Below are 57,671 nucleotides of genomic sequence, written 5' to 3'. Positions count from 1 at the left end.
TAAATGGATTTTCCGTACAATCATTTGCACTTTCTCACATAATGTTTGGCTTTTGCCAAACAAATCGCGATTGCTCTAACGAGCGTTCCTGACATATGTAACGATTGTAAAATCATAGGCGTTCTTCTCATCCTTCGAGAAATGCTCCCGATCCTGCACGGTCCACTCATTCATCTGGAAGGTCGGAAAATGTGCATCCCCCGCCACTTCGGCTTCGACTTCAGTCAACCACAGCTTGTCCGCATAGGGCATAAACAGTGCATAGATCTCTGCGCCGCCCATGATTACAAGCTCTTGGCCATCAATACTGCCATACTGAGTCAACACTTCCTCAACGGAATGAGCAACCTCACAGCCATCCGGCTTGTAATCCAGGCTGCGAGTCAAGATGACATTACGGCGATTCTTGAGCGGACCGCTAAGCGATTCGAAGGTCTTACGCCCCATCACAACGGTCTTGCCCGCTGTAGAACGGCGAAAATGGGCCATTTCTGCCGGCAAGCGCCATGGCATGCCGTTGTCTATCCCGATCACGCGGTTGCGCGCCATAGCGGCAATCATTGCAATAGTCATAATCGGCACACTCCCCTATATCGCGACTTCAGCTTTAATCGTTGGATGATGCTGATAATCGGCAATTTCGAAATCATCATAGACATAATCAAATATCGATTCCGGCTTCCGCTTTATGATAAGCTTCGGCAGCGGCAGCGGTTCACGAGTCAATTGAAGCTTTACTTGCTCGATATGATTGCTATAGATATGAACATCCGCGCCTGAATAAATAAAGTCCCCCACTCCTAGATCGCACTGCTGGGCGATCATGTGCGTAAGCAGCGCGTATTGCGCAATATTAAACGGCAAACCTAAGAATGTATCGGAAGAACGCATCGTCAGCATACAAGAGAGTTTTCCGCCCGCCACATAGAATTGGAATACAAAATGGCAGGGAGGAAGCTTCATATTCTCGATTTCCGCTACATTCCATGCACTGACAATATGGCGCCTGGAATCCGGATTATGCTTGATCGATTCGATTACAGCAGCAATTTGATCGATATGACGACCGTCAGGTGTCTCCCACGCCCGCCACTGCGACCCGTAAACAGGACCCAGATCACCGTTCTCATCTGCCCACTCGTTCCATATCCGAACGCCATTCTCTTGAAGGTAACGAACGTTCGTGTCGCCTTTGAGGAACCAGAGCAGTTCGTGAATAATGGATTTCACATGCATCCGTTTCGTCGTGACCAGCGGGAACCCTTGATTCAAGTCGAATCGAAGCTGACGACCGAACACGGATCTCGTTCCTGTTCCTGTGCGATCCTCTTTAACAACCCCGTTATCCAAGACATCCTGAAGCAAATCCAAATAAGCCTTCAACGTCCGTTAACCCCTCTCCATCATTCGACAAAAACCGTTTCCTCTTAGTGTACCATTTAAAGGCTCTTCTGTCTGTCCTGTTTTCTCTGCATGCGAAGCTCGTATCGATCCGGTGCTGACAGATGAAGTGCCTGTTCTTCTTCATTCTGCGGGATGATGCCTGGAACAGGGGTCGGCTTGCCATGCTCATCGAGCGCTACAAAGGTGAAGAATGCGGTGACAGCTGTTTTGCGCTCCCCCGTGTAGACATGCTCGGTTTGTACTTTCACGTAGATTTCCATAGAGCTCTTACGAGTCCATGTGACAAAAGCTTCTACGTCGATCATATCGCCTACTTTGATCGGAGCAACGAAATCCAAACTATCTGTCGATGCGGTTACGACCGGCCCCCGCGCATGGCGCATACTTGTAATCGCCGCGATCTTATCCATGTATTCCATTACTTTGCCGCCGAACATCGTTCCGTGGTAATTCGTATCCGACGGGAAGATGAGCTGCATCATCGTTGATCTCGACTCGTCCGTTGTCTTCTTCATCACTTCGTTCGTCATTGCAGGCAGCCTCCTTGGCTAAATGCCTAAAGAAGAAAGAGGCCCAGCTGCAGAACAACTGCGGCGTGACCTCTTGTATTCCTGTAAGCCTTGGTTATATAGATTTACTTGTTATTTGGCAATGGCGTGAATCGGATGTCCAAGCGCCACTTCAACCGCATCCAGAACGATTTCGCCAAGCGTTGGATGTGCATGGATCGTCAGGGCGATATCTTCAAGCGTCGCGCCCATTTCGATTGCAAGTCCCAGCTCTGCGATCATGTTGGAAGCTTCGATACCGGCGATTTGGGCACCAAGTAAGAGGCCGTTATCCGCATCTGCGATTACTTTGACAAAACCTTCGTTTACGCCAAGGGACAATGCACGTCCGTTGATGTTGAACGGGAATTTGCCGACCTTCACATTGTGGCCTTTATCCTTCGCTTCCTTCTCGCTGTAGCCTACGCTGGACAATTCAGGATCGGAGAATACCACAAGCGGAATGCACTTGTAATCGATCTTGCTTGGCTGACCAGCAATGACTTCCGCAGCAACGCGGCCTTCATACATCGCTTTATGCGCAAGCGCAGGTCCTGCGATGATATCGCCAATTGCGAAGATGTGCGGAATGCTTGTACGGCATTGCTCGTCGACTTCGATCATACCACGATCGGTCATCTTCACATCGATCATATCAAGGCCAAGCTCACCATCTGTATTTGGACGGCGTCCAACCGTTACAAGCAGGTAATCCGCTGTAACTTGTTTGTCTTCGCCACCTACTGTGTACGTAACCGTTACATCGTTGTCCGTTTGTACGGCGCTCTTCGCTTGAGCACCCGTTACGATATCTGTTTTCGTGCCTTTAAGCTTCTTCGCCACGAGCGAAGACATGTCGCTGTCAAAGCCGGGAAGAATCGAATCGGAACCTTCGATTACCGTAACCTTCGTACCGAAACGAGCATACATTTGACCAAGCTCGATACCGATGTAGCCGCCGCCGATAACAACGAGGCTCTTCGGAATTTCTGGCAAGGACAACGCTTCTGTCGAAGAAACGATACGGCCGCCGTAAGGGAATGCCTTCAGCTCGATAGGACGGGAGCCTGTTGCAATGATGCAGTTCTTGAAACGGTAGCGCGGAGCTTCTTGTTCATTGAATACGCGTGCTTCCGTATCGCTGATGAACATTACTTCGCCGCTGAAGAATTGAATTTTGTTAGCTTTCAACAGTTGGCCTACGCCGCCGGTCAATTTCTTAACAACGCCGTTCTTGAACTCTTGAACCTTGCTCCACTCCACTTTCACATCGGATGCAGTAATACCGAAGGAAGAAGCGTGAGAGATGGATTCATATTGGTGGGACGCCGAGATCAGCGCCTTGGACGGGATACAGCCGACGTTCAAGCATACGCCGCCTACATATTGTTTATCTACAACAAGGACACTTTGGCCAAGCTGTGCAGCGCGAATTGCCGCTACATAGCCGCCTGGGCCTGCTCCAATGACGAGCAAATCAATATCGAGTGATGCATCTCCTACTACCATGGTTTTAAACCTCCATTACAAGTAATTGCGGATCAGCCAGCAGCTGTTTAATGTAGTTCATGAAGTTTTGCGCTGTTGCCCCATCAATGAGACGGTGGTCAAAACTTAGGGAAAGTGCCATAACCGACGCTGCAACGATTTCGCCATTCTTCACAACCGGTTTCTCGGAGATACGGCCTGTACCCAGAATAGCAACTTCAGGGAAGTTGATAACCGGTGTAAAGAACATACCGCCTGCGGAACCAATGTTCGTAATGCTGATTGTGCTGCCTCTCAGTTCGGTAGCTGTAAGCTTACCGTCACGACCGCGAGTAGCCAGATCTTTGATCGCATCTGCAACCATCCAAACGTTCTTACGGTCTGCATCCTGGATAACCGGAACGATCAAACCGTTATCTGTATCGGTAGCGATACCGATATTGTAGTATTTCTTGTACACGATCTCTTGTTTCTCTTCATCAAGCGTCGCGTTCATGATTGGGAACTGACGGCAAGCCGCAACAAGAGCTTTCACGATGAATGGCAGGTAAGTCAGCTTAACGCCTTTCTTCTCTGCGATCGGCTTCGCTTTCGTACGAAGCTCAACAAGTGCAGTAACATCCACTTCATCCATCAGTGTAACGTGAGGTGCTGTGTAGACCGATTTCACCATCGCGTTCGCGATTACTTTGCGAATGCCTTTGAATGGTACGCGCTCTTCAGCACGGTCGCCGATAACAACCGCCGCTGGTGCTGCTGCTTTCGAATCAGCCGATGCCGATGCCGGTGCTGCTGCGTCTTCTTGAGCTGCCGGAGCAGCTTGTGCCACGGTGCCGCCGCCTGCAGCAATTGCAGTTACGTCCTCGCGCGTGATGCGGCCATTCTTGCCGGAGCCTGCTACGCCGGACAGATCAACGGCTTGTTCGCGAGCGAATTTACGCACGCTTGGCGTTGCCAGGACAAGACCGCCGGCTGCTTTAACAGGAGCCGCTGGTGCTGCTGGCGCTGGCGGTGCTACTGGCGCCGGAGCCGCTGCAACTGGTGCCGGTGCTGCTGCAGGAGTTGCTGCCGCTGGTGCCGGTGCACTATGGCTGTCGCCGGCTGGTGCTGCTTGCTCAGGCACTTCGCCTTCTGCATCAATGATCGCGACGATATCGCCAACATGGCAAACCTGTCCGTCCTTCACGAGCACTTCAAGCACTTTACCATTTACAGGACAAGGAACTTCTACGATTGCCTTGTCATTCTGTACTTCCATGATGATATCTTCATCCGTTACTGTAGCGCCTGGCGTAATATGCATTTTGACGATTTCGCCTTCATGCAAGCCTTCGCCCAGCTCCGGGAAACGATATTCGAATTTTGCCACGTCCCGTGACCTCCTTCTCAGTCTTCACAACCTGCTCTATGGTGGGGTTATCTATTAAAAGTTCAGCACTTGGTTAACTGCTTTAATGATTCGAGCAGGGCTTGGCAGCCATGCGTCTTCCACTTGTGCGAACGGGTAAACCGTATCCGGGCCGGCTACGCGAAGTACCGGTGCTTCAAGATGAAGGATTGCGTTCTCGTTGATTTGAGCAATGATTTCCGCAGCTGCACCGGAAGTTTTCTGTGCTTCTTGTACAACGATTGCACGGTTTGTTTTCTTGATCGAAGCGACGATCGTTTCGATATCAAGCGGAAGCAGTGTACGAAGATCGATAACCTCTGCTTTAACGCCGCTCTTCTCAAGCTCTTCAGCAGCTTTGACAGCCGTGTGAACCATAAGACCGTAAGCGATGATCGTAACATCGGAACCTTCACGAACAACATTGGCTTTACCGATCTCAACCGTGTACGCCTCTTCAGGCACATCTTGGCGGAAAGCATGGTAAAGGTTCAAATGCTCCATGAAGAATACAGGGTCATTGTCGCGAATTGCCGCAACCAGAAGACCTTTTGCATCATAAGGGTTGGAAGGCACGATTACTTTGATACCAGGCGTTTGAATCGCCAAGCCTTCAAGGGAATCCGTGTGAAGCTCAGCTGCCTTAACGCCGCCGCCAAATGGCGTACGGAATACGATTGGCGAGTTGTAGCGTCCGCCGGAACGGTAACGCATACGTGCTGCTTGGATAAACATTTGATCCATGGCTTCATAGATGAAACCAACGAATTGAATTTCTGCTACAGGGCGGAAGCCTTGAAGCCCCATCCCTACTGCCATACCTGCAATTGCAGATTCAGCAAGCGGTGTATCGAATACGCGATCTTCGCCGAATTCGCCTTGAAGTCCTTCTGTCGCACGGAAAACGCCGCCAACCTTACCAACGTCTTCACCGAAAATGTATACGTTCGGGTCATTCTTAAGCTCCACGCGCATTGCGTCGCGGATCGCTTCTTTCATATTCATTTGAGCCATTGTCGCGAGTTCCTCCTTAGCTAACTTCGATAGTCATCCCATTTATTGGAAATCGGCTTTTTGCGCTTCCAGGTGAGCAGGTGTGTGCTCGAACATGGAATCAATCAGTCCGTTCACAGTCATTTTCTCTGTTGCTTCTGCTTTCTTGATATGCTCGTTTACAGTCGCTTTCGCTTCCTCTTTTACGCGGGCTGTATCTTCATCCGACCAAAGGCCCTTCTTCTCCAGGAATTTCGCGAAACGAGTGATCGGATCTTTCAGGCTCCATTCGCCCTCTTCATCCTTCGTACGGTATTTCGTCGTATCATCCGCCATGGAATGCGGACGGAAACGGTATGTCAGCATCTCGATCAGCGTAGCGCCTTCGCCGTTACGGCCGCGTTCTGCAGCATCGGATACGGCTTTGATAACAGCAAGTACGTCCATACCGTCAACTTGCACGCCGCGAATACCGGCAGCAATTGCTTTGTGTGCAACCGACAATGCTGCCGTTTGCTTCGCGTATGGTGTAGTGATCGCATAACCGTTGTTTTGAACTACATAAATGACAGGGAGCTTGAATGCGCCGGCAAAGTTCATGCCTTCGTAGAAGTCGCCCTCGGAAGAACCGCCATCACCTGTATAAGTGATTGCTACGCGCTTCTCGCCTTTTTTCTTAAATGCCATAGCAACGCCTGTAGCATGTAGAATTTGAGCGCCGATAATGATTTGCGGCATAAGAACATGAACGTCCGCAGGGATTTGACCACCGTGCTGATGACCACGGGAGTATAGGAATGCTTGATACAGCGGCAATCCGTGCCATACGATTTGTGGCATGTCACGATAGCCCGGGCATACAAAATCGTCTTTGTTTAGTGCGTATTCGCTTCCGATCATGGAAGCTTCTTGACCCGAAACAGGTGCATAGAAGCCAAGACGGCCTTGTCTGCCCAAGTTTACGGCACGCTCATCCCATGTGCGTGTGAACACCATACGATACATGATTTCTTTCAATTGCTCATCCGACAAATTCGGCATAAGCGCTTCGTTAACAATTTCCCCTTCAGGAGACAAAACGGAAAGTGGAGTTACAGGCTCCGTCTGAACTTCGTAAGGCAGCTTGCTCATATTGTTCACCTCAGTTGAATATTTGAAAAAACGAGTATCCCTGTTATAGAATGATTATAAACCTGTTTAACCATAATGGTCAAAGCATAAAGCACAATAAACCGTTGTATTTTGCAACATTTGATCTATTAGCCTGTCAAATTGTATATGTAACAGAACTATTGAACTAGTAGTACAGTATAGTACAACAGGGCATATTTCTAGCAAAAGCTTCATTTGTTTCCTCCCTTTTGTTTACCCACAACACGTCCAAACCATGCAAGGACAAAGGAGTTTTTATTCATGACCGATCCTCGTTATTTGAAAAGAACGATTGTAAAGGATGTCATTACCAGTCAGTTGCTGCCGGAAGGCTCGCGTGATCTAAGGGTATATTTACCACCCGGCTACAATGAATTGCTCAGCTACCCGGTCGTTTATTGCCAAGACGGTGAGCAATTTTTCAATTTTGGCCGTATTGCGACGATTGCCAACCAGCTCATTCTGGACGAAGGCATCGAGCCTTTCATCATTGTCGGAGTCGATGTGGACATTAAGCTGCGCACGGCCGAATATGCGCCTAATGGCGATCGGCACCACAACTACGTCAGTTTCATCGGCGAAGAACTGATTCCATACATCGAGTCCAAGTATGCAGCTAGACGAGACGCAGGCGCTCGGATTCTTGCCGGCGATTCCTTAGGCGGATCCGTCAGCCTTCACATTGCGCTCACCTACCCCGAATTGTTCCATCAAGTTATTTCCTTGTCAGGAGCGTTTTATCCCGCTTCACGAGAGATTGCTCGGAAGGCTTCCGATCTTAGCAAGCTCGAACTATTCATGATCGTAGGTTTACAAGAAACGGCGTTTAAATCCGACAGCGGCGTATTCGATTTTGTCGCGATTAACCGTGAGATGAAAGCCATTCTTGAAGCACAAGGCGCCACAACCCATTACAGCGAGCATGATGGCGATCATGTGTGGGGCTTCTGGCAGCAGCACATTCCGGATGCGCTGCGAACGTTTCTCCACGCTGAAGCCTGACACCAGCGTCTTATGTAAAAAAGACCGCATCCCATCTTCTCAATGGAATGCGGTCTTTCTTTATTTTATAGTTGATGTTCGTGGCGAATGCGCTCCAGAAGATTCTCGCAGCCTTTCGATACCAGTCCGTAGACTTCATCGAAGTTGCCTGTGTAATACGGGTCAGGCACATCATTGCTCGATTCACCCGGCAGCAAATCCATGAATTTGAATACTTTGGCATGCAGATCGGAACGGCTCCCGAAGAGCGCCTGAACATCTCGCTCATTGGCACTGTCCATGCAAATGATATAGTCGAAGGTCTGATAGTCGTCGATAAGCACTTGTCTAGCTCGCATTCCCTCGTACGAAATTCCGTAACGCTCCAGCAGCTCGCGCGTACCTTCATGCGGCGGCTTGCCGAGATGCCAATCTCCCGTTCCGGCGGAATCGACTTTGATCCGGTCCTCCAACTCGCGCGCCTTCAGTTGATGCCTCAGCACCGCTTCGGCCATCGGCGACCGGCAAATATTTCCCAGACAAACAAATAATACGCTAATCATGATCCTTCTCCTTTTTCTTGCTCAATCTTGGCAGCTTCAGCGCGCTCTTTATCCGAATGGACCGACTGCGCGAGCGCGTATTTCAAGGATCGCCTCGGCAGCCGCCAATGGTAGTGAACGGATAGCATTCTGAAAATAATGACGATGACGAATAATATCAATAATTCCACCGGGGATTCGAACAATCCCAAGCCAATCGCAGCGCCTGCGGCAAGCGCCCAGACCGCATAAATCTCATCGCGCAGCACCAGCGGCTTTCGACCTGCCAGCACGTCGCGAATCATGCCACCGCCAATTCCGGTCAGCATGGCTGCAACCATAACCGCGCTTAGAGGGTACTTGCCCGTTGCATACAGTGCCCCTTGAATCGCAAAGGCGGATAACCCGATCGCATCGAAGAAAGCTTCGCTTTTCTTCCATCTGTTAATCCACTTGACCGGCATGACGAACGCGATCGTCATTGCGATTACTGCCGTCTTCAGCAGCATGCCCTGCGTCCATATCGTCGTAATCGGCACATTGATCAATAGGTTGCGGATTACGCCGCCGCCAAATGCAGTAACCAATCCGAGCACATACACGCCCAAAATATCATACTCTTCTTCCATGGCTACAATTGCACCGCTGACCGCAAATGCAATCGTTCCGATAATGCTGAATACGGTGAAAATGTCCATGTCCATCTGTAAATTCATTGCTTGATGCCTCCGCGTGTCTCCGCTCGATATGATCCTTACTCATTTTAGCCGCGGCTGGCCCAATCTTCAAGCGTTACATTTTCCACGTCGTCCGTATTTCGGCTGGTCAATCATTCTCATGCGAAGTATACTGGCGTAAAACGCTGCTGGTTCCCGAATGAACCAGCATAATGGCAAAGGCAGGTCTACCTATGATTCCTAAACGAATAGTTATTTTTACAGGCGGACGCCTTGGCCGGTGGGCGCTCGATCTCCTCACCTCTGACGATGTATTGATCGGAGCGGATGCCGGCGCATTATTCCTAGTCGAGCATGGCTTGCGGCCGGATATTGCACTTGGCGATTTCGATTCCGTTACAGAGGCTCAACTGGAATATATCCGCGCGAACAGCGGCGAAACACATGATTACGATCCGATCGATAAGGATTACACCGATACGGAGCTCGCTTGGCGCCTTGCGTTGTCTAAGCGGCCGCAGCAAATCGTCATGCTAGGCGCTCTCGGAACAAGGTTCGACCACTCGCTGGCGAATGTTCACCTGCTCCGAATGGCACAGCAGCAAGGTATTGCAGCCTCGATTGTAGACGAACACAACTGTATACAGCTTACCGCAGATCAGACCAAACTGTTAAACAGCAGCTACACTTACGTATCTTTATTGCCGCTATCCGAACGTGTGACAGGCATTACGTTGACTGGTTTTCAGTACCCTCTCCATGAGGCTGAACTCGAAATCGGACAATCTCTCGGCATCAGCAACAAACTGCTAGGCGAGGAAGGTCAAATTTCCATCAAGCAAGGATTGCTGCTCGTTATACAAAGCCGGGACTAAAGGTGACTATTATAGAATAAGCAGTCTCCTTATCATGATCTTTCGCCACAATCAAGCTTTTGGCTCATCAGGCGGTATGATGATGGATAGTCCCGGGACATATTTGCGCCCCATCAGCTTGCGCGTTTTACGGTTCTCCTTCGATTCGAACACGATATCCATATCGTAGCCCTCTTCCAGTTCCGGGTACAACTGCGTACTCGGAATATAGAGAGACAGCCGCTTGCGGTTGAAGGTCATCTTACTCTTCTGAACCTGCACAACCACATCGCCACGCTCATTCGCAGGTTGGAATACGATTCCCGTCCGTTTGAGCGGATAGATCCAGACACAATCCCCGACAACGAAAGGTTTCTTCGCGCCTGCTTCATTCGCAGCTTCCTCATTTCTCTTCACTTGAGCCTTCGCATCTTCTTTGCCAGTTGCACGCTTCAGCTCGTCATCCCATCTTAACGCAGACTTGGCATCAAACTCCGCAGCATTCAACGTCTGTTGATTGTGCGTGGAATTTGTAGATTTGGCAGCAACGACGCGCTCCTCTGCACGTATAATCACATGCTCAGGCAATCCAAATCGCCTCGCGATTGCAAAAGCATAACTGTCCCCGGCTTCTCCGATTTCAAGCTTGTAGACCGGCTGCAGCGTATCGGCATCGAAAGCCATGCGTGCATTCGTGCATCCCTTCATGACGGAGGCAAATCGTTTAATCTCGTTAAAATGTGTCGTGGCGGCGACAAGTGAGCCACGCTTCAGAAGCTCCTCCAGAACCGCTATGGACAACGCAATTCCTTCACCTGGATCTGTGCCGGCTGCCAGCTCATCAAGCAGAATCAGCGAGCGACCATTCGCTCTTCGAAGCATGTCGCTGAGACATTCCATGTGCGCGGAGAATGTACTTAACGATTGCTCGATGCTTTGGCCATCACCGACATCCGCCATTATGGACTGGAATAACCCCAGCTCTGTTCCGACTTCAGCAGGGATAAGCAGCCCGGACTGTACCATTAGGGCGAATAAACCGATGGTCTTAAGTGCGACGGTTTTGCCGCCGGTATTAGGCCCGGTAATGATAAGCTGACGCCATTCGCCGCCGATTTCAATCGTAAGCGGTACAGCTTTGCCGCCTAACAGCGGATGTTTGGCGCCAATCAGTTTCACATAAGGTTTATCGACAATGACCGCTTTAATGCCGTTATAGGTGCGAGATAGCTTCGCTCTGGCAAATATAAAATCAAACGATGCCATCGCCTCCATATTCCATCTTAGCGAGTCACTCTGCTCCTCCGCCAGATCAGAGAGCTGCGAGAGGATCAGCGTTCGCTCGCGTTCCTCCTCACTCTTCCACATTTGCCATTCCGCCTGCAGATCGGCCACGTCCACCGGTTCAACGAACAACGTCTGACCGCTTGCCGACTCATCCCAGACCGTACCCGGCACCTGCCTGCGCAGATCCCTCTTCACAGGGATCACATAATGACCATTTCGTTTGCTCACTAATTGATCCTGCAGAGCATTCTTGTATTTCCCCAGCAGCTGATTTAGCTTGCGTTCGATTCGCTCTTCCGCGGCTGCGAGATGCCTGCGAATGTCAGCCAACGCTGGAGACGCTTGATCGGTCAGCGACCCGTGCCGGATGCAGCGCAGCAATTCCTTCACAAGCTCAGGACAATCGTACATCGAATCGGCATAGCTGCTGATAGTCGGCGCAGTGAATCGTTTACTGTCCATATATCGTTTCATTTGTCCGATTGAGGTGAGCCAAACGGCCAAATTGCCAAGCTCCTGCTCACTGTAAATTTTTCCTTTGCCCAGGAGCGCCATGAATACTTCCATGCCCTCCATTGCCGATATAGGAACGCTTGCACCGGTTGCCAGCAGCGCCGCCGCTTCCTCTGTTTCGCCAAGCCACGCTTTCACTCGTCCTGGCTCTGCGCTTGGTTCATGCCGCTCGGCAAGGGCTCTTCCGGCTTCAGAAACGGTATATGTCAGCAGCATGGCTTTGATTTTATCGAATTCTAATTTCGTCATTGATGCGTTATTCATTGGGTTACCCATCCTTTTCGATGTTTATATTTAAATACAACAAAAACAGGGACAGAACGCATACGCATCCCATCCCTGTTCATGGACTTCTCGGTAAACTCCCTCTTCGATTCGACGAGGAAACCCGCTTCCGGCTAGCAGAAGGAGGTTTTCCCGTAGAACAAAAAAAGGCGTGCTCGAGTGAGCACGCGAATTTACCGTCCAGTAGGAGGCGGAAATTGTCATGTTCTTAACTCATTGGTTCACGTCTTCGTGCGATATAACGATATAAACCTACTCCAACAGGAGAAAGTCCACTTGTATATCGTACAAAAGCCGTGAATCCGGCAGCGCTTCCGGCGCCGGATCATATCCAATTTAGAAGTTAAGAACCATAACCCGCATCAAAATTTCCCCTTACTGCTTAAAGTTAACTTTATAATAGCGCCAACACTCCAGCCAAGTCAAGCGGCAATCGCCTAGACAATGACGGTAAGCCCAGCATGTGCAAATGCGGCACCTACAGGCAGTCCATAGTCTCGCCGTAGATCAATATCATGCGACATATGCGTAAACATTGTTCTAGCCGGCTTTAGCTCTTCGAGCAGCACCAGCGCTTCTGTAACATCATAGACGGAACGCGTCTCGAATGGGAATGGCTCCTGATAGAAGCTCGTCCCCAGAATAAGGAGATCTAACTCTGCGAGCGGCACTAGCTCATCGCCCTCGAGCGCGATGGAATCTGAGCAATAAGCGAATGACTTACCACGCTCGGCATGCGTGAATCGGAACGCGTAAGCATAGCCATTCTTGCCATGGTTCACTTTCCATGTCCGCACTTCCCAGCCGCCGAATTGAAGCGGTCCCATGATGGGATGAAATTCAATATGAGACCTCAGCCACGGAAAGCGGGTCAGTATCTCGTCAATAACATCAGGCATCGCATAAGCTTGGCCTTTGCATCCGAGCCATCTGCATAGATCCGCCCATTCCGGGAGCCCTGCGATATGATCGAAATGAGCATGCGTAATCAGAACCGTATCGATCCGTTTGAGACCTGCCGCTTCCATCTGACTGCGCCAATCCGGGCCGCAATCAATCAGCATCGTTCCAAATTCTTCATCGGCGAGATGAACGAGTGAACGCAATCTGCGGTTCACAGCGCCGGATCTCGCTTCTTCACAAACCTCACATGAACAATAGACGCGAGGAACGCCCATTGCATCACCCGTTCCCCAGAAGGTGATTGTCGTCGCCAAAACTGCTTCCCCCATTCCTGCCTGCGTTGTTGAAACACTGCCTCTCTACAGTGGTTTCAGTGCAAGCTTGGATTGCCCCTTCAAGCCTTCGACCATGGCATACCATTCATCCGGTTTATTAGGCAGAGCCGAATAGTATTCCGTCAAGAACGCCACCACGAGTGATGCATCCAGTTCAGTCCGGTTCTCGTCTTGAGGCAAGAAACATAGATCAAGCCCGCCGACAGCCGCACCATCCTCTTCCCAAGATGGATGTACGTAAGGGAAGTCAATCCGCATATAGCCGATATGCGACAGCACTTCACGACGAACGAACGGGTTCATCGGATAGACGCCGCCGAATTCATATTCGGCTACCGTTGGGTTGTAAATTTCCGCAAACATGCCGATAGGTTCAGTTCCGCTTTGCTGTGCCAACTTCTCTAAATCACGCGAGCGGTTGCGCATCAGAAACCGACCTACGCCAAGCCCCGGACGACCGACAATCGTAAAATCCGTCATCGCGACTTGCATGCCGGGATAGTACCGATATTCCGTAGTGCCGACAACCTCGCCATCGTGTACCGCTACATAGACATGAATGCTGGGATCTTCAAGAGGGCCTGCCCATTTCTCATAAGCAAGCACTTCTTCTTTCGGAAAAATCGTTTTCATCAAATCATGCATGCTCTTGAATAATGGATTGTCGATCGATTGAATGCGTATGTAGTCCATGACTTATAACTTCCTCTCTATTCGTGTATAAATGGATTCTTCCACTCCATGAGTGCGGCATATCCGCAGGATTCTTCATCCTCCAGATAGTGCTGGGCAACGCCGACAGGCAGACGACCGCAGCGCAATAGAAACGAGATCACGGGATCATTGTACAAGCCCGAAGTAATTCCGGTTAAGTACTCTTCGGCAGATACGGATTCCGAATACCGATGGTAGCCAGGCATCCGACCGCCGCCAAGCAGTCTCTTCAACCGGAGATGAATGACGACCTCGTACATGCTTTGCATGAGCCATTTACCGATACCGGCTTTACGCATTTCCGGAATGACGCACAAATCAACCACATAGAGCGTGCTGCCATCCGGGTCGTGATTGCGAATGTAGCCGCTGTCCGTGACAGCCTCCCAGGTATGTACGCCCTCCAGCAGCTTCTCGCTTACAAGAAGTGCCGTCATAGAGCCGATCAATCTGCCATCCATTTCCGCACACAGCGCACCTTCCGGAAACCTGGTGATGTGCTCCCGGAGCTGCGTCTCGTTCCACCATAGCTCCGAAGGAAACGGAGGCGGAAAGGATTCGCGCTGTATCGCGATCATCCCCTCGATATCGGAAAACTTGTAATTACGAATTACAATTTCGATCGGTTTGCCCAAGTGATAAACAATCAACTGCTTATGCATCTCTCACCCTCCCCTACTCCGGCGGATAGATCACGCACGATTAAGACCAATCACAATATAAATCCGTGCGGCGATCTCGCCAAGTCGTAACCGAACCGGCAGCGCGCACATCATGAAGCAGCTGAACGTTGAGGTCCGCAACGACGAGCATATCGTCATTAATGATACCTTCTGTCATGATACCGGCAGGAGGGAATGGAATGTCGTTTGGCGAGATGACTGCAGCTTGACCATAATTAGCTCTCATAAAATCAACCTTGCGCAGTGACCCTACCGTACCTGTCGTCACGATATATACCTGGTTCTCCACTGCCCTTGCATGGCAGCAGTAGCGTACCCGGTAGAATCCATGACGATCATCGGTGCAGGAAGGACAGAAAATAATGTCCGCCCCTTTCGCCCTGGCCATGCGGACCACTTCCGGGAACTCGATATCGTAACAAGTAAGCATCGCGATTGTGCCATGCTCTGTATCAAATACACGCAAGTCTTCGCCATGGGACATATTCCATTCCTCGCGTTCGGTCGGCGTCATATGAAGCTTCGCCTGCCGCTCCACGCGGCCGCTCGGGTAGAACAGATGCGCGGCATTGTTCAGCTTGCCGCCTCCGGCATCGATGACATGCGTGCCGCCAACGATGTGCACTTGATATTCAGCTGCAAGCGACTTAAACAAATCGACGTATTGTTCCGTAAAGTCAGGCAGTCGTTCAATCGACAACGGTCGTCCCTCATCGTCTCCGATCGAGAGCAATTGTGTCGTGAAAAACTCCGGAAACAGAATAAATTGAACCCCATATTCAGACGCATTCCGAACATAGTGCCGAACTTGATCGGCAAACTGTTCGAAGCGCTCGATGTCCGCCAGCTTGTACTGGACGGCACAGACACGCAAACTCCTCATCGTTCTCCCCGCCTTTGTTAGCTTATGAATATTTATTTGCGCAATGGCAGCGCAATCGAGATGGTCGTACCTTGTTCAGGCTTGCTGAATACATCGATTTGACCTTCATGCAAATCCACGATCCGCTTGGCGATGGACAATCCAAGTCCGGCACCGCCGGTTGATCGGCTTCTGGCGCTGTCTACGCGGTAGAAGCGCTCGAACAAATGAGGAATTTCGTCCTCGGGAATGCCCATTCCTTTGTCCGAGACCGATATCCGGATGACGCCTTTGTTAGCGCCAAGGGTCACATCGATTGGATCTTTGCTGTATTTGATTGCGTTGTCAATGAGAATGACAAGCAGCTGCCTGATTTTGTCCTTATCTCCGATCATCCGAACGTCTTGTTTGCCTGTATGTACGCGAATCATGCGCTGGAAGGTGATATGAAGCATATCCGCGGTTTCATCCGTCAGCTGCACGAGATTGAAGTTCTCCAGATTGAGCCAATCTTCTTGCTCGGCTTGCGCAAGCTGAAGCATCGATTTGGTCAAATTCTGCAATCGCTGCGATTCCTTGCTAATGGCTTCAATGGCCTCATCACGGATGTTGACGTCATCTCTTCCCCATCTTTTCAACATGCCTGCATAGCTGGTAATAACCGTTACCGGTGTTCGAAGCTCATGCGACGCATCGGCGACGAATTGCTTCTGCCGCTCGAATGTGCGATCCAGCCTGTCGATCATCTGATTAAAGGCGCGCGCAAGCTGAAGCAACTCAGCAGATTGGTCGCGCTGGGCAAGCTCAATCTGTCGCAGCTTCCCGCTGCGGTCAATCTCCCTCATCGTCTGCACCATGTGTTGAATCGGTGACGTTAATCGCGAAGTAAACCAATAGGTGCCGAAGATCGCGAACAAGATCGCCCCGATGCTGGTGATGGTCAGCGCAATGACCAGAACCTGTAAGTAGCTGTCGAGCAGCGTCAGCTTACGGTAGAGCTCTAACGTACCTATCACTTGACCGTCATGAAAGAGCGGTACCTTCATATACAGCACGCGTCGACCTTCAAGGAAGAACATCCCCGTATCATGTTGACCCGAGAATTCCGACTTCAACGCAAGCAGCTCGGAGTCCGAGCCTTGTGAGTTCACCGTTCTGCCGCTTCGATCTACAATACGAATAAGCTCGCTGATGTTATAGAAATCCCGCAGCAGCTCGCCGTTGGACAGCTGCGAGGGGTCAACGATTCGGGGATCCTCAAGCAGGATATTCACTTTATTCGTCAGCAGTTGATCCTCGCTGCGAATCGTGATTTTTATCACAAATAAATAAACGAAAATGTTAAAGAGGATCAATATGAAAATAAGCCAAAAAATCGTGAAAAACGTAAATCGTCTGCGCAGCGTCATGCATCCGGCTCCTTGAGCATATAGCCTACGCCGCGAACCGTGTGGATGAGTTTATGCCGGTACCCTTTATCGATTTTCTGGCGCAAATAACGGATGTATACATCCACCAAATTCGTTTCGCCGATGAAATCGTAGCCCCATACCTCGGACAAAATATCTTCTCGTGACTTCTCTTCATTGCGATGCTCGGCCAAATAAACAAGCAGCTCGAATTCACGCGGAGTGAGCTCAATCGCGAGATCCTTACGGAATACTTTGCGCGTGCGCAGCTCAATCGAGAGATCGGCTGCTTTAAGCACATCCGGACTCTCCGTCTCCTTCGGCTGCTGCTGGAAGATACGGAGCAAATTGCGAACGCGCGCCAGCAGTTCTTCCATCGCGAACGGTTTGGTAATATAGTCATTGGCGCCATGCTCGAAACCGCTTACCTTGTCCGGGATCGTATCACGTGCCGTTAATAGAATAATCGGGATTTGATTGCCGGACTGCCGGAGTCTGCGCAGCACTTCAATTCCGTTTAGCTCAGGGAGCATCACGTCGAGCAGGAGCATATCCCATTCGCCGTTGTTGACTTGTTCAAGTCCGCTCCTGCCGTCTGCGGCTCGACCGACCGAATAACCTTCATGCTCCAGCTCAAGCTGAAGAACCCGTGCAATGCCGTCTTCATCTTCGATAACAAGAATGCGTTCATTCATTCTCGCTGTACACCCACTTTGTTATAGACTTAATCAGGACTAGCCCGTTCCCACTATCATAAAGAAGCAAATGCGCCATTGCAAGCAGCAAAGCCGCCAAACCTAACGCTTGGCGGCCTTGCTCTCTACGCTTCTAGTTCATGGCATGCTGCAGCGCCCATTGTTCAACATCCCATACCTTCGTGACCCAATCCTCGTAGAAATCAGGTTCGTGGGAAACCAGGATAATGGTTCCTTTGTAGGACGCGAGCGCACGTTTTAGTTCTGCTTTCGCATGGATATCCAGATGGTTGGTCGGCTCATCGAACGCGACCCAGTTGCTCTCGCGCATAAGCAGCTTACATAGACGAACCTTCGCCTGTTCGCCGCCGCTCAGCTGGTTCAGCGCGCGCGTGATATGCTCGTTCTTCAAGCCGCAGCGCGCCAGAGCCGCTCGTACTTCATGCTGATTCATGCTGGAGAACTCGTTCCACACATCATCCAGCGGCGTTAAATTCGGTGCTTTCACCTCTTGCTCGAAATAAGCAGGGAATAGGTAGTCACCGCGGTAGATCGTGCCGTCAAGCGCATCGATTTTGCCTAGAATCGTCTTCAGCAGGGTCGATTTACCTACGCCGTTACTACCGACAATCGCAATCTTATCTCCCCGCTCCACAAGCATATTCATTGGCGGAATCAGCGGTTTTCCGTATCCGATTGTAAGCCCTGTAGCCTCGAAGACAGTCTTGCCGCTTGCTCGCGCTTCTTTGAATACGAAGGTCGGCTTAGCAGCTTCCTCCGGTTTCTCAATTCGGTCAATCTTATCAAGCTGCTTCTCACGGCTCTTCGCCCGGCCGCTGGTCGAAGCACGCGCTTTATTCTTCTGAATAAATTCTTCCTGCTTCTTGATATATTCCTTCTGTTTCTCATACGCATCGATATGCTGCGCTTTGTTCATGTCCGCCATTGTTAAGAACTTCTCGTAATTCGCCGCATAACGCGTGAGCTTCGTGAACTCCAAATGATAAATGACATTTACGACTTCGTTCATAAAGCCCGTATCATGCGAAATAAGAATAAAGGCATAGGGATAGTTCTTCAAGTAGTGAGACAACCATGTAATATGCTCTTCATCCAAGTAGTTCGTCGGCTCATCGAGCAGCAGTACCATCGGTTTCTCGAGCAGCAGCTTAGCCAGCAGTACCTTCGTACGCTGTCCACCGCTTAGCGATGCGACATCACGATCAAGACCAATGGCACTGAGTCCGAGACCGTTCGCCATCTCGTCGACCTTCACATCCAACAGATAGAAGTCTCCAATTTCAAGCTCCTCTTGAATTTCGCCCATACGAACGAGCAGTACTTCAAGCTGATCGGAATCGGCATCTGCCATTTGGCCGGCGATCTCATTGAGCTCCCGCTCCAGCTCCAGCAAAGGATGAAACGCATCTTTCAGCACATCACGGATCGTCTTGCCAGGTAAAAGCTTCGTATGCTGATCCAAATAGCCATATCTGACGCGAGGGGTCCATTCTACTTTACCCTCGTCTTTTAATAATTTGCCTGTCAAAATATTCATCATCGTCGACTTACCCGTACCGTTCGCGCCAACTAGTCCGACACGTTCGCCGGCGAGCAGCCGAAACGATACATTTTTGAATAAAGTGCGGTCACCGAAGCTATGGGATAATTCCTCTATCGTCAATAAACTCATGATCAAGCTCGCTTTCCAATCATAATTAAGCGCCTTAATTCCGACGCTCGCAACTCATTGTATCACAGGATGTGATGGAATGTGCCGAGAGAGCGGAACTATTTCTTGCAAAATAGGCTGAAAGGCGCGTTCCAGAAGGCTTAGCCAATTTTTGTGGGAAGTTGCCCACTTGCCTGACCATAGAAGTTCGGCCAACTGATCTGCCGGAAGCATCGGCACGGAACAAGCAGGTTTCTCAGGAATAGCAGCCAACCATTCACTCCGATTGCGAAATGTCATGTCTTTGTTTGCGACCCAATAGGTCCTAAGCCCAGCCTTCGAGCGTTCGAAACAAATACGTTCGGCCTCTTGCAACCGCTGCGGTGTCCATTTGAATGGAGACGGATCAACAACGAATAGCAATGCATCGCTTTGCGTCAATTCCAGCGTTAATTCAGAGGCGTTGGTCCATTTGCTGGAAATATCGGTCAGAATGACAGAAGAGTTCGTTGATTCTGATAGCAGCCGGTATTTAAGTGTAGGTTCCGCATCTGCAGCGTAGCGGCTGTCAGGCTCCAATGCATGCCATTTCGTATGCTGAGATGGTGAATGGAAGGATCGATATTTGCTAAGCCACGCTTGCTGGGATTTCGACTGAAGCCGCTTTTGTACTTCCGGCGTGTACAATAAAGCATGCCATTCAGGTTCAACCACCGGATGTTCGATCGCTGTACATAAGATGCCTCGCTGCTCGAGTAAATGTGCCAGCGTAATGGTTGTGAAGGTCGCACCTGCGCCTGGTGACAGCGAAGCTACCATGATTGTTCGTCGTCGATTTGACGGAATAGGAACCGTTGGACCACTGATGTGATGCGATGCGGCGGGCTCATTACCCAAACAAGCTTCAAGGGCATGCTTGGCTTCCATCATGGAGCTATATCTGCATACCGGATTTGGATCGAGCATGCGGTATATCACTTCAGTCAACTTGATGGGCAAATCATGCGGTAATGTATGGAGCCGCCGTGGAGCAGGTCCCTCCTTTGTTATGTAGCGATTGCCTCCGCTAAGCATGTAGTATAGCAAGGCTCCTAAGCCAAATACATCCGTCCTCGCGTCACTCTGGTACTCTCCTTCCTGCTCTGGGGCTGCGAATCCCGGCGTTCCCAGCATAACCGTATCCTGTGCTTTACCCCGCTTATATTCTCTGGCAATGCCAAAGTCGATCAACCGCACAAAACCGCCGCGATCGATCATCACATTCGTCGGCTTCAAGTCTCGATGAATAATCGGTGGATGCTGGCTGTGCAGATAATGCAGTGCCTCGCACAGCTGACTTCCGATTTCAAGAATATCAGTGAAACGAATATCGCCGCCGCGAGATGCCAGATAAGCTTGAAGTGTGTTTCCATCGATGTAATCCATGACCACAACTTCACAATCCAACTCCTCGACCCGTGGAAAATAATCCACGATTAAAGGCAAATGGGGATGGTTCAAACGCATCAGAAGTTCCGCCTCTTCTGCCCCTTTTACACCTCCGAGCTTATGGATTGAAGCGACCTTAAGTGCACGGAGCTTCCCATGCAATCGAAGATCCTCTGCCGCGTACACCTCACCCATACCGCCTCTGCCAATTAATCCGACAATGCGATAGCGACCTCCAATCATAATGCCATCCTTAAGCAAATCCTGATTTTCATTAGCTGTGCTCATCCGCTACCCTCCCAAAATGCAAAAAAGCATCCCGAATGCACAGACATCGTCTGCTCATTCGGGATGCTTTCCCGACTACATCTTATCTTCTACCGTTTCACTAAGTATAACGTAATTTCATCCCGATTGTGGAACAATTGCTTCGCTTTCTTCAGCTCAAATGCCGTCTCCAGCTTCGCGATTACGTCTCGAATCGTCTGCAGCGGCTTCTTATGCATCAGCTTAATCGTGATGATCGCAGTTGCTCCATCTGTCAGCGCATCGGTTTTCTCTAATACAAGCTTAGCCATCTGCATCGGGCTCCAGCTCATATCACAGACGAGCAAGTCGAACGTATTCGGCGGAAAGTTAACGTCCGACGCATTCTTCTTCATCTTCGTTAGACGCGGGTATGCGGACAACGTTGGATGCAGCTCTGCAGGGTCGATCGCCGTCACGCGCAGACCGCGCTCCAGCAGCAGATGTGTCCATCCGCCGGGCGCAGCGCCGATATCAAGCGCTTCACGAAACGTTTCAAAGTAGACCTTGAAAGCCCGTTCCGCCTCCAGCAGCTTGAACTTCGCACGCGAAATCTGACCTTCCTCACGCTGAAACCGGACTGCGCCGCCCGGCCAATCCGACAACTGCTCGGCTGGAGTCCCCCACCCTACATACAGCTCTTCGGATGCTGCGAAGATGGAGAAAATTTGATCCGGCGACTGCATGGTCGTTTCTCCGCCTAACTCCATAATCACTGCATCTAACACGGCCTTTGTATCGGCAGCAGAGTAAATGAATGGCGTTCCATCCATCCGTCTCAGATGAATAGCCGTTGTCCCTTCCTCACAGCGTATTCTTGCGCTGCGCATCAGCTCCGAGAGTGCCTGCAAATCATCGGCATTGCCATGTATCGGCAATGCGCGGTCAATCGGCTGTATATGTCTTAAGAAGATCGGTTCATTCGTCTGGATGAGATCAAGCATCTCTTCTTTGCTTAACGGAACCTCCATCTTGAATACTTCGCCTGCGATAAGCTGCGTAAATTTAATGCCGTTTATTTGCCTACGAAGCTCTTCCATTGCAAGCGACGCAAAACCATGATTAGCTGTTCCAATCCAATGACTCACTACTGTTTGCCTCCTGATAATGCTCGAATCCATGGCCGGTCATCGGCCCATTCTACTTCAACCGGCCAGTCGTACGCACGGCTTAGCCATTCCGGACTAAGCACTTCCTTCTTCGGACCCGCAGCTACGATGCGTCCGTCCTGCACTAATGCCACATGAGTAAATAGCGGTATGATTTCTTCCATATGATGTGTCACGTACACCACGGTAATGTCACGCTCAGCCAGTCTGTTCAAATCAATCAGCAGCTTCTCACGCTCGTACAAATCTAAACCTGCACAGGGCTCGTCCATAATAAGCAGCTTCGGATTGGACATCAGCGCACGCGCGAGAAGCACCTTCTTCCGCTCGCCTTGAGAGAGCGTTGCCAATGTTTGATCGGCCGTATACAGCAAGCCCACTTCATCTAAGTGACGAAGCGCTTTCTGACGCACTTCTTCATCGATGGTCTGGTAGAAACGCAGAAACGCGTACTCCCCGGTCGCGATAACTTCCCAAACCGGATCTCGAAGCGTCAGTTTCTCCATAACCGCCTGGCTGATATAACCCACTTGCTTGCGAATCTCCCGCACATCGCACTCTCCGAAACGATTGCCGAGCACGTCAACCGTGCCGGAAGAAGGGAACTGGTAGCCGGTCATCATCTCCAGCAATGTTGTTTTTCCACAGCCGTTGCGGCCCAGAATAACCCAGTGTTCCCCTTTGTTGATTTGAAGATTAACGCCATCAAGGATTTGTCTTTCTTCACGGCGGAATGTGATATCTTGCATTGTAATCATGTTCACGGTTTTCCCTCCCAGAAGTTCACATGAAGTAGATATTCGCTACCTGCTCGCCGCAGGCATCGGACCATTATGGATTTGAATGTTTAGCGGTGCATGCTGGGTTAACAAGTGGACCATTTGCATTCTGCCTGCAAGACTGGACGTATGAAAATAGCAGGTGCGCGGAAAGCGTCCACTGGATACGATATATTCTGCAACGGCAAGCCCACTCGGCTGCCCCCAGCCAAGCTCAAAGTCGAGCGAGAGGATATCCACTTCCTCATGCTGCAGCAGAAGGATGCATTCGGCAGCCGTCTTCGCCAGAACGAACCCTTCCGGACATGGCCGATAATCGTCTAAATATACGTTAATCATGTTCCGCTCTCCCCTCCTAACCGCTGGACCAGCTCCATCTGTTCTCGGTGCGTACCATCTTCCCCGGATGGCGTTTCCAGCACGAATGGCACCTGCCTCAGCATCGGATGACGCAGCAGCCAGGCCAAGCCGGCCTCGCCAATATAACCCTCACCGATTCTCGCATGACGGTCTTTCTTATCCCCGCTTGGAAAGACGGAATCATTCAGATGAATGGCAATCAACTCAGAAATCACACCGAGCTCTTGCGCTTTGTCCATCCATGCAGCGTCAGGGCTTCCATCCCAAACGCCGCTGGCGAAGAGGTGACATGTATCTAGGCAGAATCCGATCTTGTGCGGGTCTACGCACAAGCTGCGAATTTGAGCCAGCTCTTCCATCGTAGTCCCCATGAAAGTATGATCACCGGCTTGATTCTCTATGAGAAGCTTCGCTTTACCGGCCCATTGAGAGGTAACCGTACTTAACGTAACAACTGCATTGCGGTAGCCCTCAAGTGGATCCGGCCCTTTATAGACGCCAAAATGCACCACGACCCCCAAGGAACCGCAAGCTTCGGCAATAGCGAGATCATTCAGTAGAGATTCCACCGTTCTCGCGCGATGCTCTGCATCTTCTGATGCAATATTCGTCAGGTAAGGGGAATGTGCAATGGAAACAATCCCGTGCGCCTCACAGAAGACTGCACACTGCTTCGCTTCTCTGTAATCGATGTCTTTAACGGAAAGACTTCGCGGATTTTTCGGAAAATATTGATAAGCGACAGCTCCAAGCGCTGCCGCTCGCCTTGACGCTTCCCTGTAACCGCCTTTGGTGGAAACATGAAATCCGGTCCGCATCCGCGACTACCTATCCTTCTGGCAAACCGGGCAATAGAACATCTTGCGGGAGTTGATTTCTTCTTGCACGATCGTTCCGCCGCAGTTTAAACAAGGTTCTCCGCCGCGGTCGTATACCAGGCAATGGTTGTTATAACCGCCGGTAACGGTGTCCTCATTCGTGAAGGGCATCTCCATATAACCGCCATGCGCTAATGCCGATTGCAGCACCTTGTGCATCGCGTTATAAATACGCTCCCACGTTTCCGGCTCCAGCGCAGATAGCTTCGCATCCGGGCGAACTCTCGCTTCGAAAGCAATCTCGTCTGCATAGCAATTGCCGATGCCTGCGATAACCCTCTGCTCGACAAGAGCTGTCTTCAGCGATCCTCTGCGTCCCTTGAAGCGCTCCTTGAATTTCTCCAGCGTCAGCCATTTGTCGAACGGCTCCGGTCCAAGATCGGCCAGACGAGCGATGGTTTCCTTCACCGTCAGCAGATGGATATAACCGAGGCGCAATCCGATAAAGCACAGCTCCCCTTGCGGGAAACCGATCATAACCTGCACAGTGCGATCCGTTCGCTGCTCTGGATCCATGCCCCGTGCTTCATAACGAATCATACCGCCCAGCATGAGATGCAGCAGCAGCCGCTTTCCGTTATCCAGGTGTAGAATCAACATTTTGCCGCGATGCTCCACGAACCAAACGGTTCTTCCGATCAGCTCCTGCTCGAAGGTTTCAACAGGAACGTTAATCGATTTCTGACGCGTAACCTGCACATTCATAATGGGCTGACCGGAGATTCGCTCCGCCAGCATCTTGCGATAATGTTCCATTTCCGGCCATTCCGGCATCGTGCTTCTTCCTTCCTAACGGCTCTGCTGCCCACTTGCCAGCTGATCGCCTATAAACTGCTGCAATGTATGTAAATTATCAATAATGACCGTTGGTTCACAGCCGGCTGCCGCAAGCAGTTCTTTATAATTGTCGCCAGTTGCGAGCCCGGTTAAAACAAGGATCGACGGACAATCTACGGCTTGCGCCGCTGCGATATCCGTTGCAGGATTATCACCGATCATCCATGTCTCGGAGGCTTGTAGTCCCAGACGGTTCAGCGCAAAGTCCATTAAGATCGCCGATGGTTTTCCTATAACGATAGGTTCGACACCGGAAGCTGCCCGAAGCATCGCACCAATCGACCCCGCTCCCGGCACTAAGCCATGTTCAGCGGGCACCAGCAAATCCGGATTCGTCAAAATATAGGTTGCCCCGCTGCGGATATACGTGACCGCTTTGGCCACTTTATCGTAGGTAAGCTGCTTATCAATGCCTTGCACGACGATATCCGGCTCATCTTCTACCAATTGTAGGCCGGCATCCTGCAGAGCTGTTCGTAGTCCATGCTCGCCAATGACATGTACTCTTGCACCCGGTTGACGCTCCGCTATATAGGCCGCAGCACCTTGCGCCGAAGTACATACTTCAGATGGATTCGTCTGGATTCCCATTGCGCTGAGCCGACCGGCGAAAGCTTCCGGAGTAGCGGAAGAATTGTTCGTTACGAATAAGAATTGAATGTCTAGCCGGCGCAGCTGCGCAATGAGCGCATCTGCTCCCGGAATCATAATGCCGCCATGATACATCGTTCCGTCCAAATCAATGAGCAGACCGCGCAGCGAATTGACGCTCATGAATGTCCACTCCCTCTACGTTGCTTCTGATATTCGGTTTATCTTCAGGCGTAAACGGTCAATCCGTTTACGCAGCACATCGAGCTCCGTTCGCCGATTCCCCTTCAGCCGCACACCTGTAAGACGCCGCTGTGCGATTGCAAATGCAGTTTCAGCTAACTCAAGCGCTTCAGCCAATTGCTTCGTCTTGTGCTCATAATACATCGCAAGCTCAATATGAGCTTCATAATCCGGCCAAGCAGCATGCGCTGCTTCATCTATAGCCTTCTGCCACAATACCACAGCACGCTGCCAATTTCCACATTTCTTGTCTCGTTCCGCCAGTAAACACAAGCCTTTGATCGTTGGACGAGGATGCTCGGCTGCAGCTGCATACAGCGGTTCAGCCAGGACTGATTTCCCCATTTTCTCCAGCCACAGCCCCGTACGCAGCAGTTCCTCCGCTTCCTCCGGCATCTGAACCGTACCTGTCCCAATTCTTCCGCCAAGCAAGTGGCCGAACCGGATTGCGAGCGCAGCCAGAGAGAGCATATCGATTTCATTGTGTTGAAATACGCCCAGCAGCGGCTCAGGTTTTCTGTCGGCTAAATATTGAAAATAGATAGCCGGTGCGAGTGAACCCGGTACATCGTCATGTCTGGTAATGCCAAGGCGTTCTTCCTCCACATGGCTTAACCGACAAGATACCAGCGTGTTCCGCCAGACAGCCCGGGAAGGATGCAGTAAATCGATATGGATCGGCTCCCATTTGAAATCGCGGAAGCCGTTTAGTATAAACCGATTGAATAAGACAGGCCAATCGAAAGTCCGACCATTGTAGGTTACTAAGTGAGTAAAGCTAGGCAGCAGGTTACACAGATATCCGATCATCGCCCGTTCCTCCGCCGGATGACGGATAAGCATTTGCTCGACAATGAACACATCATCCTGCAAATAAGCAAGCCCTACCATGAAAGGGACATTGCCCGCGCCGACTCCGAGTCCGGTGGTTTCTAAATCAAGAAACAACAGATTCGTATAGCCGAGATCGACGGAATCGGGTTTGCGAAAAGCATCGAGATTGATCTGAGCTTCGGAGAGCTCGATCAGCTCATGTATACCGTGCTTATGCGTCAGCGGATAACGGCTTTCCCGTACAAGAAATGCGCCTTCCGTCGATTGCACGATGCGCACACCGAGCTCTTCCCACTCCGAAGATAACGTGTCATCATCAGAGGCTTTCGATAAAACAGAACCTACAGCTGCAGCATGAGCTTGCTCATCGCCGTGTATGACCGCTCCTTCTTCACCTTCAGCATGAATAGACGTCTCTACCGAAGTAACCATGCCGGCTAGTCGTTCCTCTTGAGCAACTTGCGCGTTCTTCAATCGCAGCAGTCGATCCCTTAACCCGCTCATAATCCCTCCAAGATGAACAGCGATTTGTTCTTCGCATTCATGCCTACGATTTCCGAGCCGATACAGGAAGGACAGCCTGCTTCGCAAGGGCATTTCTGAATGAGATTTTTCGCTGCTGCTTTGATATCATCGAATCGTTTATATACGTCTTCCGCTAACCCTATCCCGCCGGGGTAATGGTCATAGATGAATATGGTCGGCAGCTGCGAATGTTCAGCCCTGATCTGTGAAACGACATGGATATCGCTTCGATCGCACATGACATGAACCGGCACGATATGGCGAATGACATTGGATATGCCCATGAGCAGCTGTTCCAGCGTTTTGGTTTCGATCGAAGGGTCAACCTCGTTGATTTCTACCCAGGTCGCGCTCGTATGCAATTCTTCTTCCGGAAGCTTGATTGGGCCGTAACCGATATTCTCGAAACTCGATAAACGGATTTTTTTGTACATCGTAGCCATGACATTCACGGCAGCGTCGCCGTAATGAATGGATGACATCTGTCTTCTCTTCGATAAATCGATCGATAATACCTTTAATTTAACCGCCAGATTAGCGTCCGTATAATACTCTACGTCGACTTCCCGTACATAGGCCTTCTTATGCTCCCAATCCAGCTTCTCAACTTGGAACTGAACGCCTTCATGCAAATAAATCGCTTCATCATGCAAGAGGGTCATCGCGCTGAATCGGTCCATCTCGCCAATGATTTTAACATTTCCTCGTTCGGATTGGTCGATAATGACTACATTTTCTTGCGCTGCGGAGCGCAAGCTCACTTCATGGGCAGGGAAAGACTGATTCGCCCAGTAGAATGCCCCTCCGGCTTGGGTAAGGACTCTTTCTTCAACTAAATATTCCAGGATATCTGAAATTTCCAGCGGGCCGAATTCTTCTCCCAATTTGAGTGGAAGTTCATAGGCCGCGCATCGCAAATGGTCAACCAGAATCAATAGATTCTCCGGGTTAATGCGTGCCGATTCCGGGGATCGCTCAAAGAAGTAATCCGGATTCTGCACGATATATTGGTCAATTGGCGTATTGCTGGCTACCATCACGACCAAAGCCTCGCCGTGACGTCTGCCCGCCCGACCTGCCTGCTGCCAAGTGCTTGCGACGCTTCCGGGATAGCCTGACATAATGCATACCTGCAGCTGCCCGATATCCACGCCAAGCTCAAGCGCATTCGTGCTCACGACGCCAACGATTTCACCATTTCTTAACCCTCGTTCAATTTCACGGCGCTGATTGGGCAAGTAGCCTCCGCGATAGCCTCGAATGGATTTGCCGCCTAGTTCGTTCTTCACTAGTTCCTGTAAATGACTCAGAATGAGTTCTACTCGGACTCGGCTGCGCGCAAACACGATTGTCTGGACTTTATTGGCCAGAAATTGTTTAGCTAATTGGTTAACCTCTACGGTTGCACTTTTGCGAAGATTTAAAGGCTTATTGATGATAGGAGGATTATAGAACACAAAATGTTTTCTTCCCCTCGGGGCGCCGTTATCGTCAACCAATCGCATGGGTTGACCTGTAAGCTGTTCAGCCAGCTCCTTCGGGTTCGCAATCGTCGCCGACGTACAGATGAAGAGCGGGTCACTGCCATAAAACTTACAGATTCGCCGCAACCGGCGAATGACATTGGATACATGACTGCCGAAGACGCCTCGATAAGTATGCAATTCATCGATAACGATATATTTGAGATTGCTAAATAAGCTGATCCATTTCGTATGATGCGGAAGAATAGCGGAATGAAGCATATCCGGATTCGTAATGACAATATGACCGACGTTCTTAACAATTTGCCGAATTTCAGGAGAAGTGTCTCCGTCATAGGTAAAACTTTTGATGTCGATTCCCATTTCGGCGATGATCTCGTTCAATTCACTCTTCTGATCCTGCGCCAGCGCTTTGGTAGGGAACAAATATAACGCGCGGCTTGCATCGTCCTCGGCGATGGATTGCAAAACGGGGAGATTATAGCAAAGTGTCTTCCCCGATGCTGTCGGGGTTACTGCGACCATATTCTCGCCTTTGCGAATGGTTTCGTAGGCGGTGTACTGATGACTGTACAGGTCTTCGATTCCTCTTCTGGCTAATGCTCCTTTGATGCGTCCATCCACACTTTCGGGCATGGGTTTGGTTCTAGCTTCTATCGGTTCAACTTCGTGCCAGTTGATAACATTCTCGTTTGTTCGTAATTCCTGTATGAGATCAGATAAATTCTTCTTGCGCAGCATCATGATAACCCCCGTGATAGAACGACTGTTCCCCTCATTATAACCGCTCGGGTTAAAATATAAAAAGCCCTATTTTTAACAAACAATAGAAGCCGCCCTCTCGCAGCCTGCGATCGGACGGCTTCTGGGCGAACACCTAGTCGCCAAGGGCGGGCACTATGTGGAACGCTTCACTTGGAATTCTGCATAATCGTACGCCGCGTCAGTATGCGGGAAGATCGTCCGGGCATCCGCGACCAGCTCCGCTACGGCTTCATCGTCGAATCGCGAGCTGAAATGCGTGACCACCAGCCGCTTGACCCCTGCTGCAGCCGCAATTTCTGCAGCTTGCCGAATCGTGGAATGGCCGTAAGCAGCCGCTTTCTCCTCCATTCCGCCTGCGAAGGTCGCTTCATGCACGAGCAGATCGGCACCTTTGGCCAGTCGAATCGCATTATCGCATGGCGTTGTATCTCCAAGAATGGTGACAATCCGTCCGGGCAGCTGAGGACCTACGACATCTGCCGAGGAAACGGTACGACCATCCTCTAAGGTAATGGATTCACCGCGTTTGAGCTTGCCGTACAGCGGTCCCGGACGAACGCCTAACTCAGCAAGCCGCGCCAACTGAAGCTGCCCTTGCTGCGGACGCTCGGTGATGCGGTAACCGAAGCATGGCAGTCGATGCTCCAGCTCGGCTGCCTCAACTACGAAACGATCATCCGCCGCTACAACTCCTGCAGTGACCTCTATTACTTCGAGCTCATAACCAAGATGGACCCCGCTATGTTGGAAGATCACGTTCAAATATTCTCGCAACCCGGCTGGACCATAGATTTGAAGCTTACCTGCCCCTTCAAAATAGGTCCGACTGCTTAGTAAGCCAGGCAATCCATAGAGATGATCGCCATGCAAATGGGTGATAAAGATTCGTTCCAATTTATTCAGCTTCAATCCGCCGTGCAGCAGCCGATGCTGCGTGCCTTCGCCGGTATCGAACAGCCAGAACCCGCAATACGGTTCAGGAAGACAGAATGCAATGGAAGTCACATTGCGAGTTTTCGTTGGCCTTCCTGCGCTTGTACCGAGAAACGTGAGCTGCATGTGCATGCCCCCTCCAATCGCTATCTGCTATCTATAACAATACCCTCCAAAGCTGCAGCTTAACACTGCAAGTTTGGAGGGTACCTATGCTATCCGTTACGCTTTCTCTACGTTGAAATACTGCGCTTCCGGATGGGCGAATACCATCGCGGATACGGATGCTTCCGGCTCCATCATGAAACCTTCCGTCAATTGAACGCCGATATCCTCCGGATTCATCAGCTCGAATAGCGGCTGTTGGTCTTCCAGATTCGGACAAGCCGGATAACCGAACGAAACCCGAATACCTTGATAACGAGCGCCATGGCGCTGTTTCATCGTCATCTCAGGGTGATCCGGGAAACCCCAAGTATCGCGCATCAAATGATGGACGCGTTCGGCCATTGCTTCCGCAACTTCAAGTGCAACGGACTGCAAGGCATGGGAGCGCAAATAGTCTCCGTTGTCTTTCAGTTCAGTTGCTTTCTCTCTTACGCCTTCACCTGCTGTTACAACGAGGAAGCCGACGTAATCCATCACGCCGCTCTCCACCGATTTCAAGAAATCCGCCAAGCAGAGATACGGCTCAACTTGCTGGCGCGGGAACGTGAAACGTTTGATCTCGACACCGGGTTGACTCGGATCATAGATAATAATATCGTTGCCCCACGATTGTGCCGGGAAGAAGCGATACATGCCGTTAGCCTTCAGTAATCCTTTGGCAGCATCGGCAAGCAGTCCATCAACCGTTTCCTTCAAATTCACGGCTTTCTCATTGCCTTCGGCAAGCAATGTGTCCACGTTGCCCTTCAGACCGAGATGGTGACCAAGCAGCATCTGCATGTTCACATAAGGCACGACATGCGGAATCGGTACGTTGCGAAGAACATGTCGCTCCGTATCCGGCGGAATATAAACCGGCGCATCCTTGGACACATTCGACTTCACGGCGCGTGTCAGCTCAGGCAGAGGCTTCTTCTCTACTTCTTCCAAGTAGCCGGAAGCTTTCAGCGCAGCCATTTCTTCCTCATAGACGAGTCGGTGTTCTTTGTCCATGAGCTTATTAGCAATGTCCAGACCATCCATAGCATCCTTCGCATACAGCACTAAGCCGTCATACTCCGGTCCAATCCGATGCTTCGTAAATTTACGAGTGAGCGCCGCACCTCCGACCAGAATCGGAGCGTCAATGCCTGCACTGCGCAAATCCTGCGCGGTCAAGATCATTTGCTGCGCCGATTTCACGAGCAGACCCGAGAGACCAATTGCATCAACCGGCTCTTTGCGATAGGCTTCGATAATTTGTTCAGGCGGCACTTTAATGCCTAGGTTAATAATTTTGTAGCCATTGTTGGATAAGATGATTTCCACCAAGTTTTTACCGATATCATGGACGTCACCTTTAACGGTTGCCAGAATGATTTTACCTTTAACGGCTGATTCATTCTTTTCCATGAACGGCTCCAGATACGTAACGGAAGCTTTCATGACTTCGGCGCTCTGCAGCACCTCGGCTACGATCAGCTCATTTCCGTTGAACAAGCGACCGACTTCCTCCATCCCTCTCATTAACGCGCCATTGATGATTTCAAGCGGTGCATACTTCTTCAACGCTTCATCAAGATCCGGATAAAGTCCTTCCTTCGTACCTTCGACAACATAAGAAGCAAGACGCTCCTCCAGTGACAACGTGGAAATCTTCTCTTTCTTCACGACTTTCTTCTCACGGAAAGCTGCAACGAACGCTGCCAACGTCTCATCGTTCGTATTATAAATCAATTCTTCAGCAAGACGGCGCTCTTCTTCCGGAATGGATGCATACCGCTCCAGTTTCTCCGTATTCACGATTGCGTAATCAAGTCCGGCCTTCGTCGTGTGATACAGATAAACCGAGTTGAGCACTTCACGGCCCGCATCCGGCAAACCGAACGAGATGTTACTTAAGCCGAGAATCGTCTTCGCCTTCGGATACTTCGCTTTAATCATCTTAATGCCTTCAATGGTCTCCACTGCAGAACCGATGTACTGCGGATCGCCGGATCCAACAGGGAACATGTTCGGGTCAAAAATAATATCTTCCGGATTCATGCCATACTTCTCGGTAAGCAGCTCATAGGAACGAGTTGCCACTTCCATCTTCGCTTCGCGCGATACGGCTTGTCCACGCTCATCGATCAGAATACAAACAACCGCTGCCCCATAGCGATGTATGAGCGGGAGAATTTTCTCGAACTTGGATTCGCCATCCTCCAGGTTAATGGAGTTGATGATCGCTTTCCCTTGGGAATACTTCAAGCCGAGCTCAATGATATGATCATAGGTGGAATCGAGCATGAGCGGTACTTTAATCTTCTTTACAACTTCAGGCAGGAAATTATGAACGGCATGCGCTTCATCAATATCCGTATCCTGCAAGTTGATATCAATAACATGCGCGCCGCCCTTTACTTGAGCGCGGGCAATTTCGGACGCTTCATCATACTTCTCTTCTTTAATAAGGCGTTTAAATTTACGTGAGCCGGAAATATTCGTACGCTCACCGATCATTATTGGACGGTTATCTTCTTCAATATAAACCGTCTCGATACCGGAAACCGCCGGCGGATGCTCCCCTGGCTTCGTACGCGGTGCGTAATTTGCCAAGGTTTCAGCCATTGCGCGGATATGATCCGGCGTTGTTCCGCAGCAGCCGCCAGCGATATTAATCCAGCCATGCTCGGCAAAATCAGCGATTTTCCTCGCCAGCGATTCCGGCGATTCGTGATAATTCCCATTCTCATCCGGCAAGCCGGCATTCGGATAACAGCTGACTGCTGCATGCGAGATTGCCGAGAGCGAACGGATATGGTCACGCATAAACTCCGGTCCCGTCGCGCAGTTAAGCCCAATCGAGATGGGATTCATATGCTCAAGCGAGATATAGAAAGACTCGATATTTTGTCCGGCTAATGTCGTGCCCATCGGCTCGATTGTACCGGAAATCATGAGCGGAAGCGTAATACCTGTTTCTTCGAAAGCTTTATGAATGCCGATTGTGCCGGCTTTTACGTTCAAGGTATCTTGAGAGGTTTCCAGAAGCATGGCGTCGACGCCGCCTTCGATTAATGCGATGGCTTGCTCGTAATAGCTCTCGACCAGCTGATCAAACGTAACTCCGCCTGTTACCGACAGCGTCTTCGTAGTAGGTCCTAGTGCACCGGCTACATAACGCGGCTTGTCCGGCGTGGAGTATTTATCTGCAGCAGCACGCGCAAGCGATGCCGCAGCAAGATTGATCTCCCTTGCTTTCTCCGGAATATCATATTCAGCGAGAACGACGCTCGTCGCGCCGAACGTATTGGTTTCTAGAATGTCTGCACCAGCAGCTAAATAATCTTCATGGATGCCTTGAATAACATCGGGACGTGTCAATACGAGCATTTCATTACAGCCGTCCAGTTCCTCGCCGCCAAAATCCTCCGGCCCCAGATCCGCCTGTTGAATCATCGTACCCATAGCCCCGTCGAGGATGAGAATTCGTTGTGCGAGCATATCCTTCATTGTCGGTTTCGTCAAAAGATGCACTTCCCTTCCGATAATCCAACTCACTGCCTTTACGCTAGCCAAGGCGTGGTCGATTCAGCAAAAATCATTTCCCTATACTCTACCAGAATTCACCCCGCGTGCAAAGAACCTTTTCAGGTCATTCGTTTTGTTCTATAATTATTCTGATCGGAATTACGATTTTTGTGAAAAGAGGGATTATACAATGGCAGAAATTCGAATTCGCAGCACGGATGAGCGCATCTCCGGCGAAGAGAACGTCCGCGCCTTTCTAGAGAAGCAAGAAGTACTTTATGAGCACTGGGATGCAAGCAAGCTTCCAACTGAACTTCATAACAAATTTGTATTGAATGATGAAGAGAAGCAAACGATCCTTAGCACATACGACGATGAAATCAAGGACCTTGCGGCACGTCGCGGCTACAAAATTTGGGATGTTATCTCTCTGTCAGACGCAACTCCGAATATCGAAGAATTGCTGAAGAAGTTTGAGCAAATCCACATCCATACCGAAGATGAAATTCGCGGAATCGTGTCCGGTCGCGGCATCTTCATCATTAAAGGTGACGAGGAAACCGGATATTTCGACGTTGAGCTGGAAGCCGGCGATGTCATCTCTGTTCCGGAGAACAAAGCACACTTCTTCACGCTGATGGACAACCGCGAAATCATCGCTGTTCGCCTCTTCATCGAGAAGGACGGCTGGGTCGCTCAGAATATTGAAGATCCTTCTTTCGCCTAATAATCGGATTCTAGGTGAAAGCAATAGAAGAAGACCCGTCCTCGGACGGGTCTTCTTCTTTGTTCCTCTATAAGTGCTGCTTGCATCCTGATTACAGTAGTAGAGGCAGCAATTCTTCCAAATGCTTGATTTCATGCGAAGGAATAATTTCATCGGAACGCGTCATGCCATGACGATTAATCCAAACGGATGTCATGCCAATTGTATTGGCGCCCAGAATATCCGTCGTCAGCTTATCCCCCACCATAATGCCGTGCTCCGGCTGAACGCCTAAACGCTCTAATGCATGATGGAAGATGGCAGCAGCAGGTTTCCCTTGGCCAAATTCACCCGAAATAATAATATGATCAAAATAAGGCACGATCGCCGGAACGCCGGCCAGCTTCTCGCGCTGCAGATCAGGCGATCCGTTCGTCAGCAGCAGGAGCTTGTACTTGCCTTTGAGCTGATCCAAGATTGCAAACGTCTCTTCATATACATAGGGGCGGCTGCGACGTTCAGCCGGGAACTGTTCCGCGAGCTGAGCTCCGAGCTCTGCGTTATCCACGCCGAGCGCCTTCAGGCCACGTGTCCAAGCCTCGCGGCGGTAGGCCGGAGCGAGCTGCTGGAGCTGGCGGAACTCTTCTTGTTCCCCTTCCAGAAAGTTCGCCCATAGCCCCTCAAACGGATTGATTCCGATCATTTTGGTGAATGGGAACGTTTCATAGGATTCATAGAGTGCCCGAGCTTCACGGCGTACCGCGTTTTCCAGCGCTTTGGCATCCACCCCGGTTTGTGCTGCAGCGGTTAGACAGGTCGCATCGAATGCTTCCTGTACGCTTCGGTCATCCCATAGTAGCGTATCGTCGAGATCAAATAAGACTGCTTGTTTAGCCATAATCGTGTCTGCACTCCACTTCCGAATTATTTTTCAGTAAACGAAATACCATGCTGCGCGGAGAACGTCCGCAGGCGTTCCGACATTTGATCCGTTGGGAATCGGTTGATGACGCGCGAGAACACCCAGTTGCCGCCTTTATGCTGCTCAACAACGATGTAGCCTTTCTGCGAGGAGATGGCTTTAATGTTGTTTACATTGATTGAGCGATCACCTGTGAACCGGCGAGAGCGAATATAGTCGCTGCCTACCGATAGATACGGACGGCGCAGCGTGAATAGCAATGCCAGGATGACATAGCAACCTACAGTCAGCCAGAACATATTGCCAGTCTGCTTGTATGTATCCGATGTAACAGTCACGATTACATAGAAAAGGATGAACAGCATCAGGAATGCCGGCATCAAATAACTTCTTCCTCTGAACGTGTCGAGCTTCTCTCCACTTGATTTGGCAGCCATGAGCGGCGCCTTTCCATGCTTCTTGCGTTGTTTGTTGATTTCTGCTTGATTCTTCTGTACTTTACGTTCCCACGATCTTGACAAGGGTGTTCCTCCTTCATAATCTTCAACACGCTGTAATCGACTTGCTCTAAGTTAGATCGGTCTGGCGAATTTCGCAATAAATCGGTTCGGATATTCGCTTGGCAACGCGCTTACTTCATCAAGCTTGTTCCATACGGAATCCGGCATCATCCAACCGATCGCACCCATATTATCTTCAAACTGCTCCAATGTGCTTGCACCAAAGATCGGAGATGTAATCCCTTTGCGTTGCAGCAGCCAGGATAGCGCAACTTGTGCAGGTGTACGATCTAGTTCCTTGGCTGCGCTTAGCACAGCCTCAAGCACGGCAAAATTCCCCGCGTTAGCACGAAGTGCCCAGGAACTCTCGCCTTGCTTGGACGTTAATCTTCCACTTACAGGCTCTTCTTGCGTATATCTGCCCGTCAGAAATCCGCCGCCTAGAGGTGCCCAAGGGATAACGCCTACATTCTCCTCCAAACATAAGGATAACATTTCGCGGTCCATTTCACGACTGACTAGGCTGTATTGCGGTTGAATGGAGATGAATCGAACATAACGATTCCAATCGCTGGTGGACAACGACTTCATAAGCTGCCAGGCGAAGAAATTGGAACAGCCGATATAACGAACTTTACCTGACGTAACCAGATCATCCAGTGCGCGAAGCGTCTCTTCAATCGGTGTTGCGTGATCCCACACATGCACTTGATAGAGATCGATATAGTCGGTATCCAGTCTCTTCAAGCTTGCTTCAACGGCATCCATAATATGCTTTCTGGAAACACCGACGCCGTTAGGGTGATTCGCGGTTGCGAATCTCACTTTCGTTGCGAGCACAACTTCTGAACGTCGATCTTTGATCGCTTTGCCTACGATCTCTTCAGAGCGGCCGGATACATACACGTTCGCAGTATCAAGGAAATTGCCGCCTTTCTCGAAGAAACGATTCATCATCTCTATCGAATCCGTCTCGCTTGTCGTATTACCGAACGTCATTGTACCTAAACAAAGCTCCGATACGGCTAAACCGCTTCGGCCTAGTAAACGATATTGCATGCTACATGTCCTCCTTCAAATAGACTGCTGCTAATGCTTGATCGTGTCTTCCCCGTTCTCTTCATCTTCTACATATTTAATGGTATCGAGCTGGTTCCGGAAGTTTTTCTTGAAATTCTCAAGGTATAGACGACGAAGCTCGTCGCGTTCGACCAGTTCCTCCGGTGACAACCCTACGGTTTTGTTCTTTCTGGATAGTTCATTAATACGGGCGATAATCTTTTCCATTTCGAATATGCTCCTTCCCTGATTCGGCCAACATGTCATTCTTTACTTTGACATTTTTAATTGCCCATTGTCAAGGCGAAATGGCCCTCTCTGAGGCTCGTTAACGCTTGTCTTGGCCATCCTCTTTCAACCTCATCTCGGAAGTACCTTATTATTACATTATGCCGTAAGAAATGAAAAAAGCCTGAGCAACAAAGACTCAGACCTCTGAACGTAGACTATGATAGATCATTCTTGCAAGTATGTATTCTTTCTTATAGAAGCTGTTTCGATCAGCCCAGTTATTCAGCGGGTATAATCAAGGATTGTCCAGCTTGCAGCGAGCTGGAAGTTAGGTTGTTCCGTTGTTTCAAGTTAAACACAACGTGACGTATATCTTCGCCTTCCTTACGAATACTGCTAGCGATGTTCCATAGTGTGTCGCCGGAACCTACAACTACAATCTGTTCCGAAGCAGATGGTGCCGCCGGGTGTTCACTGTTCGCTTGGCTTGTCATCAGTGACAATCCTGTGAAGAGCAATACGAAGAACAGAGTTGCTGCGGCTAGTCTCATTAACAGGCGTTCTGTTCTTCTCTCTTGCCAACTACGCTTCACAGCGCGAGTATTCCTTGTATTGCGAGCTTCACCTTTATAAGTAGAAGAGTAAGTGGACATCGTTGTCATCATTCTCCAGCACCCCAAACGTTTGTTCTATTTGTTAAACCTAGAATAACACGAACATTTGTTTGTGGTCAAGCATTTTTGGAACATTTGTTCGCGAAAATATGCGAACTTGTGTTTCTCGAACTTATGTTTGTACGAACTCCGGTTCTGTGTTATAATTTGACACAAATGAAACTTTGGAGTGATTCCGGTGTCGAAACTTTCAAACCGCCAACAGGCGATACTAGAATTCATTAAGACGGAAGTTCGCGAGAAAGGTTATCCGCCTTCCGTTCGCGAGATCGGTGAAGCGGTCGGACTCGCTTCCAGCTCAACTGTCCATGGCCATCTTGATCGCCTGGAGAAGAAAGGCCTTATTCGCCGTGACCCAACCAAACCTCGCGCAATTGAGATCTTGGACGGCGAAGACAACGAGATTCCATTCCCGCTCTCCATTGCAAAGGTTCCTGTAGTAGGTAAGGTAACTGCCGGTGTACCGATAACTGCAACTGAGAACATTGAGGATTACTTCCCCCTTCCGGCTGATAAGGTTGGCGACCACAACGTATTCATCCTTAACGTTGTCGGTGAAAGTATGATCGAAGCAGGCATTCATAACGGCGATTACGTCATTGTCCGCCAACAGCAAACCGCTTCCAACGGCGATATCGTCGTTGCGATGACAGAAGAAGACGAAGCAACGGTTAAGACCTTCTATAAAGAGAAGGATCATATCCGTCTGCAACCGGAGAATTCCACCATGGAACCGATCCGTCTGCGTAACGTCTCCATTCTCGGCAAAGTCATCGGACTTTTCCGCGACATCCATTAGCCTACACATCATTAGAGGCATTTCTACTCGCTGCTGCAGCGTTAGGAAATGCCTCTTTTCCTGTCATCCGCCACGCAACGCCGCCGATGTGCCTCCATTATGTCAGCTAACCTACGATTTCGCGGAATAGCAAATGACGATAGGTGTATTTACTGCTCTTGTATTTGAAGCTTAAGGCTATGCCTGAGAAATCAATCGTTATCGATTTCAGCGCATATGCTGTTACTTTTTGTCGAATCAAGGCTGCCAATCTTGTTCGATTATTGTTGTTCACGGCAGCAGCAACGGCAGCTGCGTAAGTCGAAGAGGATCGAAGCATTTTATAGAAAGGCAGTATTGCTCTTGCAATAGCTCGATGTATCGGAGTTGAGAATGTGAATTGGGTCGTTCCGGGGGGGATCGTCGTTCCGACGGAATATAGAAGGATCGGTTCAGGAAACTCAAAATCAAAGAAGTAGCCTATGGCATTCGTAGAGAACCCATTTAACTTAGCTGAAGGCACAACCGACTTAAATAGAGCGGATAAGACATCTAAATCCGCTCCGCGAACAGCCTTGGACCATTTCAAGGCATAGGAATAGTTCAGTACGATCTTCCTTAAGAATGGCACCATCGTTGCTGCTACATGAGATAATATCGCTCCGGTAAGTCGGAACGGTTTCTCTGCTCTTGTCGCCGCTTTACTCTTCACACACGCTGCCTCCTTCATGGATCGAATGGCTATTGTGGCATCGTATGCGGAAGCAGAGGTACAAGTGCGGAAGCACGATCACTCGAAGACGCAAAAAAACCCTTGATACCATATCGCATCAAGGGTTTCTTCGGTTCTAGTAGAGCGTCAAGTACTGATCGCGTTCCCACTCGTGGATTTGCGTACGGTACATGTCCCACTCAATTTCTTTAAGCTCATAGAAATGGGCAAGCGCGTGATCGCCAAGCGCTTCACAAACAACTTCGCTGCGAAGCAGTTCCGTTAACGCTTCTTTCAGGTCATCCGGCAAGGTAGGGATGCCCTCTTCGATACGCTCTTCGTCCGTCATCACGTAGATGTTACGGTCAGTCGGAGCCGGCAGCGGAGTCTTGTTACGGATACCGTCAAGACCTGCTTTAAGCATAACCGCAAGCGCTAGGTACGGATTAGCTGCTGGATCCGGACTGCGAACTTCGATGCGTGTGCTAAGACCGCGCGAAGCCGGGATACGAATCATCGGACTGCGGTTGCTTGCGGACCAAGCCACGTAGCAAGGAGCCTCATAGCCCGGAACCAGACGCTTGTACGAATTTACGGTAGGGTTCGTAATCGCTGAGAAAGCACGTGCATGGTTCAGCACACCGGCCATGTAATAACGAGCCGTTTGGCTAAGACCCAGCTTGTCGCTCTCATCGTAGAACGCGTTCACATTGCCCTTGAACAACGATTGGTGACAGTGCATCCCAGAGCCATTCACACCGAAGAGCGGCTTCGGCATAAACGAAGCATGCAGTCCGTGCTGGCGAGCGATTGTTTTGACAACCAGCTTGAACGTTTGGATTTGATCGGCTGCTTTGATCGCATCCGCATATTTGAAGTCGATTTCGTGCTGACCCGGCGCCACCTCATGGTGAGAAGCTTCGATTTCAAAGCCCATTTCTTCCAGCGTCAATACGATTTCACGGCGGCAGTTTTCACCCAGATCCATCGGCGCAAGGTCGAAGTATCCGCCTTGGTCGTTAAGCTCTGTAGTTGGATTGCCCTTCTCATCTGTTTTGAATAAGAAAAATTCCGGTTCTGGTCCTACGTTCATCGCAGTAAAGCCAAGCTCTTCCGCTTCTTTCAGAACGCGTTTCAGAATGCCGCGCGGATCGCCGGCAAAAGGTGTACCGTCAGGCATATATACATCACAGATCAGACGGGCAATACGATCTTCTGCAACCCACGGGAATACAACCCATGTATCCAGGTCCGGATAGAGGTACATGTCGGACTCTTCAATCCGCACATAACCTTCGATGGACGAGCCGTCGAACATCATTTTGTTATCGAGTGCCTTTTCCAGCTGACTTACCGGAATTTCGACGTTCTTGATCGTTCCGAGCAAATCGGTGAACTGAAGTCGAATAAACCGGACATTCTGTTCTTTGCAAATACGTCTGATGTCATCTTTGTTGTAGCTCACAGAATCATCTCCTTAAAGGCTAATTGGTTTGGCTTACTTTTTGTTATAGAAACGGGACAGCTGGCCTTGAATCATAGATGCTTTGCCAGGTCTCTTCTCTAGCAGCTGCTGCTTGAGCAATCGATGCAATTGAGCATCGGAGAGCTCGCGACGCTTCACTTCCGACAGCTCGCTGACGACGGTCGCGTCTTCGGATTCCTTGGATACAGGGTTCATTACTTGCTTAATACCCGCAATGTTAACGCCCTTCTCGATTAACGATTTAATCTCTAGCAGCCTCTCCACATCGTTGAACGAGAACAGCCGCTGGTTCCCAGACGTACGAGCGGGAACGATAAGTTCATGCTGCTCGTAGTAACGGATTTGCCTCGCGGTCAAGTCGGTCAACTTCATGACGATGCCGATCGGAAAAAGCGCCATATTTCTGCGTATTTCGTCACCCATGTCGCATCAACCTTCCAGTTTCTGATATATGCTACCATTGTACCGCTCTGCCAAAAACGTGTCAAGTCGTGTAAGGTTTAATTACAACCAACTCGCGTTCAGCAAGTACCGTTAAAGCATTCAGAACACCGTATTTGACATGAGCGTAAGTAAGTCCGCCTTGCATATAAGCGATGAACGGTTCCCGGATCGGAGCATCGGCTGACAACTCTAAACTGCCCCCCTGCATGAAGGTTCCCGCAGCCATAATCACGGGATGCTCGTACCCGGGCATATCCCACGGTTCCGGCACCACATGAGCATCAACCGCCGATGCTTTCTGCACACCTTGTACGAAGGCAATCAACTGTTCCGCTCGATCGAAGCGAATCGCTTGGATCAAGTCCGTGCGCGGCGCATCGTAACGCGGATTGCTCTCGAAGCCGAGCATTTCGAACATGGCCGCGCCGAAGACGCTGCCCTTGAGCGCTTGTCCGACCAAATGAGGCGCCAAGAACAAGCCTTGGTACATCGCACGAAGCGTCCCGAGCGTGGCCCCGACCTCTCCGCCGATTCCCGGAGCTGTCAGTCTGTACGCCGTCAGCTCTACGGCTTTCTTCGTGCCGGCCACGTATCCGCCGGTCGGGGCAATACCGCCGCCGGGGTTCTTGATCAACGAACCCGCCATTAGATCGACGCCAACCTCTGTCGGTTCCAGTTCCTCGGTAAACTCGCCGTAACAGTTGTCTACGAAGACGTACACATCCGGCTTCAGCGCCTTCACCTTCTTAACCATTTCACCGATTTCTGCAACAGTATAAGAAGCACGCCAGTCATATCCGCGCGAGCGCTGAATGCCAATCACTTTCGTCCGCTCTGTCAGGCGCGCCGCGACGGTCTCCCAGTCAATCGAACCATCCCCTAATGGGGCGACTTCCCCGTAGCCGATGCCGAAATCCTGCAACGAACCTTTCCCGTCACCGAGCTTACCAATGACTTTATGCAGCGTATCATACGGTTTCCCCGTTATGTATAACAGTTCGTCCCCCGGACGAAGAAGTCCAAACAAGGCGCAGCTGATCGTATGGGTACCCGATACGAAATGCGGCCTGACAAGCGCCGCCTCCGCCCCCATAACGTCCGCATATACAAGGTCCAGTACTTCGCGTCCACGATCGTTATAGCCATACCCCGTCGACCCGTTAAAATGATAATCGCTGACGCGGTGCTTCTGGAAAGCATCGATAACCTTCCACTGATTGCGCTCACTGATTCCATCGATAGAACGAAAAACAGGGGCGGCCTGCATCTCTGCAGCCTCCGCCCACTTTGTTAACTCTAACCAATTTTCACTCTCTTGCTGTTTCACTTTCCTCTGACTCTCCTCATATATCTCATCTTTATCGAGTTGTTATACTTGCTCCGCATAAGCGGCAAGACGGTGGCCGTGCACTTCAAAATCTTGCTTGTTCAGTTCTACCGTCAGCTTAATAATGTCCCCATCGACAGCTTGCTCAATGACGTCGCCTGTGCGGTAAGCTAACGCGATCAGATCGCCCCGATCGGCCGGCAGTTTGAACACACGCGTATCGCCGCTGAGCTTATCTTGAACCGTCTGCACCAGTCGCTGCAAATCATCTTTATTGAATGCGCTCATGACGAGCGTATCTTGTCCGCCTGCACGAATGAACTGATGATCGTCACCAAGGCACATATCGATCTTGTTATAAACCATAATCGTCGGTTTGCCGTCAGCGCCTAAGTCACGCATGATGTTGTTCACGACGGAGATTTGCTCCTCGCGCATCTCAGATGCACTGTCAATGACATGAAGCACCAAATCCGCTTCGCATACCTCTTCCAGTGTTGCCCGGAACGCCGCAACCAAGTCATGCGGAAGATTCTGAATAAATCCTACCGTATCTGTCAACACCACTTCTTTGCCGCTCGGAAGCTCTAAGTTACGGGATGTAGGATCCAGCGTAGCGAATAATTGATTCTCGACATATACATCAGCTTGCGTCAATTCTCGCAATAGCGTTGATTTGCCTGCATTCGTATAGCCGACCAAAGCAACCTGCTGCACGCCTGACTTCCGTCTGCGCTCGCGGTGAAGCGTGCGGTGCTTCACGACCTCATCCAGCACGTTCTTCAGATCCGTAATCCGATCCCGGATATGACGGCGATCGGTCTCAAGCTTGGATTCACCGGGACCTCGCGTCCCGATACCGCCGCCAAGCCGCGACAGATTCTTGCCGTGGCCGGACAGTCGCGGAAGCAAATAGCTGAGCTGCGCGAGCTCAACTTGAATGATCCCTTCGCGCGTCTTCGCTCGCTGAGCGAAGATATCCAGGATCAGCTGCGTCCGGTCGATGATTTTCAGATCCAGTGCTTCCTCCAGGTTACGAACCTGTGCGCCGGACAGCTCCTGATCGAAGATGGCTGTTGTTGCACCCAGCTCCTCCGACATCGCCCTTAGTTCCTCGACTTTACCTTTGCCGATAAACCACTTTGTATCGACTTTCTCTTTGTTCTGTGTCATCGACGAGAGGACTTCCACGCCTGCTGTTTCGGCCAAGCTCACAAGCTCCTGCAGAGAAAGCTCGGGGTCGCTAGAGCCCCGTTTAATATTCGGTGTCACCAAGCTGACGAGTATCGCTCGGTCCTGTAAATCCGTATCGGTATCATAGGTAGATTGCCGCATAGGTTGATTGCCACTCCTTCATACTTGCCTGTTACTTTTCCCACTTCAAATCTTCCGGTCGAACTGCCATCAGCTCTTGTTTCCCCGGCGACCCTGTAGGATACTGATTCAATAATCGCACCGCTTGGTGCCGAAATGCCTTCTCGATCACGTTACGCACATAGCGCGCATTGCTGAACGCAAACATCGTCATCGTTTTCTCTTGCATTAAATGCTGACGCAGCTTAAACACAGACTGCGGCATGAGGGTATAATCCCGATCCTTCGCCATCAGCTCCGCAATTTGAATCAGCTGATCAATCGAATAATCCGGGAAATCAATCTGGATCGGAAACCGCGACGGAAGCCCGGGGTTGGTTAAGAGGAAATGCTCGATCTCAAGCGGATATCCGGCCAAAATCAACACAAATTGGTTCCGATGATCCTCCATGGCTTTGACCAATGTATCGATTGCTTCTTTGCCGAAATCCTTCTCCCCGCCTCGAGCTAAGCTGTACGCTTCGTCCACAAATAACACGCCGCCCAGCGCCTTGCGCACCAAATCACGTGTTTTCTGCGCCGTATGCCCGATATATTCCCCGACGAGATCCGCCCGCTCCACCTCGATCATATGCCCCTTGGAGAGCACGCCCATCTTGTTAAACAGCTTGGCAACGATTCTTGCAATCGAAGTTTTGCCGGTACCCGGATTCCCTGTGAAAATCATATGATACACATGCGAGCCGCCTGTCAGCCCGGCATCTGAACGCATCCGGGTAATCTGCAGCAGCGCATAGATTTCATAAATAAGCAGCTTTACATTATCAAGACCCACCATCGAATCAAGCTCACGCCCGATTTCGAGAAACGGATCATTGGCGGATAACGGTTTGGCAACCGCTACCGGTTCACTCTCCAGCGCTTGCGCCGAGCTGCTTGTGGATGCAAAAGGCTCGCTGCTTCGCAGCACCACATTGATCTGCCGCGAAGGTCTGCCGCTGCCGTTCCCTCCTGTTGATACAACTCGTTCGTCCATCTGCTTCATCACCTATCCTTCGCTGAATCATCGGCATAAGCTGCACGTATAATCCATTGTATTCTAGTGATTTCAGCCATATTAACAGTTTTCAAAGGGAGCTGCGCTTCGCCCAACATCAGAACGAATTCGGCAGTTGGACGCCCATTCGAAGCAGCAATTCATCCATTTTCCACTTCGTAAAAGCCAGCACTTCACGAGATTGATTGAACGCAATAGACAAGACTTGAGACTTCAGACCAATTGCAGTCGTTTCTGCAGGGTAATTCAGATAGGAAGCAATATCGGCAGCTCTCGGAGCGTGAAAATCATGCGATACGACCAGCAGACTCTTCCAGCCCCGCTTCATCGCCAAAGGCTTGCTGAACAGCAAATTCTCGTAGGTGCTTCGGGAATCTTCCTCCAGCACCAGCCGTTCGGCCGGTACGCCTACCGACACCAAGTAATTGCGCATCCCTTCTGCTTCTGAAAGCGTTGATCCATTATGATCATGTCCGCCGGACAGAATGAAATACTTCACGTTGCCCTGCTTGTACAATTGAAGACCTAAATCGAGACGCTCGCGCAGTCCGGGGCTTGGCTGATCAGACCATAACGCAGCACCAAGAATGATAGCAGCATCCGCTTTGGGGACAGGCTTAGGCATCTCATAACTGTTAATGACCCACAGCAGATAAGCACACCAGAAAGCGCCTAGGGCCATGACCCAAGCGCAGATTCGCAGCAGGAGGAGGAATTTATTCGTCCGTCTGCGCGCGCTGCGCTTATGGGGTCGTTTGGAAATGACCGTTTGCTTCATGATTCGCTTAGCTCACCGTTCTGGGCAAGTGCCTTCCGATGTTTCAGACTGAGCGTGAAATAACGGAATCGTCCGTTACGTATCGTGGACAAGAGTCGGCCTGCCGTCTTGCGTGCGAGCGCGGCATCTTTGTTCGTCACCGTTCCTTGACTCACCGCTTCCTCCAGTTCATCTTCATCCAGAAGGAATACCTCGCCGCTCGGCAGCACGACTACATCCAAATACAAATCATCGAACCAAGGCACCTGTTGATCCGTCAGACCTTGCGTCTTGCAAATATCGATATACCATTGAACGACCCGGTTCTTATCATCGAACATCGTCGTTACGACAAAGTGTTCACCGCGAGGGAAATGCTGCATCCACAAATATCCGCGGTCAGCCAGGCATAGTTTCCGCCCATTGTATTCTTTCCAAAGCGGTTCGCGCAATTCGTGAATGCGGTAGAACGTCACAAGTCCTTTAAACTCGTCTGCGTCCATCGCGAGGCACGTATAGCTTCTACGCAGAATGCGGCGCCAATTGGCTCGGTCAGAAAATTTTCGTTTCATACGGAACGACCTTTCCGTTAGGATCGCGCCCTTAAGTTGCGGCGCAGAACGCATACAACTGCACGACTGGTTCCTGTCTAATACTCATGCAGTAGGGTAGAATTACCTCATTAAAAAAAGCTTACCACAACTTACCGTCTATCTCCAGCGACCCGGGAAAATAAACCAAGCCCTCCTTGTCCGAGTATAAAAATAAGGAGAACAGCGCGGCTGCTCTCCATGTGGGACTTGCTTATTTCTCCGAAATGCTGACGGATTCGATCGTTACATCCTCTGTCGGCTTGCTATCCGTCGGTTCGCCATTACCTGGCCCAACCGGCGTATTCGCAATAGCCGTTACGATGTCCATTCCCTTCGTAACTTTGCCGAAGATCGTATAATTCGGCTGCGTGTTCAGGAAATCAGCGCCTGTACCGGTGCAAATAAAGAACTGGCTGCCGCCGCTCTCGGGCTGCCCTGTATTCGCCATGGCAAGAATGCCTGCCTCGAACTTATGTCCGTTGTTAAACTCATCCGGGATCGTATAGCCGGGACCGCCGGTTCCGTTACCAAGCGGATCTCCGCCTTGAATCATGAAATCCTTGATGATCCGATGAAATTTAACGCCATCATAGAACTTCTCTTTCGAGAGGAAAACAAAGCTGTTAACGGTTTGAGGTGCATCCTTCGCAAACAACTCAATCGTGAATTCACCTTTGTTTGTCTTGAATGTGGCGTTGTAGTTCTTCTCCTTGTCGATTGCCATAGCAGGCATCTCCGACCAGGACTTCGGCGATTCTTCCTCGTTTGCAGCACCGCCGGTTGTGTTGTTATCTACGGATTCTGTAGGTGTACCTTGGTTCTCTTGAACCGAGTTGTTGGTTTTGGCTCCACATCCAGCCGTAACGATTAACATGGCTGATAGGATGAATACGAGTGCAGTCCGGTTCATCATAATCTAAAATCCTCCAAGCGTTGCGTAATAGTAGTCAGCATCTGCATCTGAGTCGATGAAATAGCTGCTTCGTTTAGTTATGGCGTTGCGGGAGGGGGCGAGTTGGTCGCCCCGTTCCCGTTGCCATTCGCGTTTCCTGCTCCCGGATCAGGCTGGCCGTCCGCTGGAACGGAACCGTCTCCTCCCGGCGTATTGCCGGAGTCGCCTGTTCCGTTACCGGGCGTATTGCCATTCCCTGGATCGGTCGGCTGACCACCGTTGCCCGGCGTTTCTCCGCCATTGCCAGGGGTTTCTCCGCCATTGCCCGGCGTTCCACCGCCGTCATTCCCGTCGCCAGGCGGAGTATTTCCATCGCCTGGCTCTCCATCGCCGGGAGGCGTTTCATTGCCGTCGCCCGGCGGAATTTCTCCGCCCGGCTCATCCGTCGGCGGCGGCGTAATCTCCGCTTCCGGGATTTCCACGGTCAATTGATCGGAAGGTGTCCCTTCCATATTTTTGCTTGCATCGTAAGCCGTCACATAATAGGTGTAGCTCATCCCTGGTGCAACGTTCATATCATCAACAGCCGGCTCTAAGGAATCAAGCAGTTTGATAAAGTCCTTTTCGCTCGCTTCCTTCCGGTACACGTGATACTGAACGCCTTCCCCTTCAATCGGCGACCAGGACAGCTTCACATACGCAGCAGCCTCATCATAAATCGCGTTGAAATTCGTAATGCCAACCGGCGGTTTCTCTTCCTGGACATCGGAAGGTTTAGCGAAACTGTCTTTCTTCACACCTTTAATGGCATCTTTCATGACTTTTCCGAACATGGCGGCGGATTGCGCACTGCTCTTCTTGATCATATGATTCTTGTCCGTAATATCATAGCCCATCCAAACAACCGCTGTCCATTCGGCGGTATAACCGGCGAACCAGGCATCGCGATTATAACCTGTCTTCAAGCCCGGGATACCATGCTGCGTCGTACCTGTTTTGCCTGCTACCGGACGATCGATGCGAGCCGCTGTACCCGTACCGCCTTTCTCCGTTACAGCCTGCATCATATCCGTCATGTAGTAGGCTGTTTTGGGACTCATCAGCTGTTCAGGCTGCGGAGCGTCGTATTGATAGAGAACTTCCTCGTTTTTATCGGTAATTTTGATCAAAGCATGCGGATCTACCGATTTGCCCTCATTAGCAAAAGCGCTGTACGCTCGTGCCATTTCGAATGGAGTAACCCCATTGGTTAATCCGCCGAGGCCGATTGCAAGGTTGCGGTCTTTCGAGCTGTCCAGAGTGAAGCCCATTTTGTCCGCGAACTTCAGTCCGGTCTTCACGCCCATTTCGTTAAGCAGCCACACAGCTGAAGCATTGCGGGACTCTTTCAACGACTGCCGCATCGGGACAGGACCGATATATTTCACTTTGTTCGAATCGGACGGACAATAAGAGCCGTAGCACGTTTTCACATCCTGCAGAATCGACCACGGGAACCAATCGCCACTCTCGATCGCCGGTCCGTATACGGTAATCGGCTTAAAGGCTGAACCCGGCTGACGACGTTCAACCACTCGGTTCGTGCCTTTGTTCACATAATCGCGACCGCCGACCATCCCTTGGATCTCGCCGTTCCGGTGATCCACAATGATCATGGCGCCTTGAACCTGCTTGTCGTCGACGCTCTTCTCGAAATTGTCGTCATCTTCGAATTCGCGCGCCATAACCGACTGGGCTTGCGTATTCAGCGTCGTATAGATTTTGTAACCGCCAACACGCAGTTCTTCCTCGGTTAAGCCGCTTTTCTCGACCGCTTCATCGACGACGTAATCAATGAAAGTAAGGTTGGAATCGTCAGATGTGCTTGTTTGATTGGCCGGACGCTTATACTCAACTGCTTTCGCTTCATCCATCTCGGCCTGCGTAATATAACCCTGGTCAAACATAAGCTGCAGCACTACCGATCGTCTCTCTTGCGAATTAATCGGATTATTAATCGGGTTATAATTGCCCGGTGCCTTCGGAATTGCCGCTAACGTCGCCATTTGCCACAGCTTCAGATCTTTAAGCTCGGCATCGAAGTAAAAGCTTGCAGCTTCTTTAATTCCATAAGCACCTTTACCGAAGTAAATCCGGTTTAAGTACATCGTAATGATCTCGTCTTTGGTTTTCTTATGCTCCAATGCAATGGCTATTGAAGCTTCCGTCGCCTTACGGAAGAAGGTCTTGTCTTGGGTCAAGAACAAATTCTTCGCGAGCTGCTGTGTAATCGTACTGCCGCCCTCTACTGCGCTGCGAGCTACGATATCTTTGACAACCGCTCTTCCGATCGAATAAAGGTCGATCCCGGAATGTTCCTCGAAGCGTCTGTCTTCTGTCGCAATTACGGCTTCTCTCATGAGCAATGGAATATCTGCAAACTCCACCGTTTCACGATTCCCGCCGGCCTGAGACAGCTTGGTAACTTCTTTGCCCTTCGCATCATAGATCGTCGAAGACTCCGGCAATATGAATTTATCCTGGTTATCGGCCAGAATGCGTTCGCCATTCAAAATAATCAACAAATAACCGATGATGCCGCACACAATGGCAACCGCTCCGGTAAAAAACAACCAGACGGCCCATTTACGTTTTTTGTTGGTTTTCGTTTTCTTGCCTTTCTTCTCTACCTTCTTGTTCCTCGTGCTGCGTGGTCCATCAGCCATAAGCTCAGGTCCCCTCCAGTTCTCTCACACCTAATTGTGCACTCTCTCTATTTATACCCTATATGTGTAAACGGCAACAGGCGGTTTGAAACATCCTTGTCACGTGCTCTCCTGCCCATCAAAAAAAGAACAACCCTGCACGTCGCAAGGGTTGCTCTGTCGTGCCGCTATCCAATTAAACGTTACATGCTCTGAAAAGGTTTCAAAACATGCGCTCCGGAAGTTACGCTTCGTTGTCTTGAACCTGCATGAGCGAAACATTGCGCTGCGGGGTAAAGGTCGAGATTGCATGCTTGTACACCATTTGCTGACGGCCTTCGCTGTCAATGACGATCGTGAAGTTGTCGAATGCTTTGATGACACCGCGGATTTGAAAGCCGTTCGTCAAATAAACGGTTACCGGCACGCTGTCTTTGCGGAGTTGATTCAGAAATGTATCCTGAATGTTGATTGATTTGTTCATTGCGCGTTACCCCCATCGTCAAAAGGTTGGTTAAAAGTATATTCAATATCGATCTTAAACTTTCCTGCTATTATACCATAAATTGCTTGCAAATTCTTGTGAAAATTTTCATCGGTGTCAATCCAATGGATATCGTTCATATGCCGGAACCAAGAAAGCTGTCTTTTGGCAAAACGTCTTGTATCGCGTTTCAGCAGTTCAACGGCCTCTTCAAGCGTGAGATGGCCTTCTAAATAGAGGACAATTTCCTTGTAGCCAAGTCCGTGCATCGAGACCGCGTTGGCCGGAACACCGTCTTCCAGCAGCCTCTTCACCTCTTCGACAAGCCCCTCATCCAGCATGGCATCCACTCGCTCGTTGATCCGCTCATACAGCTTCGCACGATCCATGGTGAGTCCAATAATACAGAGTTCGAACGGCGAAACTTTTTTCTGTCCTTCGAGCTGCTGCGAAACCGTCGTACCAGTCAGGTGATGCACTTCTAACGCGCGAATGACGCGGCGTTGGTCGTTGGGATGCAGTCGCTCGGCTGCCTCCGGGTCGACGGCGCGAAGCCGTTCATGAAGCGCTTCTGCCCCATGCGCAAGCGCATAGAGGCGCTGCTCTTCCCGATAAGCATCATCAGAGCCTACTTCGGCAAAATCGTAGCCATAGGCTACTGATTCCACATAAAGGCCTGTACCGCCTACGATAAAAGGCAGCTTGCCCCGGCGCTCGATCTCCGGAATAAGCACCGCGCAGCGCTCTTGAAATTCCGCGACCGAGAAGGAATGGGTCGGCTCGCAAATATCAATCAAATGATGCGGAATGCCTTCCCGCTCCTCTGGTTTGATTTTGGCAGTGCCGATATCCATTCCTTTATACACTTGAATGGAGTCCCCGGAAATGATTTCGGCATTGAAAGCTTTGGCGAGCTCCAGGCTTAATCTTGTTTTACCGACTGCTGTCGGGCCGATCAGCACGAGCAGTTTCGGCTTGTTGCTCTCTGTATATGTTGTCGCTGAGCTCATGTTGGCAGAATCACTCCGTAAGCTATTTTATTGATATGCCGCCGCTCGAAGCCCAGACGCTGAAATTCATCGCTGCCTTGGTGCTCCTTGAGGACAACCATTTTGCGGGCTACACGGGTGGCCTGACGAACCGATTCTTCCTGAAGCGCATCGTTGTTGGCGAGTCCTCGCAAGGGCTGTAACGCAGATGAATCATGCATCGGCTTGCGGAACATCGGGTCAAAGTACACGATATCCACGCTCTTATCCGGCAATGCGGTCAGATACTCGATGTGGTTCGTATTGCGCATTTCAATTCGACGCAGCGCTGCGTTCACGTCCGCGTGCTCGGTCTCGTAAGTCTTCAGCCCTTCACGAACGACAGTGTATAACATCTGTTCGCTTTCAAGAGCTGTTACGCGGCCTTCCTCGCCAACGGCATAGGAAAATACCAGTGCATCAGAACCTAGACCTGCCGTACAATCAACGACATGATCGCCCGGCTGACAGCCGGTTAGCGATATGAGCGGATCGGATTCGCCTTTGCGCATCCGTTTCACACGTACGTAAGCCATGCTGGGATGAAAATACAGCGGCTCCTCCGATTCCTCATAATAGCGCAGTCCCCGGTCGTCTGCAACAAGCAGGCGATTGTCGCTATATTTCGTTCTGAGCAGGCTGAGCGAGTCTTGTTTCCTTGGAACATAACGGCCCCCAAGCTCTTCGGCCAACCCGGCTGCATAGGCGACTTGATCGGCTGCAGGCTTATGCGGCGTCGTTACGATCATGACATCACCCGCTTAAACATCTTCTCCAGCTGATAAGTGGTCATATGAACGACAATCGGCCGGCCATGCGGACAGGTGTAAGGCTGGATGCATGCCCCAAGTCTTCGCAGCAGCCCCTCGCCTTCCTCGCGCGTCAATCTATCATTTGCTTTAATCGATGCTTTGCAGGAACACATGATGGCAGATTTCTCACGCATCTTGCCAATATCGATGGATCCGCGTTCACTGATGAGCCACTCTGCCATTTCTTCGATAACATTGTGCTCATCGCCTTCCGGCAGCCACTCCGGATAGGAGCGAACTAGAAATGTATGCGACCCGAACGGTTCGAGCTCCACACCGGCTTCTTGCATGTAGTGCAGCTTGCCTTTCAAGGCAGCAGCTTCCGCTTGCGTAAATTCCATGGTCAGCGGCACGAGCAGCTGTTGACTGGCCTGCTCCGGCCTGCTGAATTTCTCAAAGAAATACTCGTAATTGATCCGTTCATGCGCCGCATGCTGGTCTATCAAGAAGAGCCCTTCTTCGTTCTGCGCAATGATATACGTGCCGTGAAGCTGGCCGATCCAGTACAGCTCAGGGAACGAAGGCGTAGCTGGATCACGTACTGGCTGTTGCGATTCAGCCGCATAGCTTGATGCGACGGCACGCGCACTGGTGAAGTCGCTTGCCGCGCTGTCCGGCGCAGAGTCAGACTCAGGTGCCTTGGCGGCAGCGGCTGATAAAGCAGATGCGTTGCTTTGCTCTGGTGCTTGGCTTCCTACGCTGTTCGGCGCGTAGTCCAGCTCGGATTCTCGCGCAATCGCCCCCTGCGTGCTTGGCGGCGCGTAAAGTCGCTCGGTCGCATCCTTGGGAATGACAGTTCGATTGACTCCCGCTTGCCAATCCGGGGTATAACTGCGGCTCTCTTGAGTGCGAGAGCTGTTATTCGGCTGCACCTTATCCGACAAGGCCGCAGTCTGATATGACTGCCGCGCTTGCGGCTGTTGTGGCGCTGCGCTTGTGGGATCACTCGAATTGCTGCTCGCAATCGCTTCTTCGGCAATGTCTAGAGCAGCCGCAATTTCTGCTGCGGAGACCGACTGACCGCTTGACGTGGCAGTTAGAGGCGCTGCTGACGGCGCGGCCTTCGGGAACGCATCATCCGGTTGATGGAAGGAGATACGATCCTGGACAAATAACGGCTTTGAGCGTTCCGTAGTCGCAGCCGGGCCTGGAATATGCCGCTGCTTGCCGAGTGCGCGTTTGACGGCTTCCTCAATAAACTCGCGCAATTCGGCTTCTTTGCTGAATCGCACTTCCATTTTGGAAGGGTGAACGTTGACATCCAGCAAGCTCGGATGCATGCCGAGCTCGAGCACGACCATAGGGAATCGGTTAATCGGAAGCAGCGTGTGATAGGCTTGCATAATCGCCTGATTAATGACGAAGCTCTTGATATACCTGCCATTCACGACGATCGTAATCCCGTTGCGGTTCGATCTTGTCTGCTCGGGTTTCGAAATATAGCCTTGCAGTTCATAATCCGGATGTTCGCCGGAAACCGGCAGCATCGCCTTAGCCGTCGCCGTACCATAAATCGCGGCAAAAGCTTGCAAACGATCGCCGCCCCCTAATGTCCGAAGCAGCAGACCTCCGTTATGCTTTAATGTAAAAGCAATCCCGGGATGTGCCAGAGCAAGCCGGTTGACGTAATCCGCAATATGACCGATCTCCGTTTGGATCGTCTTCATATACTTAAGCCTGGCGGGCGTATTATAAAACAGCTCGCGCACGCTAATATCCGTTCCTTGCGGCGCATTCGCTTCTTCATTCGCAGTAATGCTGCCGCCTTCAATAACTAGACGGCGGCCAAGTCCGGTTTTCTCCGGTGACGACACGCATTCAACGCGGGCTACTGCGGCAATACTCGGAAGGGCTTCGCCCCGGAAGCCCAGGCTTGCGATACGAAACAAATCTTTGCTGGAAGAAATTTTACTCGTTGCGTGCCTGTAGAACGCCGTCTCTATATCATCGCCCTCAATGCCGGAACCGTTATCTGTCACACGCACAAGGGTTAGTCCACCTTCTTCAATTACGATATCGATGGCAGTGCTGCCTGCGTCAACCGCATTCTCCACGAGTTCCTTCACAACGGACGATGGCCGCTCCACCACTTCGCCTGCGGCGATTTGGTTGGCTAATTGCTCGTCCAGGATACGGATTTTGCTCATCTCGACCATACACCTCCTGAGCTATCATTGCTCGTCGTTTAGCTTGAGCTTCATATCATTCAGCCATTGCATCGCTTGCATCGGCGTCAAATTAAACAGGTCCAGCTTACGAAGCTGCTCTGCCAGCTGCTCTGCGCGGGTGTTCCCCTTACGCGGCTTGCCAGTGCTTGGAGCGGCTTCTTCAAATATGGAGAGTTGCACGACTCCAACCGTTGGTGCAGATTCGGCAACAGGAACCGGTTCAACGATGCGTGGCAATTCCACTGCTGTTGGAACCACTTCTGCCTCTTCCGATGGTGGTGCATAGGCTGCAGCAGCCTCTGCGACATAAGGAAGCTTAACCGCAGCGGCAGCAGCAGCTAGATTTTCCTGATCCGTGTGCAGTTCGAGCAGCGAATACGCACGTTCGATAATGCTGCCGGGCAATCCGGCCAACTGCGCGCAGTAAATTCCATAGCTGCTGCCTGCCGCTCCGGGAACCAGCTTGCGCAGGAATGTCACATTGTCGCCGGTTTCCTGAACGGCCATGCAAGCATTTGCTAAACGCGGAAGTGAATCTCCAAGATGAGCCAATTCATGGAAATGCGTCGATACCAGCGCTTTACAGCCGACTTCATGATGAACAAACTCAATAACCGCCTGTGCAATCGCCATACCTTCGCCTGTTGAAGTTCCACGTCCCAGTTCATCGATAATGACTAAACTCTGAGCCGTTGCTTTCTCCGTCATGATCTGGATATCCTTCATCTCTACCATAAACGTACTTTGGCCGCCGATTAGGTCATCTGCTGCTCCAATGCGCGTGAAGATGCGGTCAATGAGCGGAACCTCAGCGAACTTCGCAGGCACGAAGCAGCCGATCTGGGCCATGATGCTGACCAGGGCAACCTGGCGCATATAGGTGCTCTTTCCCGCCATATTCGGTCCGGTAATGAGCAGCATGGAGGCTTTATCGGCACCATCCGCAAGGGATGTATCATTAGCGATAAACGCCGCATCCATGACCGCCTCGACAACGGGATGACGACCTTCCTGCACGACAAAATCATACCCTTCCGTCACATTCGGCTTCACATAACGCTGCTCGCCGCTGACGGTAGCCAAGGATTGAAACACATCCAGGGACGCCAGCACTTCGGCAAGCTTCTGAAGACGGTGCAAATGAGCGCTCAGATGATCGCGGAGCTCCACAAATTTGGCATACTCCAGGTCGATCATTTTATCTTCAGCTTCGAGGATCAGCGTTTCTTTCTCCTTCAGTTCCGGTGTTACGTAGCGCTCCGCGTTCGTTAGCGTCTGTTTGCGTTCATAACGGCCTTCGGGAAGACTGCCAATGTTCGCTTTGGACACTTCAAGGTAATAGCCGAACACTTTGTTGTAGCCGATCTTCAGTGACTTAATTCCAGTCGCCTCACGCTCTCTGCGTTCCAGCTCTGCAAGCCATTTTTTGCCGTTCACGCTCGCTTCGCGAAGCTCGTCCAAGTAGCTGTCATAGCCAGCCCGGATTAACCCGCCTTCACGTACGGAAATAGGCGGATCTTCCACGATGACCGTTTCAATCATCTCGGCGAGATCAGCGCAGTGATCGACGTCCTTCACCAGCTTGCGCAGCGTCTCGGAGTCAGACTCCGCGCAAAGCGCTGCGATGGCAGGCACATGCTGCAGGGAGGACTTCAATGCATGAAGATCGCGACCGTTGGCGCTTCCGTACGCTACCCGTCCGACAAGCCGCTCCAAGTCATAGATTTCATTCAATTCACGGCGCAGCTCATCTCGCAATATAAAATTGCCATACAGCTTGTCCACCGCTTCTAGCCGCTCATCAATCGCGGGCTTCGACAGAAGCGGTTTATCGATCCATCTTCTCAGCAGCCTAGCACCCATCGAGGTGCGCGTACGATCCAGAAGCCATAGAAGCGAGCCTTTCTTATTGCGGTCGCGTACCGTTTCGACCAGCTCCAGATTGCGTCTCGTAAACGGATCAAGAATCATATATTGATTCGGCTCATAGACCGAAATACGTCTAACATGGCCAAGTGAGCGCTTCTGCGTCTCGTCGAGGTAACCGGTGAGCAAGCTGACTGCGCGATGTCTGGCAGGGGCCAGAGCATCCAGCGTCAATTGACTGAATTGCTGCGCTAGCCGCTGGGGATCCATCGGCGTTCTCTCCGTGAAGAGAACCTGCCGATTCCAACCGGCAGCTGCCGAGCGAAGCTGGTCCATCGCTCCCGCGTCACCGACGATCTCAGAAGGATGATACACGTTCACTTCATCCGTCAGCGCTTCTTGCGCAGCGGAGATCGACGTGACATAGAGTTCGCCTGTCGTCAAATCGCATGCGGCAACACCAAACGCGCCGCCATGCTCCGCTACCGCTACGATGAAATTGTTCGCTTTATCCGCGAGCGACTTCGATTCCATGACGGTACCCGGCGTTACGACGCGGATAATCTCACGGCGCACGACTCCTTTGGCAGCGGATGGATCTTCAACCTGCTCACAGATCGCAACTTTAAAGCCTTTCTCAATTAAGCGAGCTATGTATCCCTCTGCGGAATGATAAGGTACGCCGCACATCGGAATTTTCTTATCGCCGCCGCCTTCGCGGCCGGTAAGTGTAATCTCCAGTTCCCTGGACGCGTTGATTGCATCGTCAAAGAACATTTCATAAAAATCGCCCAGACGGAAAAACAATATCGCGTCCTTCGCGCCTTCCTTTATGCCCAAATATTGCTGAATCATCGGGGTATATGCAGTCATGCGGCCCCTCCTATATGAATTTACGTAGATTTGCGTGCTATGAACAAACAGACCTTCATTATAACAGAAAAAGCGCTCCGAATGGAGCGCCAGAATGTCGAGAAACCCAACGTTTTTTTTCAAACGTTGGGTTTCTCTTTGGTTTTAGGGTTGGTTTGTGGAGGTCGAAGGGCGTTAAGCCTCCT

General features: G+C 50.7%; 52 protein-coding genes. 4 read left to right on the top strand and 48 right to left on the bottom strand.

The window, feature by feature from the left end:
• Positions 1–75: 75 nt before the first annotated feature.
• The 7 genes from BLW29_RS26695 to pdhA all read right to left on the bottom strand — a co-directional run bounded on the left by BLW29_RS26695 (position 76) and on the right by pdhA (position 6,951).
• Positions 76–573, bottom strand: a complete 498-nt coding sequence (locus BLW29_RS26695) for a dihydrofolate reductase (RefSeq protein ID WP_090985412.1) — start codon at positions 571–573, stop codon at positions 76–78.
• A gap of 15 nt (positions 574–588) precedes the next feature.
• Positions 589–1,383 (bottom strand): thymidylate synthase, encoded by a 795-nt coding sequence (gene thyA, locus BLW29_RS26690; RefSeq protein WP_090985410.1) that lies wholly within the window; start codon positions 1,381–1,383, stop codon positions 589–591.
• A 56-nt stretch (positions 1,384–1,439) separates the two neighbouring features.
• A complete protein-coding gene (locus BLW29_RS26685; protein WP_090985408.1) occupies positions 1,440–1,934 on the bottom strand; it encodes an acyl-CoA thioesterase in 495 nt (164 codons plus the stop codon).
• 111 nt (positions 1,935–2,045) lie between these two features.
• Entirely contained in the window at positions 2,046–3,461 is a 1,416-nt protein-coding gene (gene lpdA, locus BLW29_RS26680; protein WP_090985406.1) for a dihydrolipoyl dehydrogenase, read from the bottom strand.
• Positions 3,462–3,465: 4 nt separating this feature from the next.
• Entirely contained in the window at positions 3,466–4,809 is a 1,344-nt protein-coding gene (locus BLW29_RS26675) for a dihydrolipoamide acetyltransferase family protein (RefSeq protein WP_090985405.1), read from the bottom strand.
• 54 nt (positions 4,810–4,863) lie between these two features.
• Positions 4,864–5,841 (bottom strand): alpha-ketoacid dehydrogenase subunit beta, encoded by a 978-nt coding sequence (locus BLW29_RS26670; protein WP_090985403.1) that lies wholly within the window; start codon positions 5,839–5,841, stop codon positions 4,864–4,866.
• A gap of 42 nt (positions 5,842–5,883) precedes the next feature.
• The gene (gene pdhA, locus BLW29_RS26665) at positions 5,884–6,951 is read right to left on the bottom strand and encodes a pyruvate dehydrogenase (acetyl-transferring) E1 component subunit alpha (protein WP_090985401.1); all 1,068 of its coding nucleotides are present in this window, start codon (positions 6,949–6,951) and stop codon (positions 5,884–5,886) included.
• 282 nt (positions 6,952–7,233) lie between these two features.
• Between pdhA and BLW29_RS26660 the strand changes: the two genes are divergently transcribed.
• On the top strand, positions 7,234–7,974 hold the full coding sequence (locus BLW29_RS26660) for an alpha/beta hydrolase (protein ID WP_090985399.1): 741 nt from the start codon (positions 7,234–7,236) through the stop codon (positions 7,972–7,974).
• 65 nt (positions 7,975–8,039) lie between these two features.
• On the opposite strand, the gene BLW29_RS26655 is transcribed toward BLW29_RS26660, so the two are convergent.
• Positions 8,040–8,516 (bottom strand): low molecular weight protein-tyrosine-phosphatase, encoded by a 477-nt coding sequence (locus tag BLW29_RS26655; protein WP_090985397.1) that lies wholly within the window; start codon positions 8,514–8,516, stop codon positions 8,040–8,042.
• A complete protein-coding gene (locus tag BLW29_RS26650) occupies positions 8,513–9,193 on the bottom strand; it encodes a trimeric intracellular cation channel family protein (RefSeq protein WP_090985505.1) in 681 nt (226 codons plus the stop codon). The genes BLW29_RS26655 and BLW29_RS26650 overlap by 4 nt, the downstream gene beginning before the upstream one ends.
• Before the next feature lie 212 nt (positions 9,194–9,405).
• On the opposite strand from BLW29_RS26650, the gene BLW29_RS26645 reads away from it, so the two are divergent.
• Positions 9,406–10,047, top strand: a complete 642-nt coding sequence (locus BLW29_RS26645; protein ID WP_090985394.1) for a thiamine diphosphokinase — start codon at positions 9,406–9,408, stop codon at positions 10,045–10,047.
• Between the two features lie 51 nt (positions 10,048–10,098).
• Here the strand turns inward: BLW29_RS26645 and BLW29_RS26640 are convergent, their stop codons facing one another.
• The 19 genes from BLW29_RS26640 to metH form a co-directional block, all read right to left on the bottom strand.
• On the bottom strand, positions 10,099–12,090 hold the full coding sequence (locus tag BLW29_RS26640; RefSeq protein WP_090985392.1) for an endonuclease MutS2: 1,992 nt from the start codon (positions 12,088–12,090) through the stop codon (positions 10,099–10,101).
• Between the two features lie 458 nt (positions 12,091–12,548).
• On the bottom strand, positions 12,549–13,289 hold the full coding sequence (locus BLW29_RS26635; RefSeq protein ID WP_090985503.1) for an MBL fold metallo-hydrolase: 741 nt from the start codon (positions 13,287–13,289) through the stop codon (positions 12,549–12,551).
• A gap of 84 nt (positions 13,290–13,373) precedes the next feature.
• Positions 13,374–14,042: a GNAT family N-acetyltransferase gene (locus tag BLW29_RS26630; RefSeq protein ID WP_090985390.1), complete on the bottom strand. Its 669-nt coding sequence runs from the start codon at positions 14,040–14,042 to the stop codon at positions 13,374–13,376.
• 17 nt (positions 14,043–14,059) lie between these two features.
• Positions 14,060–14,725, bottom strand: a complete 666-nt coding sequence (locus BLW29_RS26625; protein ID WP_090985388.1) for a GNAT family N-acetyltransferase — start codon at positions 14,723–14,725, stop codon at positions 14,060–14,062.
• Between the two features lie 40 nt (positions 14,726–14,765).
• Positions 14,766–15,629: a carbon-nitrogen hydrolase family protein gene (locus tag BLW29_RS26620; protein ID WP_090985386.1), complete on the bottom strand. Its 864-nt coding sequence runs from the start codon at positions 15,627–15,629 to the stop codon at positions 14,766–14,768.
• Positions 15,630–15,661: 32 nt separating this feature from the next.
• Positions 15,662–17,017 (bottom strand): HAMP domain-containing sensor histidine kinase, encoded by a 1,356-nt coding sequence (locus tag BLW29_RS26615; RefSeq protein WP_090985384.1) that lies wholly within the window; start codon positions 17,015–17,017, stop codon positions 15,662–15,664.
• Positions 17,014–17,712 carry a response regulator transcription factor gene (locus BLW29_RS26610; RefSeq protein ID WP_090985382.1) on the bottom strand — a complete coding sequence of 233 codons (699 nt, stop codon included), beginning with the start codon at positions 17,710–17,712 and terminating at the stop codon, positions 17,014–17,016. The genes BLW29_RS26615 and BLW29_RS26610 overlap by 4 nt, the downstream gene beginning before the upstream one ends.
• Positions 17,713–17,845: 133 nt before the next feature.
• On the bottom strand, positions 17,846–19,405 hold the full coding sequence (locus BLW29_RS26605; RefSeq protein ID WP_090985380.1) for an ABC-F family ATP-binding cassette domain-containing protein: 1,560 nt from the start codon (positions 19,403–19,405) through the stop codon (positions 17,846–17,848).
• A gap of 54 nt (positions 19,406–19,459) precedes the next feature.
• Entirely contained in the window at positions 19,460–21,100 is a 1,641-nt protein-coding gene (locus tag BLW29_RS26600; protein WP_090985379.1) for a serine/threonine protein kinase, read from the bottom strand.
• 89 nt (positions 21,101–21,189) lie between these two features.
• A complete protein-coding gene (locus BLW29_RS26595) occupies positions 21,190–22,206 on the bottom strand; it encodes an SAM-dependent methyltransferase (protein ID WP_256208955.1) in 1,017 nt (338 codons plus the stop codon).
• Positions 22,206–22,985: an ABC transporter ATP-binding protein gene (locus BLW29_RS26590; RefSeq protein ID WP_090985501.1), complete on the bottom strand. Its 780-nt coding sequence runs from the start codon at positions 22,983–22,985 to the stop codon at positions 22,206–22,208. The genes BLW29_RS26595 and BLW29_RS26590 overlap by 1 nt, the downstream gene beginning before the upstream one ends.
• Positions 22,986–23,030: 45 nt before the next feature.
• Complete coding sequence (locus BLW29_RS26585) at positions 23,031–23,345, bottom strand: cyclic-phosphate processing receiver domain-containing protein (protein ID WP_090985375.1); 315 nt, start codon at positions 23,343–23,345, stop codon at positions 23,031–23,033.
• Entirely contained in the window at positions 23,342–24,184 is an 843-nt protein-coding gene (locus tag BLW29_RS26580; RefSeq protein WP_090985373.1) for a deoxyribonuclease IV, read from the bottom strand. The genes BLW29_RS26585 and BLW29_RS26580 overlap by 4 nt, the downstream gene beginning before the upstream one ends.
• Before the next feature lie 6 nt (positions 24,185–24,190).
• A complete protein-coding gene (locus tag BLW29_RS26575; RefSeq protein ID WP_090985371.1) occupies positions 24,191–25,018 on the bottom strand; it encodes an Fpg/Nei family DNA glycosylase in 828 nt (275 codons plus the stop codon).
• A gap of 15 nt (positions 25,019–25,033) precedes the next feature.
• Positions 25,034–25,855 (bottom strand): TIGR01457 family HAD-type hydrolase, encoded by an 822-nt coding sequence (locus BLW29_RS26570; protein WP_090985369.1) that lies wholly within the window; start codon positions 25,853–25,855, stop codon positions 25,034–25,036.
• Positions 25,856–25,870: 15 nt separating this feature from the next.
• Entirely contained in the window at positions 25,871–27,253 is a 1,383-nt protein-coding gene (locus BLW29_RS26565; RefSeq protein ID WP_090985368.1) for a ribonuclease H-like domain-containing protein, read from the bottom strand.
• On the bottom strand, positions 27,250–29,496 hold the full coding sequence (locus tag BLW29_RS26560) for a DEAD/DEAH box helicase (RefSeq protein ID WP_090985499.1): 2,247 nt from the start codon (positions 29,494–29,496) through the stop codon (positions 27,250–27,252). Before BLW29_RS26560 ends, BLW29_RS26565 begins: the two co-directional genes overlap by 4 nt.
• A gap of 159 nt (positions 29,497–29,655) precedes the next feature.
• The gene (gene rnz / locus BLW29_RS26555; protein WP_090985367.1) at positions 29,656–30,582 is read right to left on the bottom strand and encodes a ribonuclease Z; all 927 of its coding nucleotides are present in this window, start codon (positions 30,580–30,582) and stop codon (positions 29,656–29,658) included.
• A 96-nt stretch (positions 30,583–30,678) separates the two neighbouring features.
• Entirely contained in the window at positions 30,679–34,101 is a 3,423-nt protein-coding gene (gene metH / locus BLW29_RS26550) for a methionine synthase (protein ID WP_371264798.1), read from the bottom strand.
• A gap of 208 nt (positions 34,102–34,309) precedes the next feature.
• On the opposite strand from metH, the gene BLW29_RS26545 reads away from it, so the two are divergent.
• Positions 34,310–34,846 carry a 1,2-dihydroxy-3-keto-5-methylthiopentene dioxygenase gene (locus BLW29_RS26545; RefSeq protein WP_090985363.1) on the top strand — a complete coding sequence of 179 codons (537 nt, stop codon included), beginning with the start codon at positions 34,310–34,312 and terminating at the stop codon, positions 34,844–34,846.
• Between the two features lie 91 nt (positions 34,847–34,937).
• On the opposite strand, the gene BLW29_RS26540 is transcribed toward BLW29_RS26545, so the two are convergent.
• The 5 genes from BLW29_RS26540 to BLW29_RS26520 form a co-directional block, all read right to left on the bottom strand.
• Entirely contained in the window at positions 34,938–35,723 is a 786-nt protein-coding gene (locus tag BLW29_RS26540) for an HAD family hydrolase (RefSeq protein ID WP_090985361.1), read from the bottom strand.
• A 26-nt stretch (positions 35,724–35,749) separates the two neighbouring features.
• Entirely contained in the window at positions 35,750–36,268 is a 519-nt protein-coding gene (locus BLW29_RS26535) for a hypothetical protein (protein ID WP_090985359.1), read from the bottom strand.
• Between the two features lie 51 nt (positions 36,269–36,319).
• Positions 36,320–37,306, bottom strand: coding sequence for an aldo/keto reductase (locus BLW29_RS26530; protein WP_090985357.1), 987 nt, complete (start codon positions 37,304–37,306; stop codon positions 36,320–36,322).
• A 30-nt stretch (positions 37,307–37,336) separates the two neighbouring features.
• Positions 37,337–37,534, bottom strand: a complete 198-nt coding sequence (locus BLW29_RS26525) for a DUF896 domain-containing protein (RefSeq protein ID WP_090985355.1) — start codon at positions 37,532–37,534, stop codon at positions 37,337–37,339.
• Between the two features lie 281 nt (positions 37,535–37,815).
• Positions 37,816–38,130, bottom strand: a complete 315-nt coding sequence (locus BLW29_RS26520; protein WP_177186835.1) for a LysM peptidoglycan-binding domain-containing protein — start codon at positions 38,128–38,130, stop codon at positions 37,816–37,818.
• 259 nt (positions 38,131–38,389) lie between these two features.
• Here BLW29_RS26520 and lexA point away from each other — a divergent pair, with 259 nt between their 5' ends.
• Entirely contained in the window at positions 38,390–39,010 is a 621-nt protein-coding gene (lexA, locus tag BLW29_RS26515; protein ID WP_090985351.1) for a transcriptional repressor LexA, read from the top strand.
• A 106-nt stretch (positions 39,011–39,116) separates the two neighbouring features.
• Here lexA and BLW29_RS26510 read toward each other — a convergent pair whose 3' ends face one another.
• From BLW29_RS26510 to mutS, 15 genes are all read right to left on the bottom strand, one after another.
• Positions 39,117–39,701 (bottom strand): hypothetical protein, encoded by a 585-nt coding sequence (locus BLW29_RS26510; protein WP_090985350.1) that lies wholly within the window; start codon positions 39,699–39,701, stop codon positions 39,117–39,119.
• Between the two features lie 136 nt (positions 39,702–39,837).
• Complete coding sequence (glnA, locus tag BLW29_RS26505) at positions 39,838–41,166, bottom strand: type I glutamate--ammonia ligase (protein WP_090985348.1); 1,329 nt, start codon at positions 41,164–41,166, stop codon at positions 39,838–39,840.
• Between the two features lie 33 nt (positions 41,167–41,199).
• The gene (locus BLW29_RS26500) at positions 41,200–41,610 is read right to left on the bottom strand and encodes a MerR family transcriptional regulator (RefSeq protein WP_090985346.1); all 411 of its coding nucleotides are present in this window, start codon (positions 41,608–41,610) and stop codon (positions 41,200–41,202) included.
• Between the two features lie 61 nt (positions 41,611–41,671).
• Entirely contained in the window at positions 41,672–42,958 is a 1,287-nt protein-coding gene (locus BLW29_RS26495; RefSeq protein ID WP_256208938.1) for a methionine gamma-lyase family protein, read from the bottom strand.
• A 42-nt stretch (positions 42,959–43,000) separates the two neighbouring features.
• A complete protein-coding gene (gene hflX / locus BLW29_RS26490; RefSeq protein ID WP_090985342.1) occupies positions 43,001–44,293 on the bottom strand; it encodes a GTPase HflX in 1,293 nt (430 codons plus the stop codon).
• Positions 44,294–44,324: 31 nt separating this feature from the next.
• A complete protein-coding gene (locus tag BLW29_RS26485; protein WP_090985498.1) occupies positions 44,325–45,308 on the bottom strand; it encodes an AAA family ATPase in 984 nt (327 codons plus the stop codon).
• Between the two features lie 118 nt (positions 45,309–45,426).
• Positions 45,427–46,107, bottom strand: coding sequence for a YdcF family protein (locus BLW29_RS26480; protein ID WP_090985340.1), 681 nt, complete (start codon positions 46,105–46,107; stop codon positions 45,427–45,429).
• Complete coding sequence (locus BLW29_RS26475) at positions 46,104–46,658, bottom strand: ribonuclease FAU-1 family protein (RefSeq protein ID WP_090985338.1); 555 nt, start codon at positions 46,656–46,658, stop codon at positions 46,104–46,106. The genes BLW29_RS26480 and BLW29_RS26475 overlap by 4 nt, the downstream gene beginning before the upstream one ends.
• Positions 46,659–46,890: 232 nt before the next feature.
• Positions 46,891–47,589, bottom strand: coding sequence for a peptidylprolyl isomerase (locus BLW29_RS26470; protein ID WP_090985496.1), 699 nt, complete (start codon positions 47,587–47,589; stop codon positions 46,891–46,893).
• An 80-nt stretch (positions 47,590–47,669) separates the two neighbouring features.
• Positions 47,670–50,276, bottom strand: a complete 2,607-nt coding sequence (locus tag BLW29_RS26465) for a PBP1A family penicillin-binding protein (protein WP_090985336.1) — start codon at positions 50,274–50,276, stop codon at positions 47,670–47,672.
• A 223-nt stretch (positions 50,277–50,499) separates the two neighbouring features.
• Positions 50,500–50,739 (bottom strand): RNA chaperone Hfq, encoded by a 240-nt coding sequence (gene hfq, locus BLW29_RS26460; RefSeq protein ID WP_090635997.1) that lies wholly within the window; start codon positions 50,737–50,739, stop codon positions 50,500–50,502.
• Positions 50,736–51,749 carry a tRNA (adenosine(37)-N6)-dimethylallyltransferase MiaA gene (gene miaA / locus BLW29_RS26455; RefSeq protein ID WP_090985334.1) on the bottom strand — a complete coding sequence of 338 codons (1,014 nt, stop codon included), beginning with the start codon at positions 51,747–51,749 and terminating at the stop codon, positions 50,736–50,738. Before miaA ends, hfq begins: the two co-directional genes overlap by 4 nt.
• The gene (locus BLW29_RS26450; RefSeq protein ID WP_090985331.1) at positions 51,746–52,516 is read right to left on the bottom strand and encodes a class I SAM-dependent methyltransferase; all 771 of its coding nucleotides are present in this window, start codon (positions 52,514–52,516) and stop codon (positions 51,746–51,748) included. The genes miaA and BLW29_RS26450 overlap by 4 nt, the downstream gene beginning before the upstream one ends.
• A complete protein-coding gene (gene mutL, locus BLW29_RS26445) occupies positions 52,513–54,726 on the bottom strand; it encodes a DNA mismatch repair endonuclease MutL (protein ID WP_090985330.1) in 2,214 nt (737 codons plus the stop codon). The genes BLW29_RS26450 and mutL overlap by 4 nt, the downstream gene beginning before the upstream one ends.
• Before the next feature lie 24 nt (positions 54,727–54,750).
• Complete coding sequence (mutS, locus tag BLW29_RS26440; protein ID WP_090985328.1) at positions 54,751–57,486, bottom strand: DNA mismatch repair protein MutS; 2,736 nt, start codon at positions 57,484–57,486, stop codon at positions 54,751–54,753.
• Between the last annotated feature and the right edge of the window lie 185 nt (positions 57,487–57,671).

This window comes from Paenibacillus sp. CF384 (genome assembly GCF_900106745.1).
GTDB lineage: Bacteria > Bacillota > Bacilli > Paenibacillales > Paenibacillaceae > Paenibacillus_Z.
Note: the sequence above shows the minus strand (reverse complement) of the source record. Positions and strands in the feature narration are given on the sequence as shown.

What these genes read in the sequence shown, in the direction of transcription:
- BLW29_RS26625 (WP_090985388.1), bottom strand. Translation starts at nt 14,725, where the DNA reads ATGCATAAGCAGTTGATTGTTTATCACTTGGGCAAACCGATCGAAATT.
- BLW29_RS26585 (WP_090985375.1), bottom strand. Translation starts at nt 23,345, where the DNA reads ATGATTAACGTATATTTAGACGATTATCGGCCATGTCCGGAAGGGTTC.
- BLW29_RS26590 (WP_090985501.1), bottom strand. Translation starts at nt 22,985, where the DNA reads ATGATTACAATGCAAGATATCACATTCCGCCGTGAAGAAAGACAAATC.
- lpdA (WP_090985406.1), bottom strand. Translation starts at nt 3,461, where the DNA reads ATGGTAGTAGGAGATGCATCACTCGATATTGATTTGCTCGTCATTGGA.
- BLW29_RS26575 (WP_090985371.1), bottom strand. Translation starts at nt 25,018, where the DNA reads ATGCCGGAATGGCCGGAAATGGAACATTATCGCAAGATGCTGGCGGAG.
- BLW29_RS26600 (WP_090985379.1), bottom strand. Translation starts at nt 21,100, where the DNA reads ATGAGCACAGCTAATGAAAATCAGGATTTGCTTAAGGATGGCATTATG.
- BLW29_RS26695 (WP_090985412.1), bottom strand. Translation starts at nt 573, where the DNA reads ATGACTATTGCAATGATTGCCGCTATGGCGCGCAACCGCGTGATCGGG.
- BLW29_RS26485 (WP_090985498.1), bottom strand. Translation starts at nt 45,308, where the DNA reads ATGGACGAACGAGTTGTATCAACAGGAGGGAACGGCAGCGGCAGACCT.
- BLW29_RS26610 (WP_090985382.1), bottom strand. Translation starts at nt 17,712, where the DNA reads ATGAATGAACGCATTCTTGTTATCGAAGATGAAGACGGCATTGCACGG.
- BLW29_RS26635 (WP_090985503.1), bottom strand. Translation starts at nt 13,289, where the DNA reads ATGGGCGTTCCTCGCGTCTATTGTTCATGTGAGGTTTGTGAAGAAGCG.
- BLW29_RS26470 (WP_090985496.1), bottom strand. Translation starts at nt 47,589, where the DNA reads ATGAACCGGACTGCACTCGTATTCATCCTATCAGCCATGTTAATCGTT.
- BLW29_RS26630 (WP_090985390.1), bottom strand. Translation starts at nt 14,042, where the DNA reads ATGGACTACATACGCATTCAATCGATCGACAATCCATTATTCAAGAGC.
- BLW29_RS26525 (WP_090985355.1), bottom strand. Translation starts at nt 37,534, where the DNA reads ATGGAAAAGATTATCGCCCGTATTAATGAACTATCCAGAAAGAACAAA.
- BLW29_RS26605 (WP_090985380.1), bottom strand. Translation starts at nt 19,405, where the DNA reads ATGAGTTTATTGACGATAGAGGAATTATCCCATAGCTTCGGTGACCGC.
- BLW29_RS26570 (WP_090985369.1), bottom strand. Translation starts at nt 25,855, where the DNA reads ATGAGCGTCAATTCGCTGCGCGGTCTGCTCATTGATTTGGACGGAACG.
- BLW29_RS26500 (WP_090985346.1), bottom strand. Translation starts at nt 41,610, where the DNA reads ATGGGTGACGAAATACGCAGAAATATGGCGCTTTTTCCGATCGGCATC.
- BLW29_RS26480 (WP_090985340.1), bottom strand. Translation starts at nt 46,107, where the DNA reads ATGAAGCAAACGGTCATTTCCAAACGACCCCATAAGCGCAGCGCGCGC.
- BLW29_RS26475 (WP_090985338.1), bottom strand. Translation starts at nt 46,658, where the DNA reads ATGAAACGAAAATTTTCTGACCGAGCCAATTGGCGCCGCATTCTGCGT.
- BLW29_RS26655 (WP_090985397.1), bottom strand. Translation starts at nt 8,516, where the DNA reads ATGATTAGCGTATTATTTGTTTGTCTGGGAAATATTTGCCGGTCGCCG.
- miaA (WP_090985334.1), bottom strand. Translation starts at nt 51,749, where the DNA reads ATGAGCTCAGCGACAACATATACAGAGAGCAACAAGCCGAAACTGCTC.
- BLW29_RS26565 (WP_090985368.1), bottom strand. Translation starts at nt 27,253, where the DNA reads ATGAGCGGGTTAAGGGATCGACTGCTGCGATTGAAGAACGCGCAAGTT.
- hfq (WP_090635997.1), bottom strand. Translation starts at nt 50,739, where the DNA reads ATGAACAAATCAATCAACATTCAGGATACATTTCTGAATCAACTCCGC.
- rnz (WP_090985367.1), bottom strand. Translation starts at nt 30,582, where the DNA reads ATGCAGCTCACGTTTCTCGGTACAAGCGCAGGAAGGCCAACGAAAACT.
- BLW29_RS26615 (WP_090985384.1), bottom strand. Translation starts at nt 17,017, where the DNA reads ATGACGCTGCGCAGACGATTTACGTTTTTCACGATTTTTTGGCTTATT.
- metH (WP_371264798.1), bottom strand. Translation starts at nt 34,101, where the DNA reads ATGAAGGATATGCTCGCACAACGAATTCTCATCCTCGACGGGGCTATG.
- BLW29_RS26465 (WP_090985336.1), bottom strand. Translation starts at nt 50,276, where the DNA reads ATGGCTGATGGACCACGCAGCACGAGGAACAAGAAGGTAGAGAAGAAA.
- BLW29_RS26660 (WP_090985399.1), top strand. Translation starts at nt 7,234, where the DNA reads ATGACCGATCCTCGTTATTTGAAAAGAACGATTGTAAAGGATGTCATT.
- BLW29_RS26530 (WP_090985357.1), bottom strand. Translation starts at nt 37,306, where the DNA reads ATGCAATATCGTTTACTAGGCCGAAGCGGTTTAGCCGTATCGGAGCTT.
- pdhA (WP_090985401.1), bottom strand. Translation starts at nt 6,951, where the DNA reads ATGAGCAAGCTGCCTTACGAAGTTCAGACGGAGCCTGTAACTCCACTT.
- BLW29_RS26620 (WP_090985386.1), bottom strand. Translation starts at nt 15,629, where the DNA reads ATGAGGAGTTTGCGTGTCTGTGCCGTCCAGTACAAGCTGGCGGACATC.
- BLW29_RS26540 (WP_090985361.1), bottom strand. Translation starts at nt 35,723, where the DNA reads ATGGCTAAACAAGCAGTCTTATTTGATCTCGACGATACGCTACTATGG.
- hflX (WP_090985342.1), bottom strand. Translation starts at nt 44,293, where the DNA reads ATGCGGCAATCTACCTATGATACCGATACGGATTTACAGGACCGAGCG.
- BLW29_RS26645 (WP_090985394.1), top strand. Translation starts at nt 9,406, where the DNA reads ATGATTCCTAAACGAATAGTTATTTTTACAGGCGGACGCCTTGGCCGG.
- mutS (WP_090985328.1), bottom strand. Translation starts at nt 57,486, where the DNA reads ATGACTGCATATACCCCGATGATTCAGCAATATTTGGGCATAAAGGAA.
- BLW29_RS26670 (WP_090985403.1), bottom strand. Translation starts at nt 5,841, where the DNA reads ATGGCTCAAATGAATATGAAAGAAGCGATCCGCGACGCAATGCGCGTG.
- BLW29_RS26640 (WP_090985392.1), bottom strand. Translation starts at nt 12,090, where the DNA reads ATGAATAACGCATCAATGACGAAATTAGAATTCGATAAAATCAAAGCC.
- BLW29_RS26650 (WP_090985505.1), bottom strand. Translation starts at nt 9,193, where the DNA reads ATGGACATTTTCACCGTATTCAGCATTATCGGAACGATTGCATTTGCG.
- mutL (WP_090985330.1), bottom strand. Translation starts at nt 54,726, where the DNA reads ATGAGCAAAATCCGTATCCTGGACGAGCAATTAGCCAACCAAATCGCC.
- BLW29_RS26545 (WP_090985363.1), top strand. Translation starts at nt 34,310, where the DNA reads ATGGCAGAAATTCGAATTCGCAGCACGGATGAGCGCATCTCCGGCGAA.
- BLW29_RS26450 (WP_090985331.1), bottom strand. Translation starts at nt 52,516, where the DNA reads ATGATCGTAACGACGCCGCATAAGCCTGCAGCCGATCAAGTCGCCTAT.
- BLW29_RS26685 (WP_090985408.1), bottom strand. Translation starts at nt 1,934, where the DNA reads ATGACGAACGAAGTGATGAAGAAGACAACGGACGAGTCGAGATCAACG.
- BLW29_RS26580 (WP_090985373.1), bottom strand. Translation starts at nt 24,184, where the DNA reads ATGCGGACCGGATTTCATGTTTCCACCAAAGGCGGTTACAGGGAAGCG.